Consider the following 56,216-nt stretch of genomic DNA (forward strand, 5'->3'; position numbering starts at 1 on the left):
TACCGCTACTGATGACGCTCGAATTCGCAGACCGGGAGCTGCCCGGCGGGCTCGTCCTGCGCGTACGGCGCGAGGACGACGCCGCCGCGCTCGCAGCGGCGTACGCGCGCAACCGCGGCCACCTGGCACCCTGGGACCCGACGCGGTCGGAGGAGTTCTTCACCGAGGCGGGCCAGCTGGCGCGCACGCGCGAGCTCCTCGCCCTCCACGCACTCGACACCGCGGTGCCGCTGGTGATCGTCGACGGTGACGAGATCGCCGGCGGCCTGGACCTGAGCAACGTCGTGCGCGGCGCCTTCCAGAGCGCGATGGTCGGCTACTGGCTCGACCGCGGCCACACCGGCCGCGGCCTGGCGTCCGTCGCGCTCACGGCGCTGCTGGAGGCCTGCAGGGACGACTTCGGACTGCACCGGGTGCAAGCGGCGACGCTGCTGGCCAACCACGCCTCCCAGTCGGTGCTCACGCGCGCCGGCTTCGAGCGGATCGGCGTCGCGCCCGCGTATCTCAAGATCGCGGGCCGCTGGCAGGACCACGTGCTCTTCCAGCGCATCCTGCACGACTGAGGCCGGCCCGTCACACCTCCGCGAACGCACGCACCGGGAACGTCCCGAACCCCTCGACCGCCGGCGGCGCAGCCGTGAACCGCGCGCCGCGCGCCGGGAGGTCGCCGAGTCGGGTCAAGTGCTCGACGACGTGGATGCCGTGGGCGAGCAGGATGCTGTGCGCCGGACGGGAGCCGTCGTTCTCCGTGTCGTCGATGTTCAGGGAGTCGATCCCGACGAGTGCGACGCCGCTGCGGGCCAGGTGCTCGGCGCCCGCCTCCGTCAGGTATGGCGCTCCCGATGCGTACTCCGGGGTGCCGAAGCGCGTGTCCCAGCCGGTGTGCAGCAGCACCGCGGACCCGGAGAGCTCCCTGTCGTAGAAGACCTCCGCGGGGATGCCGCGCTCTCCGGCGTCGGTCAGGTGGAACACCTCCGCGCGCAGCCCGACCAGCGTCTCGAGGTCGAGCGAGGCGAGGTCGCCGCCATCGGCGTAGCGGTGGAAGGGGCTGTCCAGGTACGTGCCCGTGTTGCCGATCATCGTGATGACGTCCATGGCGAACTCGGTGCCAGGAGCGTAGCGCTCGCGCGACGCCTCACGGGTGAGGTGAGGTGTGATGACCGGCTCCGGGAGGCCGGGGTAGGTGACGAGTCCGGCGCGGATCGGGTGGCTGAGGTCGACGATCCGCGTTGCGCCGCGGTCGTCCGCCGCCGCCGCCGCCATGCCACGGCTTCCGCGATGCGGTTCCTCGACGAGGCGGAGGTCGCGGAGCTCGACCGAGCCGACGAGCGCGAGCCCCAGGTGCCGGACGAACAGCTCGGCGACCTCGGCCTCCTCGACGGCGGCACTCGGCACGTCCAGTCGGAAGCCCTCAGCGGTCAGCCCGCCGCCGTTGACGAACGACACCACGGCGTCGAAATGGGCACGGTACTCGGTCATCGGCGCTCCTGGGGTGGCCGGCCGGACGGCCGGGGAGGATCAGCGGTCGGGGAAGCCGTGCGGGAGGGCGTCGAGCACCGGCTCGAGCCGCTGGAGCCGCTCGGCCTCCAGCGCGAGCCCCACGGCATCGCGCTGCCGGCGCAGGACGGCCACGGCGACGAGGAACGACTCGGCGTCGACCTGCGGCAGCGGTGAGACGAAGGGGGCGGCCTCCCGGGCCAGCTCGGTGCTCAGCCCGATGCGCGCGGCCATCGTCAGCTGCGGCGCCTGCCGCACGAACTGGGCGATCCGGCGCGACAGCCGGTCGGGGAGGCGGCCGACGTCGGCGGTCTGCGCCCAGCCGTAGAGGTGCGGGGGCAGGTAGAGGGCGAGCGGCTGCGGGTGGGGGACGCGCTCCAGCTGGCTGTAGGTGCCCGCCAGGAGGTCGCCCAGACGCTTGGACCGGGTGTTCAGGAGGCCGGCGAGGGCGGCGATGCCACCGAACGTCATGTAGATCTCGAGCACGCCGACCAGGGCGCGGATGAACGCGTGCCGGAATCCGGTCGCTCCGCCGTCGTCGCGCACGATGCGTGCGCCGACCGCGAGCCGGCCGAGCGAGCGACCGTGGGTCAGCAACTCCATCGCGGTCGGCAGCACGACCATCCCGAACACCAGGATGAGCACGACGAGTGCGCGCGCCAGTGCGGCGTCGAGGCCGCCTCCCGTCGCGACGAGGAGAAGGATGCACCCGAGCATGACGAGCATGGAGAACAGCCAGTCGATCATCGTGCCGGCCGCGCGGAGGATGTAGCTGGTCGGCTTGACGTCGAGGGTGACGGCCTCACCCGTCACGAGTTCGCGCTCGCCGCCGGTCGGGACCTGCGCCGCGCCCGGCTGGCCCGCACCCGGCTGAGGCGCACCCGGCTGGGGCGCACCCGGCTGGCCCACGCGCGATGGCCCCGATCGAGGTTGCCCCCCGCTCGGGAGCAGGGGCGCTGATGCCGTCATGGCTATCATTCAAGCAGATGGATCTCGACGCATACATGGCAGCGCGCAGTGCCGACTGGGACAAACTGTCCCGGCTGGCCGCGCGCCGACGCCTGGACGGCCGCGACGCCGACGAACTGATCGACCTCTACCAGTCCGGGGCGGCCGATCTCTCGGCGATCCAGACCAGCGCGGGGTCCACGGCGGTGGGCGACCGGCTCTCGGTGACGCTGGCCACCGCGCGGCTGCGTTTCACCGGGGCGGGCACGAACCTGTTCTCGCAGATCCCGCGCTTCTTCGTGCTGCAGCTGCCCGCCGCGCTCTACCGGATCCGCTGGATCGTGCTGGCGGTGGCGGTCTTCACGATCGTCGTCTCGACGCTCTACGCGTTCTGGATCACCGGCAATCCGGAGGTGCTGCGCAACCTCGGGGACGACGCCGCGCTCAAGCAGTACGTGAACCACGAGTTCGTCGACTACTACTCGAACAACCCGGCGGCGTCGTTCGCCGGCCAGGTCTGGACGAACAACGCCTGGATCGCCGCGCAGTGCATCGCGTTCGGGATCACGGGGTTGTGGGTGCCCTACGTCCTCGTGCAGAACGCGGTCGGGGTCGGCACCGCGGCGGGCGTGATGTTCGCCTACGGTCGCGGCGACGTCATGTTCGCCTACATCCTCCCGCACGGCCTCCTGGAGCTCACCAGCGTCTTCGTCGCGGCCGCTGCCGGGCTGCGGATCTTCTGGGCGTGGATCGCCCCTGGTGCGCGCACCAGAGGCCAGGCGCTCGCGGAGGACGGCAGGGCCCTGTTCACGGTCGCCGTCGGCTGCGCCATCAGCCTCTTCGTCTCCGGGCTGATCGAAGGCTTCGTGACGCCGTCGGCGCTGCCGGTCTGGGCCAAGATCGCGATCGGCGTCCTGGCGCTCGCCGCGTTCCTCTTCTACATGCTCGTCGTCGGCCGCCGCGCGGTGCGCGCGGGCGAGACCGGCGACCTCACCGAGTTCGAGGCCGGCGACCGCCGCGTCATCGCCGGCTGACGCCGCCGCGCTGCGCGCCTCCCGCCCGAGCGTTTGCGGCACACGTGTCGGTTCGGCACGCGTAACGCCACATTCGGCGCAAACCTGCCGCCCAGGGACCGCCAGATTTGCCGCAAATGTGCCGATGGGAGGCGCCTGACGCCACATTTGCCGCAAATGTGCGGTCGACCGCGTCGCGCCACGCGCACCGCGCCGTCGACGTTCGTGACGAATGTCGCGATTCGTGCCACGAATGTCGACATTCGTGACGAATGTCGCGGGCGACGCCGCGAGCACCGGCGGCGGTTGCGCCGCGCTGTCGCGCTGACGCGCGTTGTCGCGCTGACGCGCGTTGTCGTGCGGTCGCGCGTTGTCGTGCGGTCGCGCTTCGCCGCGCCTTGTCGCGGGTCGTCGCGCGCACAGTCGCGTGTCGCGTCACTCCCTGCGACATTCGTGACGAATGTCGCGATTCGTGCCACGAATGTCGACATTCGTGACGAATGTCGACGTCGGCGGCGGCTGCGCCGCGCCGTCGCGCTGACGCGCGTTGTCGCGCGGTCGCGCTTCGCCGGGCCTTGTCGCGGGTCGTCGCGCGCTGTCGGGCTGCGCGCATCGACCTGCGCCCGCGACATTCGTGACGAATGTCGCGATTCGTGCCACGAATGTCGATGTTCGTCACGAATCTTCGCCCGCGGCGGGGAGCGCATTCGTGACGAATCGCCGCCGGAGGCGGGGGCGCGCATTCGTGACGGATCCCGGCGTCGCCGTCGGCGCCGGCCTCGGAGCGGCGCCCGCCGCCACTGTCAGAGGCGGCCGGCGGCCTTCAGGGCCAGGTAGCGGTCGGCGAGGGCGGGCGGCAGGTCCGCGGGCGAACCCGTCACGACCTCCCCGCCGAGGCGCCGCACGGCGGCCGACACGCGCGCGACGTCGAGTAGCGCGCGCTCGGCGGAGGCGGCGCGGTACACGTCCTCCCTGCGCCCGCGCTGCAGCGCGGCGGCTTCGGCCTCGGGGTCGGTCACACTCGCGACCACCACGATGTGCTTCTTCGTCAGCTGGGGGAGCACCGACAGCAGGCCGCGCGAGCCGCCGGGCGCGTCGATGGAGGTCAGCAGCACGACGAGGGAGCGCTGGCTCGTCAGCGTTCCCACCTGGGCGGGCACAGCCGACCAGTCCATCTCGATGAGCGCCGGCTCGATGCCGGCCATCGTGTCCACCATCCGGGACAGCAGCTCGGCACCCGTCGCGCCCTGCACGCGACCGCGCACGACCCGGTCGTACGCCAGCAGGTCGACGCGGTCGCCGGCCCGGGTGGCGAGTGCGGCGAGGAGCAGGGAGGCCTCGAACGCGGTGTCGATGCGCGGCTCGTCCGCGATGCGCGCGGCGGAGGTGCGCGCGGTGTCGATCACGACCACGACGCGACGGTCGCGCTCCGGGCGCCAGGTGCGGACCATCACACGGGCACCGCGGCCTCCCGTCGGGTCGTGCCGCCGCGCCGTCGCCCGCCAGTCGATCGACCGCACGTCGTCGCCGCGGACGTACTCGCGGAGCGAGTCGAACTCGGTGCCCTGCCCGCGCAGCATCACGCTGGTGGTCCCGTCGAGCTCGCGCAGCCGCGCGAGTCGCGACGGCAGGTGCTTGCGCGACGTGAACGGCGGGAGCACGCGGATCCGGCCGGGTGCCTCCAGCGTCGTCTGCCGCGACCAGAGTCCGAGCGGGCCCGCCGCCCTCACCGTCAGCTGCTCGACGCGGCGCTCGCCGCGACGCCAGGGGCGCAGCGCGACCGTCACGCGTCGGCGCTCGCCCGGCGGGATGCTGATGGCGATGCGGGACGGTTCGGCGCCCGCCGACGGTTCCCAGGCGTCGCGCAGCACGCCCCGCAGGGTGCGGGGCCCGACATTCGTGACGAACAGCTCGGCGGTCGCGTCGGCCCCGAGCCGCACGCGCGCCGGAAGCTCTCGGCTCACCCGCACGCGCCGCGGCGACGCGGCCAGGGCGAGATCGATCGCCCCGAGCACGACGCACAGCAGCACCCAGACGCCCAGCGCGGCATAGGCGAGTGCCGCCTCCCCGCCGAGCAGAACGACGGGGATGACGCCCAGCGCCAGCAGGGCGACGAAACGTCCGGACACGGTCATCGGCGCGCCTTAGATCGGGACCTGGACCTGCTGCACGATGGAGCGCAGGATCGCGTCGGCACCGACGCCTTCGAGCTCGGCCTCCGGGCGCAGCTGGATGCGGTGCCGCCAGACCGGGACGAGCATGGCCTGCACGTGGTCGGGCGTGATCGAGTCGTAGCCGGACAGCCACGCCCACGCCTTGGCCGCGGCCAGGAGCGCGGTCGTGCCGCGGGGGCTCACGCCGAGCCGCACCGACGGGCTGCGGCGCGTCGCCCTGGCGAGGTCGACGATGTACGCCAGCACGTCCGGGTTGGCGCCGACGGCCGCCGTCGCGGCGCGGGCGTCGTTCAGCTGTCGCGCGTCGAGCACCGGCGTCACGCCCGCGCCCGCCAGGTCGCGCGGGTTGAAGCCGGCGGCATGCCTGCGCAACACCTCCACCTCGGCCTCGCGCTCCGGCACGTCGAGCGTGAGCTTGAGCAGGAAACGGTCGAGCTGCGCCTCCGGGAGCGTGTAGGTCCCCTCGTACTCGATCGGGTTCTGCGTGGCGGCGACGATGAACGGGTCGGGCAGGCGGCGGCTGACGCCGTCGACGCTGACCTGTCGCTCCTCCATCGCCTCCAGCAGCGCCGACTGCGTCTTGGGCGGCGTGCGGTTGATCTCATCGGCGAGCAGGATGTTCGTGAACACCGGCCCCTCGCGGAAGACGAACCCGCCGGTCTGCGCGTCGTAGACCAGCGACCCGGTGACGTCGCCCGGCATCAGGTCGGGAGTGAACTGGATGCGCGTAGTCGACAGGCTCAGCGCCTCGCTGAGCGAACGCACCAGCAGCGTCTTGGCGACGCCTGGCACGCCCTCCAGCAGCACGTGCCCGCGCGCGAGCAGCGCGATCATGAGGCCGGTCACGGCACCGTCCTGCCCGACGACGGCCTTGCCGACCTCTGCGCGCACCCGGGCGAGGGCGTGGCGCAGGTCGTCGGAGCCGGCGGCGGGAGCGCCGGCGGGGTGCGCGTCGGAGCGCGGGGATCCGGTCGTGAGGTCGGTCATGGTTCCATTCTTCCGGTCGATCGCGGATGGTCGGGGGAGGCGGCGGCCGAGGTGGCGCGTTCGAGCTCGGCCAGCCGGTCGGAGAGGTCGATGAGCTCGCGGTCCGAGCGCGGGTGCTCCTCCAGCAGGAGCAGGAGGACCGCGGCGCGGTCGCGGCCGGTGAGCGCTGCGACGGCTTCGGCGACCTCGGCGGTCGTGGCGGCGCGGGGCAGGCCCACGATCGTGCTCAGTCGGCCGATCGTGCCGATGCGCAGCGCGTCGGCGGCGCGGAGCCGCGCCGACGATCGCTGGTACAGGCGGGCACGGCCTTCGCGCGTCTCGCCGGCGCGGACGACGACGGGGAGGTGCTCCACCACCAGCGGCCCGAACCGGCGGCCGCGCCAGACGGCCGCCGCCACGAACACCAGGGTGAGCAGGATCACCACGGGGGTCACCCAGCCGGGCGTGAGGGAGGCGAGATCGGCCGGGCCGGTGACCGCGCGGTCCACCAGCCCCGGCAGGTACCAGACCAGTGTGCGGTGCTCGCCGAGGAGGTTGAGGCCGAGAGCGGCGTTGCCGAGACGGTCGATCCCGTCGTTCATCAGCACGGCCGCCGAGCCGAGGAGGTAGACCGTGCGGCCCTGGTAGGAGGTGCCGACCAGCGAGGCACGCCCTCCCGAGCCCTCGAAGCACGCCGTGGCGCCGCTCGCCCGGAAGGTGCCGGGCGCCGAGGCGCCGTCGGTGTTCGCGGTGGCGCGCGGGTCGATGCGTGCGGCGCGCTGCGCGGCAGGGAGGTCGCAGCCGGCGGAGGCGACACCTCCCGGCGCACCCGCGGCATGGACCGACGGCGCGAGGGCCTGGAGCGCGGCGAAGTCCGGCTCGACGACGACGATCGTGCTCGCCACGGAGGTCAGCTGGTCGTAGCCTTCGTGGTCGAGGTTGCCCGCAGGGTCGTAGACGAGCACGGTGGTGTCGTCGCCGGCGGCGTCGCGGACCTCGCTGAGCGACGCGGCCGTCTTCACGGTCACACCCCGCTGGCCGAGCACCTGGGCCAGGGCCTTGCTGCCCACCGGTCCCGGGTTCGTGGCGCTCAGCGGGTCGCCGCCGATGCTGCGCCCTGCGCCCAGCGCCAGGCTGGAGAGGGCGACGAGCAGTGCGATGACGCCGAGGACGATCCACGGGACGGCACGGCGGGCCGTGCGCCGGACGGTGGGGGAGAGCGCGGTGGCGACTGCGTCCTCCCGGGTCGGGGCGGCCGCGGACACGCTCTCGCGCTCCTGGACCGCGCCCGGTGGCAGAGTTCCCGTCACGCGACCACCGCCTCCTGAGCGGGGCGGATGCGCTGCAGCTGCGTGTCGAGGGCGACCAGCTGCTGGTACCCGGCCTCGGATCCCGGCCGGTCGAGGTAGCGCACCTCGTCGAACGTCCGGGCGGCCTGGCGGAGCTCCGCGGCCTGGTCGGGAGCGGATCGGGCGGCTTGTGCCGCGAACTCGGTGGCGGTGGTCCCCGGTCGCACGTCCACCAGGGTGCGTTCGTCGAGCGCGGCGGCGATCGCCCGGAACTGCTCCTCGATCGCCAGGGGCCAGTCCGCCGCCCTGGCGGCCTCGGCTGCCGAGCGGCGCAGCTCGTCCGCCGAGCGGCCGTCGTCGGCGCCGAACAGCGCGCGGCGGTCGGAGGCGGCCCTGCGGTTGATGCGCGGCCGGCCGAAGATCAGGAACGCGGCGACGATCAGCGCGGCGACGACAACCACGACCACCAGCAGCAGCACCGGTCCGGCATCGCCCGACGGCCCGCTGAACAGCGACCCCAGCCAGTCCTGCACGGCCTTCGACGCGAGATCGAACCAGGTGGGTTTGGCCGCCTGGTACTCCGGCTTGGCGAGCTCGTTGCGCAGCCAGTCCTGCGCCTGCGGCGAGCTGGGATCCACCGGCACGTCCAGCCGGAGCGCGGAGGGCAGGAGCACGCTCAGGCGCCCGGCCAGGTCGCGCTCGGCGCAGGCTGCGTGTACGGGTCGGGCAGGTCGTGGCCGGTCTGGCGGGCCTCCACGAAACGAACGAGCTCGAGGTCGAGCCCCTCTTTGCGCATGCGGAGGTCGATGTAGATGAGGCCGAGCGCGGCCGACTGCACGACGCTGCCGATCGCGCCGACGATCGCGCCGACGACCGTTGAGAGCACGTTCACGCCGAGCTGGCTGGCCAGCACCGCGCTGAAGCTGCTCGAATCGGCCGAGCTCAGCGAGGTCGGGGAGAAGACGCCTCCGGCCATCACGCCGATGAGGGCGAACGGGATCGAGATGACCTGGGTGACGGCGTAGATGATGAGGTACAGCAGGATGAGCACCCCGAAGGTGCGCCAGAAGTAGCCCGTCGTCAAGCGCCACGAACGGGCGATGGCCGACCGCAGCGGCAGGCGTTCGATCACCAGCGCACTGGGCACGATGGACAGCTTGGTGTAGAGCCAGACGAAGAGGGCAAGCAGCCCGAAGGCGCCACCGAGCCCGGCGAGCACGGCGCCGATCACGCCTGCCGTGCCGCCGAGCATCGCGAGCGCCACGATGACGGCCACCACGAGCGCGAGCGCCAGCAACCAGCCGAGGGACCACAGGAACGTCCAGCCGACCAACGCCCCGAAGCGGCTGCGGAGTCGCGCCCAGAGGGCCCGGAAGGTCAGCTTCTCGCCGAGGGTCTCGCGCGACACCTCGCTGACGACGATGCCCTGCAGGAGCGCACCGAAGATCCCCGAGACGACGACCGCCAGAACGCCCAGCACGATGCTGCCGCCCACCGCACCCGCGGTGATCGCGCTGCGGTCGGCGGCGTCCGCGTTGTCGATCCGCGAGAACAGCAGGTAGCCGCCGCCGAAGATGAGCAGCGAGACGACGATGGTCGGGATGCCCTGCAGCAGCAGCGCGGCGCCGACCGTGATCTTGGGATTGCGCCGCAGCGCCTGGAACGGGGCGCCGATGAGCGTGCCGAACGACAGGGGACGCAACGGCACGAGGCCGGGCTTGGGCGGCGGCGCCCACCCGGGCTGGGCGCCAGGAGCGCCGTACTGCTGCTGCCAGCCGGGCTGCTGCTGCCAGCCGGGCTGCTGCTGCCAGCCGGGCTGCTGCTGATAACCCGGCTGCTGCTGATAACCGGGCTGCTGCTGGTATCCAGGCTGCTCGGGATAGCCCTGCTGCGGGTATCCCTGCTGCTGGTAGCCCGGGGCGTACTCGCCGTACTGCGGAGCCTGCGCGGACGCCGGAGGAGCGGCCGGGGGAGCGGCCGGGGGAGCTGGAGGCGGCGTCGCGCTCTCGGGTCCGGTTCCGCCGCCCGCTGTCGCGTCGTCGGCCGAGCCAGGTGCCCGCCAGGTCTGGTCGTCGCTCACGCCGTGCCTCTCATCCCCCAACTGATGCGTGCTCCCATGCTGGCACATCCGCCGTTCCCGCGATGCCCCGCCCACGGGGCACGTCGCGCGCTGTCGGCAATGAGGGCGCCCGGCCCGCAACAGGCGAAAGCCCGCAACGGGCGCACAGCCGGCATCGGGCCGGCATACAAGGCTCGCGCAGCCTCCTCGACTACGCTGGACCCGTTACATCCGCGGCAAGCGCCGCCCGAGAGGGGTTCAGGGGAATCTTCGGACATGACTAGTCGCATCCTGGTGGTCGATGACGACACCGCGCTCGCCGAGATGATCGGCATCGTGCTCCGCACCGAGGGATTCGACCCCGTGTTCTGCGAAGACGGAGCCCAGGCGATCGACATCTTCCGCGCAGCCAAGCCCGACCTCGTCCTCCTCGACCTCATGCTCCCCGGCCTCGACGGCATCGAGGTGTGCAGCCGCATCCGCGCCGAGTCCGGCACACCCGTCATCATGCTCACCGCCAAGTCCGACACGGCCGATGTCGTCAAGGGCCTGGAGTCCGGCGCCGACGACTACATGGTCAAGCCGTTCAACCCCAAGGAGCTCGTCGCGCGCATCCGCACCCGCCTGCGTCCCGCCCCGACCGCGCCGCCCGCCGAGCAGCTGCGCGTCGGCGACCTGCTCGTCGACGTCGCCGGCCACGAGGTGCGCCGCGGCGACGCCCGCATCGCTCTCACCCCGCTGGAGTTCGACCTCCTGCTCGCGCTGGCCTCCAAGCCGCAGCAGGTGTTCACACGCGAGATGCTCCTCGAGCAGGTGTGGGGTTACCACTACAAGGCCGACACCCGGCTGGTGAACGTGCACGTGCAGCGCCTGCGCGCCAAGGTGGAGCAGGACCCGGACAACCCGAAGATCGTGATGACCGTGCGCGGGGTCGGTTACCGCGCCGGCGCGGCGACCTGACCGGGAGGCCGCGATGCGCTTCCGTTGGCCCGACAGGGAGTGGTGGCGGCAGGTGCCGTCCGAGCTCGTGCGCCTCTGGCGGCGCTCCCTGCAGCTGCGGACGGTCGCGATCACGCTCCTCCTGACCGGTGTCGCGATCCTCGTCACCGGCGTCTACATGGCGCTCAGCATCAGCAACGACCTCTACCAGTCGCGCCTCGACCAGGCGCTGCGCGACTCCAGCCGGGCCACGACGGCCGCCCAGACGACGCTGAACGCCTCGGACATCGGGTCGGCGGACAGCGGCAAGAACCTGCTCAACTCCACCCTCCAGTCGGTGCAGGCGTCGACCTCCAGCCGCCTGATCGCCGCGTACCGCGTCCCGGGGCAGGACACCAGCGTGCTCGCACCTCCCGACCGCGGGAGCCCCGCACTCAACCCCGTCATCTCCCCGGAGCTGCGGACCGCGGTGCAGAACGGCGGGACCAAGCAGTTCTACCAGTCGGTCGCCCTGCCCTCCGGAACGGATTCGACCGACCCGGGGATCGTCGTCGGAACCCAGTTGACTCTGCCGTCGTACGGTCGCTACGAGCTCTACATCGGCTACAACCTGCGCGACTCGGAGAACACGCTCCTGTTCGTCCAGAACACGCTCCTGCTGGCCGGCCTCGCCCTGATCGTGCTCATCGGCGCCATCACCTGGCTCATCGTGCGCTTCGTCGTCGAGCCGATCCGGGTGGCGGCGCGCACCAGCGAACGGCTCGCCGCCGGCGACCTCGCGGTGCGCATCCCCGAGAAGGGCGAAGATGTCTTCGCGTCGCTGGCGCGGTCGTTCAACGGGATGGCGGACAGCCTCCAGAGCCAGATCAACCAGCTGGCGACGCTGTCGCAGCTGCAGCAGCGCTTCGTCTCCGACGTTTCGCACGAGCTGCGCACGCCGCTGACCACGATCCGGCTCGCCGGCGACGTCATCTACGATCAGCGCGGCTCCTTCCCGCCGGCGACCAGCCGCACGGCGGAGCTGCTGCACACGCAGATCGAGCGGTTCGACCGGCTGCTCTCCGACCTGCTGGAGATCAGCCGGTACGACGCGGGCTCCGTGGCCCTCGAACCGGAACCGACCAACCTGGTGCGCCTCGCCGAGGAGGTCGTCGACGAGCTCCGGGCCGTCGCGGAGCAGAACGGATCGGAGCTGCGACTGGAGGCTCCCGGCGGCTACTTCGACGTCGGCATGGACCCGCGGCGCATCCGCCGGGTGGTCCGCAACCTCCTCGGCAACGCGATCGAGCACGGCGAAGGGGCACCGGTGGTGGTGACCGTCGACAGCAATGAGACCGCCGTCGCGCTCGCCGTTCGCGACTACGGGATCGGTATGAGTCAGAACGATGTCAACCACGTCTTCGACCGGTTCTGGCGGGCCGACCCGTCGCGCAAGCGCACCCTCGGCGGCACGGGCCTCGGCCTGGCCATCTCACTCGAGGACGTCACCCTGCACTCCGGCTGGCTGCAGGTGTGGTCGATGCCGGGCGAAGGAGCCTGTTTCCGGCTCACTCTGCCGCGCGTCACCGGGAAGGGCATCATCTCGTCCCCGCTGCCGCTGCCTCCCGTCGACGCGGGCGCGAAGCCGGGCCGCCGGGCGGAGGCGGCCCCGAGCGGCCCCGAGTCCGGTGCAGCGTCGGGGTCGAAGACGGTGTCAGCGGGCATCGACGACGGCATCGTACGTCCGGGAAGCGAGGCACGGGCATGATCCGGCGGACAGCACGGGGACTCGGCGCGGCCGTGGCCATCGCCCTCGCTCTGGTGCTCGCGGCGTGCGCGAGCATCCCCGACTCCGGACCGGTGCGCCGGGGCGGACCCGTCGCACAGATCAACGACCAGCTCGACCTCGACTTCAACCCATCGCCCCCCGAGAACGGCGCGTCTCCGCAGCGGATCGTCCAGGGCTTCATCGACGCAGCCTCCAGCCCGAAGAACAACTTCCAGATCGCCCGCAAGTACCTGACGAAGTCGATGGCGGCCTCGTGGAACCCGGATGAGTCGGTCATCGTCGACGACGGCCGCAACCGCACGTTCGACCACGAGGGCAACCAGTGGTCGGTCGACGTGATCCCGGTCGCCAACGTCGACAGTGTCGGTTCGTACCGCCCGCTGGCGAGCAAGGCGCCGATCGGTCTCTCCTACGAGGTGGCGCGTGAGAACGGGCAGTGGCGGATCGCGGTGGCACCCGATGGCGTCGTCATCGACGACCCGACGTTCCGTGCCGTCTACAGCCAGCAGACGCTGTACTTCTACAACGCCGGCTACTCCTACCTGGTGCCGGACGCGCGCTGGTTCCCCGCGCGGGTCGCCTCGGCGGCGACCCGGGTGGCCGGTGCGGTGCTCGCCGGGCCGGCCAAATGGCTGAACGGCGCCGTGACGACCGCTTTCCCGCAGGGCACGCAGCTCGCGGTCCCGTCGGTCACGACCGCGGGGGGTGTCGCGCGCGTCGACCTCAGCTCGGAGGCCGGGCAGGCGGACCAGCTGCAGCTGCAGCGGATGCAGCTCCAGCTCGAGCAGAGCCTCGGCGCCCTGGCGTCGTCCGTCCAGCTCTCCATCGAAGGCAACGTGCAGCAGATCTCACCGCTCTCCGATTCGTCGTCCCCGCTCCAGGACCCGTCGGTCGACTCGCACGCGATCGTCTACCGGGGCGACAGCTTCGGCCTGCTCAACGGGTCGACGATCACAGACCTGAGCGGCGTGAGCGACAAGGTGGTGGCGCTCCAGCCCAGCGCGGCGACCATCGACGCCAACCGCGACCAGGTCGCGGTGCTGTCGCACGGGACCGCCGTGCTCGTGCGCAAGTCGGGCGATCCGCTCCGAGTCGACGCGAGACCGGGCCTGATCGCGCCGGCGCTCGACAACGACGGGTGGCTGTGGAGCGTGCCGGCCTCTGCGCCCGGCGCGCTCCAGGTCGCGGGCTCGAACGGGCAGCCGCACGCGGTGAAGGTGGCCTGGCCGGGAGCGATCGGGATCGTCGCGCTCGCCGTCTCCCGCGACGGGACGCGCGTCGTGGCCGTGCTGAGCACGGCGACGGGATACGCGGTGGTCGCGGCAGGAGTCGTCCGGGGCGCCGACGGGCTGCCGACCTCCATCACGCAACCGATCGAACTGGCGGTCGGCGACGGCACGCCGATGTCGGTCGCGTGGACGGGGGAGCTGACCGTCGCCGTCCTGTCGGCGACGAACGGCGACGCCACCGTCATCACGGAGCAGACGATCGGCGGCACGTCGACCACGACGGCCGGCCCGACCGCCGGGCGCACGATCGTCGGCGCAGGAGGCCTCTCGCGCTATCTGGTGCTCGCCGCCGACGGCACGCTCCAAGCCCCGACGGGCAGCGGGTGGCAGACACAGACCGACAAGGTGGGCGCTGTCGCCGTCCAGCTCGGCCAGCCCTGACCGACGTCCTCCACAGTTCGTACCGACACCGGGTTGTCCACTGATCCCGGGCGCAGGCGGGGGAGGAGGGGCACCAGGGGCGAGGCTGGAGGCATGACCTCGACTCCTGCACCTCCCGCTCCCGTACGCCGACCCGTCAGCGATGCGCTCCTCGACGCCGCCGCCGTACTCCTGCCGGTCCGGTGCGCCGGCTGCTCCGTCCCCGACCGGTCGGTGTGCACCGCGTGCGCGCGCTCGCTCGCGCCGCACGTGCGCACCCGCACGGTCGCGGGAATCGCGGTCTGCTCCGCCTTCGACTACGACGGTGTGCCCCGGGCGGTGCTCCTGGCCTACAAGGACGCCGGGCGGGTGGATGCTGCGCCCGCGCTGGCCGGCGCGCTGCGGGCCGCGGTCGCGGGGGTCGAGGTCAGTGTGAGCGTGGGCGCAGGGGGCGGCGTGCGCGATCGCGTCGTCCCGGTCCTCATCCCGTCGACGCGTGCGGCCTGGAGACGCAGGGGGTACCACCCCACGGGGATGGTCCTGTCGCGCTCGCGCATCCTCGACCCACCGCTGTGGCGGGCGTTGCGCCTCACTCGCCAGACCGCCGACCAGGCCGGCCTCTCCTCGACCGACCGCGAGCGCAATCGCGAGGGCAGCATCGTCGCCTCCGGCCGGCTGTCGGGCAGACGCTGCCTGATCGTCGACGACATCCTGACGACCGGCGCCACCCTCGCGGAGGCGGCCAGAGCGATCACCGCAGCCGGCGGCATGGTGGTCGGAGCCGCCACGATCGCGCAGACGCCGCGACACCGGTGAGCGGAATCCCCGGGTCGTCCGGGACGTGGGTCGCGGCATCCCTGCGCGCTGCCTCAGGCTCCACCGCGCGCTCCGCTTTACCCCGCGCCCACCGCGGCTGAGAATTCACCCTCTGATTACGGTTCCTTAACGCGCGGGGGAGCACTACGGTAGTCGAAAAGGCGCGAGCGATTCCGCCCTTCGTGATCCGGGCGGACGTCACGCCGGATCAGGGAGGTCTCCATGGACATCAACATCGTCGGACGCAACCTGGGAATCACTGATCGGTTCCGCGAATACGCGACAGAGAAGGCCGACAAGGTCGCGCATCTCGCGGAGCGGGCCATCTCGTTCGAGATCAAGGTCAGCAGACACAACGAGAAGGCCGGATCCCAGAACGGCGACGATCGCGTCGAGCTGACGCTCGTCGGACCGAGGGCGGTGGTCCGGTCGGAGGCGACCGGTACCGACAAGTACGCAGCGTTCGACATCGCGCTCGGCAAGCTCCTCGAACGCGTCAGGAGAGCCAAGGACAGGCGCAAAGTGCATCGCGGGCAGCACCGCCCGACCTCGCTCCGCGAAGCCAGCACCGACGGGTTCAGCGCCGTCGGACTCGCCGCGGCGCCGGTGTCGGTGCTCGACCAGGTGCGCACCGGCAGCGTGCCCGCCGTCACCGACGAGGCGGAGCCGAGCGAGGTCGAGGAGGAGTACAGCCCGGTCGTCATCCGCCAGAAGGTCTTCGCGAGCATCCCGATGACCGTCGACGACGCGCTGTACTACATGGAGCTGGTCGGCCACGACTTCTACCTGTTCGTGGATCAGGAGACCAAGCGACCGAGCGTCGTCTACCGCCGCAAAGGCTGGGACTACGGCGTGATCGCCCTCGACGACGATGCCGAGGAGCTGCAGGAGGTCGCGACGGCCAGCCGCAAGCTCGGCTGACACACGCGTCGATGGCGTGCGCCCGGGCGGCGCACGCCATCGACGTCTTCTGCCGCACCGGCCCGCCGCCTCCCGTTCACGGACCTTTCAGCCCCCTCCCAGCGCCCGCGGGACGTCTGCCGGGGCTGACCAAGTACGATGTTCTCTAACGTCGGCGGAGTGTGCCGTCCGGCGTGCGCCCGCCGGGGCGCGGGCATCATCGGCCCGACCGAGCAAAATGGAGTGCATCAGTGGCCTCAGTTCTTGAAAAGGTTCTCCGCGTCGGCGAGGGACGCACCCTCCGGCGCCTGGAGGCGTACGCGAAGGCGGTCAACGCCCTCGAGGACGACTTCAGCGAGCTGACCGACGACGAACTCATGCACGAGACCGTCGAGTTGCGCGAGCGGTACAGCAACGGCGAATCGCTCGACGACCTGCTGCCGGAGGCGTTCGCCGCCGTGCGCGAGGCGTCCAAGCGGACGCTCGGCATGCGGCACTTCGACGTGCAGATCATGGGCGGCGCCGCCCTCCACCTCGGCAACATCGCCGAGATGAAGACCGGTGAGGGCAAGACCCTGGTCGCCACTACGGCCGCCTACCTCAACGCGATCGCCAGCCGCGGCGTGCACGTCATCACCGTCAACGACTACCTGGCGAGCTACCAGTCGGAGCTCATGGGCCGCGTGTTCCGGGCGCTCGGTATGAGCACCGGGGTGATCCTCGCCGGTCAGACCCCCGAGGAACGCCGCGAGCAGTACGCCGCCGACATCACCTACGGCACGAACAACGAGTTCGGCTTCGACTACCTCCGCGACAACATGGCGTGGCAGGCGAGCGACATGGTGCAGCGCGGCCACTACTTCGCGATCGTCGACGAGGTCGACTCGATCCTCATCGACGAGGCGCGCACCCCGCTGATCATCTCCGGTCCGTCCTCCGGCGAGGCGAACCGGTGGTTCAACGAGTTCGCCAGTCTGGCCACGCGCCTCACGCCCGAGGTCGACTACGAGGTCGACGAGAAGAAGCGCACCGTCGGTGTGCTCGAGCCCGGCATCGAGAAGGTCGAGGACTACCTCGGCATCGACAACCTCTACGAGTCGGCGAACACCCCGCTCATCTCGTTCCTCAACAACGCGATCAAGGCGAACGCCCTGTTCAAGCGCGACAAGGACTACGTCGTCATGAACGGCGAAGTGCTCATCGTCGACGAGCACACCGGCCGCATCCTGGTCGGCCGTCGCTACAACGAGGGCATCCACCAGGCGATCGAGGCCAAGGAGGGCGTGGAGGTCAAGGCCGAGAACCAGACGCTCGCCACCGTCACGCTGCAGAACTACTTCCGTCTGTACAAGAAGCTGTCGGGCATGACCGGTACCGCCGAGACTGAGGCGGCCGAGTTCATGAGCACCTACAAGCTCGGCGTCGTCCCCATCCCGACGAACAAGCCGATGCAGCGCAAGGATCAGCCCGACCTCGTCTACAAGAACGAGAAGGCCAAGTTCGACCAGGTCGTCGAGGACATCGCCAAGCGCTACGAGAAGGGCCAGCCGGTGCTCGTCGGCACGACCAGTGTCGAGAAGAGCGAGTACCTCTCGCGTCTGCTCGCCAAGAAGGGCGTGCGCCACGAGGTCCTGAACGCGAAGAACCACGCTCGCGAGGCCGCGATCGTCGCCCAGGCCGGGCGTCTCGGATCCGTGACCGTCGCCACGAACATGGCCGGCCGTGGAACCGACATCATGCTCGGCGGCAACGCGGAGTTCATCGCGGTCGCCGAGATGAACTCCCGTGGGCTGTCGCCCGTCGAGACGCCGGACGAATACGAGGAGGCCTGGGAGGGCGTCTTCAACGACGTCAAGGCGAAGGTGGCGGAGGAGGCCGAGAAGGTCATCGATGCCGGTGGCCTGTACGTGCTCGGCACGGAGCGCCACGAGTCGCGCCGCATCGACAACCAGCTGCGCGGTCGTTCCGGCCGTCAGGGCGACCCGGGCGAGAGCCGCTTCTACCTGTCGCTGACCGACGACCTCATGCGCCTGTTCAACGCGGGCGCGGCCGAGAGCCTGATGGGTCGCACGAGCGTCCCCGACGACATGGCGATCGAGTCCAAGGTCGTCAGCCGCGCCATCCGCAGCGCGCAGTCGCAGGTGGAGGCGCGCAACGCCGAGATCCGCAAGAACGTCCTCAAGTACGACGACGTGCTCAACCGTCAGCGCGAGGCCATCTACGGCGACCGCCGCCACATCCTCGAGGGCGACGACCTCCACGAGCGCGTGCAGAAGTTCCTCACCGACGTCATCGACGACATCCTCGACCAGCACACCGGCGAGGGCAGCGGCGACGACTGGGACTTCGACGCCCTCTGGGCCGAGCTCAAGACGCTCTACCCGGTCGGTGTCTCCATCGACGAGGTCATCGCCGAGGCGGGCAACAAGGGCCGCATCAACCGCGACTTCATGCGCCGCGAGATCATGTCGGACGCGAAGATCGCCTACCAGAAGCGCGAGGAGTCGCTCGGGTCGCCCGCGATGCGCGAGCTGGAGCGGCGCGTGGTGCTGTCGGTGATCGACCGACGCTGGCGCGACCACCTCTACGAGATGGACTACCTGAAGGACGGCATCGGCCTGCGCGCGATGGCCCAGCGCGACCCGCTGGTCGAGTACCAGCGCGAGGGCTACGCGATGTTCCAGCAGATGATGGGTGCGATCCGCGAGGAGACCGTCGGCTTCCTGTTCAACCTGGAGGTCGAGGTCAACCAGGCGCCCGACGAGGTGGCGGCCCCCGCCGTCGCGGCCAAGGGCCTGGCCCGTGGCGAATCCTCGGAGGCGCGCCTCAGCTACTCGGCCCCAGGCGAGCAGGGCGAGGTCGAGGTCCGCAACCAGCGCGGCCAGATCGAGAAGGCCGCGACCGACCGTGCCCAGCGCGCCCAGCGCCAGTCGGCTCCGGCCCAGGCAGCCCCGCCCGCGCAGGCCTCCAACCAGCGCGGCGCCTTCGGCCAGCGGGTGGAGGAGCCGGAGGACGCCCCCGCCAACCGCGCGGAGCGCCGAGCGCAGGCCAAGAAGCGCTGACCCATCGCACCGTGAGACGGCGGGGCGGCCGTGTGGCCGCCCCGCCGTCTCACGGTTGCGGGAGGATGTCGGTGTCGATCCGCCTGACAGAGGCCGCGCGCTGCAGCACGTCAGCCGGCCGCGCACCGGCCACCCACCGGCCACCCACCGGCCACCCACCGGCCCAGCGCCACGGAGGCCACACGTCCCCGTGGCGCAGCCGCACCCGGCGGCTACAGCACGCTGATCGCGGTCGCCCGCCAGCGTTTCCTGTGGCGCTCGAGCCGGAGGGCGACGGCTCGTGAGCGGGTCGGCTGGTGGATCATGACGACGGCGTCGACGATGGACTCGCCCAGGCGGGTGACCATCGGCTCGCCGACGCGGACACGCGGTCGGCGGGCGTCGTCGCCCAGTGCCTCCCGGGAGCGAGCGGCGATCACCGTGCGGCGGAGTAGTTGAACGTAGACGGAGTCACTCACCCATCTGCCGAGTTGATCCAGCGCCCGCGCGCCCGCGAGGATCTCGACGACGCAGAGAGCCAGTTTCGCGCTCAGCAGGCTCGGATCGTCGTCGAGGCCGGTGACGAGCCGGAGGTCGGGGTCGGGGTCCTGCTGCACGACACTGAGCGGTGGCTGGCCCAGCGGCGGCCGGCCCGACGGTGGCCGGCCCGACGGTGGCTGGCCCAGCGGCGACGCCTCCGGTGGCCGCCCGGCGGTCGGTGGACGCGTCGCGGGCGCCCGGAGCGCGCTCGTGGAGTCGAAGGCGGTGAAGCCGACAGCGGCGCCGTCGACAGCGACCCGGTCGAGGAGGGGTGTCAGTAGTGCGTTCATCTGATGGTGCTCGATTCTTCTGATCGACGCGTTCGTCGAGTGTCTGTCTCACACTCAAGCAGCGCGGTTCGCGGGGGTCCAGGGCATCAACGCGGGTGTGGACAACTCGTTCCACCTCGCCCGTCCCGACAGCCGGTCGGCGACCGAGGACAGCTCGAACTTTCGGACGATGCGGCGCGTTCGTCTCGCACGGGAGAGTGGAGGCATGAAGTCCTCGTTCATCGCATCCGTCGTCTACCTCGTTCTCGGTGTCGGGTCCGGGCTGTTCTATCGCGAGTTCACGAAGGCGCACGACTTCGCCGACGGGGCGAACACGCAGCTCGGCCTGGTCCACACCCATCTGCTCGTGCTCGGCTTCGTCGTCTTCCTGCTGGTGCTCATCCTCGACCGGTTGTTCGGGATCGCGCGCGGGCCGCTCTTCCAGTGGTTCTTCTGGACGTACAACGCCGGCCTCGTGCTGACCGCGGCCATGCTGGCGGTCCACGGCAGCCTGACCGTCCTCGGCGAGTCGAGCACTGCCGCGATCGCGGGCATCGCCGGTCTGGGCCACATCCTGTTGACGATCGGGCTCATCTTGCTCATGACCGCCCTCGGTCGCCGGGTCTTCGGGAGGCAGGACGCCGTCACCGAGGCGTGACCGCGTCTGTCTATAGTGGGGGAGTGTCGACGCTCAGTGATCTCGTCCATGCTCAAGGTCGTTCCTCCGAGGCGGACGTGGAGTGGCTCCACTCGCTCGTCGGCGACTGGCAGCTCCTGGCCGATCTGGCCTTCGCCGACATCGTGCTCTGGGTGCCCACGACCGACGACGACTTCGTCGCCGTGGCGCACGCCCGCCCGTCGAGCGCGGCCACGCTGTTCTACCGCGACTTTGTCGGCCAGCGGATCAAGCCGGAGTGGCGCCAGCAGGTCACCGACGCGTACCGCACCAAGGAGATCATCGACACGTCCGCCCCGGACTGGTACGAGGAGACGCCGACGCGCGTACGCGCCGTCCCGGTGATCCGGCGGCTCACGGTCCACTCGCCGGAGACGGCACCCGAGCCGGTCGCGGTCATCACACGGCACACCAACCTCAGCGAGGCGCGCACGCCGAGCCGCCAGGAGCTGACGTTCAACGACTGCGCCAACGACCTGTTCAACATGATCGCCAGCGGCGACTTCCCCGACCTCGGCGCCCCCGCCGCGCCGCGCCGCGGGGCACCGCGCGCCGCGGACGGCCTCATCCGCCTCGACGTCGACGGCATCACCACCTTCGCCAGCCCCAACGCCCTGAGCGCGTTCAACCGGATGGGCTTCACGGGCGAGCTGGAGGGCGAATCGCTGGCCACGGTCACGACCGGCCTCCTCGCGGGCACCATCACCGTGGACGAGTCGCTCCCGCTGGTCGTGACCGGTCGTGCCCCGTGGCGCACCGACATCGAGGCCCGCGGCGTGACCGTCTCGCTGCGCGCCATCCCGATCCGCAACCGGGGTCAGCGCGTTGGCGCGATCGTGCTGTGTCGCGACGTGTCGGAGCAGCGGCATCAGGAACGCGAGCTCATCACCAAGGACGCCACGATCCGCGAGATCCACCACCGTGTCAAGAACAACCTTCAGACCGTCGCGTCGCTGCTGCGCATCCAGGCGCGCCGCACGCACTCGGAGGAGGCGAGGGAGGCGCTGAGCCAGGCCATGCGACGGGTGGCGGCGATCGCGGTCGTGCACGACACCCTGTCGACCGGGCTCGCGCAGATCGTGGACTTCGACGACGTGTTCGACCGCGTGCTGCTGCTCGTGGCGGAGGTCGCCGCCAGCCACACCACCACGGTGCACCCCAAGAAGTCGGGCACCTTCGGCTCGCTGCCGAGCGAGTATGCGACGCCGCTGGCGCTCGCGCTGACCGAGCTGGTCACGAACGCCGTCGAGCACGGCCTCGCCGGGCGCGAGGGCCAGGTGGAGATCGTGGCGAACCGCACCGACGACTCGCTGACCGTGAAGGTCGTCGACAACGGCTCGGGCCTGCCGGAGGGCAAGGTCGGCTCCGGGCTCGGCACGCAGATCGTGCGCACCCTGATCCAGGGCGAGCTCGGCGGAGCGATCGACTGGCACACGATGATGGGCCAGGGCACCGAGGTCACCATCGAGGTGCCGCTCCGCTACCTCACCACCGTCTGAGGCACGCCGAGGGGCACGTCGTCGTCCCCTCCGAAAGCCGATGGGGACGGCAGGGTGCCCCTCGTGGGCTGACGACGAAAAACGCCGAGGGGCGCCCCCGGACGCTGATGACGTCTGCTAGGTGTTCGGGAGCGCCGCCTCGGCGGCGGTGTGTTGCAGGGAGCCTCTGGAGGGGCTCAGGAGGCGCGGCGCGCGCGAGCGGCGCGACGCTTGAGCGCACGGCGCTCGTCTTCGGAGAGACCGCCCCAGACGCCGGAGTCCTGACCGGTCTCGAGGGCGTACTGCAGGCAGATCTCCGTCACGGTGCAGCGAGCGCAGACCGCCTTTGCCTTGTCGATCTGGTCGACCGCGGGTCCGGTGTTTCCGACGGGGAAGAACAGCTCGGGGTCCGCGGTCAGGCAGGCGGCTTTGTCGCGCCAATCCATGAAGATATGCTCCTTGTTTGCTGGATGTTTCCTGGCCCGAGGGGCCTAGAATGCAGGTAAGCAGCCGCGTTACAGGGTTCTTCAGATCCATGGGGAATGAGACCTGCCCACCACCCTGTGAGCACTAACTCGGCCTTGAATATGCTCCCATAGCGGTTAACCCGAATCAATAGTTTTGTATGGGATAACGCTGTGAACACACACTCGAAACGTCTGGATGCTATAGTGCCCGATCCGTCCGCGCCAGTCCCCGCATCGCCCGATTCGTCGCGCGTCGCTCGGGTCAGGCCGCCTCTGCTGATCGTGCTCGCGGTCATCCTCGCGCTCGAGGCGCTGCTGGTCAGCGGGCTCGCGGTCTGGCTGTTGTATGAGCTTCTCACAGTGACCCCGCAGTCGTACACCACCGCGATCGCGATCACGCTGCTGGTCGCGATCGGCGCGGCCTGGGTGATCGTCACGCTCGTCGGCATCCTGCGGCTGCACGCGTGGGCCAGGGCGTCGACGGTGACCATCCAGATCCTGATGGTCGCGGTGGCGGTCGGCAGCTTCCAAGGGCTGGTCGCGCGACCCGACATCGGCTGGGCGCTCCTCGTCCCCGCCGTCGTCGCCTTCGTCCTCGCTCTCGCGCCGGCGGTGGTGCGAGCCACGGCCAGGGAGGCCGCCCCCGACACGGAGGACGACGGGCGAAACACGGGGAAACACGAATAGCGCCCGCGCGGGAACAAGGCGCAGACTCGTTCTGTTATGCCCGATATCGTGACTGAAACCTCCGCCCTCGCCTCCCCGTCCACCATCGAGACCGCAGAGGCCGGCTACCCGGCCTGGCGAGCGTGGAGGCTCGAGTCCGTCGCATCGCCCACCGGGAACCTCGCCCTCGTCGAGACCCGCTGGCTGCCGGACGGCGACGGGACGACGGCTGAGCAGGCGCTCGACGGACAGCCCGCGACGGTGACCGCGACCGAGCTGAGCCGGCGCAACCTCGACACGGGCGAGCCGGAGCGCGGCATCCGCCTGTGGGATGCCGATTCCCCGGCGATCCGCGCGTTCGAGACGATCGAGGCGTTCCCGTTCGACCCGTCCTGGGTCGTCGAGGCCCGCTTCACTCCGGTCGCCGACGGGCGCACGATCCCCTTCGAGCACATCCGCGACAACGGGCTGACCCGCGACCTGGTGGTGCCGGGTGACATCACCTTCGAACGTGCCGGCGTGGAGTACACGCTGAGCGCCTTCGACGACGACGGCACCCTGTTGCTCGTCTTCGGCGATCCGACCAACGGCGCAGAGGGTCCCGACGGCACCTACGCGTCAGGACGCTTCCTGTTCGTGACGCGTGACGGCGAGAACGCCGTGCTCGACTTCAACCGCGCTTTCGTGCCCCCGTGCGGCTTCTCCGACCAGTACAACTGTCCGCTGCCGCCGCGGAACAACCGCTTCGCCGAGCCCGTGACCGCGGGCGAGAAGCGCGTCGTGCTCCGCGACGGTGCCGCCCGCTGATCTTCTTCCCCTCCGTTCCGCCCTCCCCACAGCACAGGAGAACTCCGTTGAGAAAGACCCCCCTGCTCGCCACGCTCGCGATCGGCATCGCCGCGGCACTCACCCTCGCCGGCTGCTCCGGCGCCGCGTCGTCGTCCTCGGGCGGCACCGACGCGTCGATCGCCGTCGGCTCGCTGTACGAGCCCGTCAACCTCGACAACACCGCCGGCGGAGGCCAGGGCGTCACCGAGGCGCTCAACGGCAACGTCTACGAGGGGCTGTTCAAGCTCACCGACGACGGCACGGTCGAGCCGCTGCTCGCGACGAAGTACACGGCCAGCGCCGACGGCTTGACGTACACCTTCACCCTCCGTGACGGCGTGAAGTTCCACTCGGGCAAGCCGCTCACCAGCGCCGCCGTCAAGTCGAGCATCGAGCGCGTGCTCGCGGACGACTCGCAGTCCGCCCGCAAGTCGCAGCTCGCGGTCATCTCCGGCATCCAGACCCCGTACGACAAGACCGTCGTGATCTCGCTCAAGTCGCGCTCGATCTCGCTGCCCTACAACCTCAGCTACGTGTGGATCTACGGGCCGGGCACCACGAACTACAAGACGGCGGAGGACGGCACCGGCCCGTACACGCTGGGCACTTGGAAGCGCGGCAGCTCGCTCAGCCTCGAGCGCTGGAACGGCTACTGGGGAGCGAAGGCGAAGAACAAGGAGGTCGTCTACGACTACTTCACCGACGCCAGCGCGCTGTCGAACGCCCTCCTGACCAACCAGGTCGATGTCGTCACCTCCATCCAGAGCCCGGACTCGCTGACCCAGTTCCAGGGCAACAAGAGCTACACCATCAGCAACGGCCACTCGACGACGAAGGAGCTGCTGGCCTTCAACGACAAGGTCGCTCCGTTCGACAAGGCCGAGGTGCGCAAGGCCGTCTACTCGGCGATCGACACCAAGAAGCTGCTCAGCTCCATCTGGGGCAAGTACGGCACGCTCATCGGCTCGATGGTGCCGCCGAGCGACCCCTGGTACGAGGACCTCACGAAGGTGAACCCCTACGACGTCTCGCTCGCCAAGAAGGAGCTGGCCGAGGCCGGCTACCCGAACGGCTTCACGTTCACGCTCGACACCCCGACGTACGACCCGCACCCCGCGGTCGCCGAGTTCCTCAAGACGGAGCTGGCGAAGGTGGGCATCACGGTGAACATCAACTCCATCTCGGCCGATCAGTGGTACACGAAGGTGTTCAAGAACCACGATTTCGTCGCGACCCTGCAGGAGCACGTCAACGACCGCGATCTGGTCTGGTACGGCAACCCCGACTTCTACTGGGGGTACGACAACCCGCAGGTCACCGCCTGGGTGAACGAGGCGGAGCAGTCCGCCACCACGGCCGAGCAGACTGCGAAGCTCAAGCTGGTCAACGAGCAGATCGCCAAGGACGCCGCCAGCGCGTGGCTGTACCTGTACCCGCAGATCGTCGTCGCGTCCAGCTCGGTGAGCGGATACCCGGTGAACGGGCTCAACTCGCAGTTCTACGCGTACGACATCGTCAAGAAGTAATCCACAATGCGCGGCATCGCCGCGTTCTCCACTGATGCTCGGGGCGGCCGGAATCGGCCTCCCCGAGCATCTACGCTGAAACGATCATGACCTCCTACCTCCTCCGCCGCACAGCGTTCCTCTTGGTTTCGCTGCTGCTCGCGATGGTGGTGCTCTTCTTCCTGCTGCGGGTGCTCCCCGGCGACCCGGCCAACGCGCTGCTGTCGGCGAGCGCGACCCCCGAGCAGATCAAAGCGGCGCAGGATCAGGTCGGCAGCAACCTCCCGCTGCCCGAGCAATTCGCGAACTGGTTCGGCTCGCTGCTCACGTTGAACCTCGGGCAGTCCTTCATCACGTCGCTGCCGGTGGGTCCCGAGATCGCGTCCCGGCTGGCCGTGACCGTCCCGCTGACGCTGCTGTCGTTCGCGCTGGCGCTGGTGCTCGCCCTGCCGATCGGGTTCGTCGCGGCGTGGAAGGCCGACCGCTGGTACGGTCTCGTGCTCTCCGCGTTCTCGCAGCTCGGCATCGCCGTGCCCGTCTTCTGGGTGGGCATCCTGCTCGTCGACGCCTTCGCGATCGACCTGAGGTGGTTCCCGTCAGGAGGCTTCCCGCGCGACGACTGGGCCGATCCCGCCGCCGCGCTGCAATCGCTGGCCCTGCCGGTCATCACCATCGCGATCGTGATGAGCGCGTCGATCGCGCGGTACGTCCGCAGTGCCACCCTCGACGTCATCGGCAGCGACTACCTCCGCAACGCGCGTGCACTCGGTTCCGGGTTCGGTCGTGCGATGTGGAGGCACGGCCTGCGCAACGGCGCGGTCCCGATCATCTCCATCCTCGGCATCGAGCTCGCCACGACCTTCCTCGGCGCCGTGGTGGTCGAGAGCGTCTACACCCTGCCGGGCCTCGGCAGCATGCTGCTCACGGCGATCCAGCAGCACGACTATCCCGACATCCAAGGCATCCTCTTCGTCTCCACGCTGCTCGTGCTCATCGTCGGATTCCTCGCCGACATCGCCCAGCGCCTCATCGACCCGCGACTGCGGCAGAGCATCTCGGGCAACCGATGAGCGCGGTCGTGGAGCAGGCCGCGCAGACGGCGCCGGATCCGCGGGAGCGGGCCGGACGCCGCACGCGGAGGTCGATCACCCTCGGGGCCGGCCTCACGCTGGTCGGGCTCGTCGTCGTCGTCGCCGCGCTGTCGTTCGTGTGGCTCCCGTACGCCCAGGGCGACACCACGGGCGGTCGTCTGCAGGCGCCCGACGGCGCCCACTGGCTGGGCACCGACCGGTTCGGCCGCGACCTGACCACGCAGCTGATGATCGGAGCCCGGATCGCCCTGGCGGTCGGAGTGGGCGCGGTCGTGATCGGCGCGATCATCGGCATCACCATCGGCATGCTGGCCGCATTCGCCGGCCGCTGGCTCGACGACACGATCTCGGCCGTGCTCGACATCATCATCGCGTTCCCGGTCCTGCTGCTCGCAATGCTCATCGTCGCGGCACAGGGCGCATCGCTCGGCACGGCGATCCTCGCGATCGGCCTGGCGATGTCGGCCGTCGTCGCCCGGCTCACGCGAGTGCTCGCCAAGCGGGTCCTCGCTCAGCAGTTCGTCACGGCCGCCCGCACCTCCGGAACCTCGTGGGCCGGAATCGTGGGGCGCCACGTCCTCCCGAACATCTGGCCGACACTGGGCGTGAACCTCGCGCTCCAGTTCGGGGTCGCCGTGCTCGCCGAGGCGAGCCTGTCGTATCTCGGCCTCGGCGCCCCTCCGCCGAACGCGTCCTGGGGGCGGCTCCTGCAAGAGGCGCAGGGGACCGTCGCCGTCGCGCCGGTCGGGGCGATCGCCCCCGGTGTCGCGCTGGTCGTCCTGGTCGTGGGCGTGAACCTGGTCGCCGACGGATTGCGCGATGTCGCGGACCCGACCAGGAGGAGGTCGCGATGATCCTCGATGTCCAGGGGCTGCGTGTGTCGTCACGCGACGGGTCCGCGCTGGTCGACGGCGTCTCGTTCCGCCTCGACGCCGGAGAGCGGCTCAGCCTGATCGGCGAGTCCGGGTCCGGCAAGTCGCTCACCTCGTTCGCGATCACCGGGCTCCTGCCCGACGGGCTCAGCGCGAGCGGCAGCGTGGAGCTGGCCGGTGTCCAGGTCATCGGAGCGAAAGAGCGTGCGCTGGTCCCACTGCGCGGTCGAACGGCCTCCACGGTCTTCCAGGAGCCGTTGACGGCCCTCGACCCGCTCATGCGGCTCGGCGCCCAGGTCGCGGAGCCCCTGCGTCGGCACCTCGGCCTGCATGGCTCCGCCCTCCGCGACGCCGTCCACGCCGCCCTCGAGGAGGTGCGGCTGCCCGATCCCGAGCGGATCGCGCGCGCGTACCCGCACGAGATCTCGGGCGGGCAGCGGCAGAGAGTCGCCATCGCGGCGGCCCTCGCGTGCCGCCCCCGGCTGCTCATCGCGGACGAGCCGACCACCGCGCTCGACGTGACGGTGCAGGCCGACATCCTCGCCCTCCTCGACTCGCTCGTGGCCGAGCGCGGCATGGCCCTGCTCTTCGTCAGCCATGACCTCGCCGTGGTCTCGAGGCTCACCGAGCGCGCTCTCGTGCTGCGCGGCGGCCAGGTCGTGGAGGAGAACACGATCGAGCGCATCCTGACCGCGCCCACCGATCCCTACACCGCCGAGCTCGTCCGCAGCGCGCGCGAGCTGGACGCCGCACTGGAGGTGCCGTGACCGCCGTCCTCGAACTCCGCGACGCCGGCTACCGCTACCGGCGCGCCGCTTCCCCCGCTCTCGACGGCGTCTCGTTCGCCGTCGAGACGGGTCGCAGCGTCGGACTGGTGGGGGAGTCCGGAGCGGGCAAGACCACGGTGCTCTCGCTGCTCCTCGGCCTGGCCTCGCCGACCTCCGGCGCCGTCCTCTTCGACGGTGCGCCGCTCGACCGTCGCGACCGCACGGTGATGCGCGAGTTCCGGCGCGGCGTGCAGACGGTCTTCCAGGATCCGTATTCGTCGCTCGACCCCCGGCAGAGCGTCGGAAGGATCGTCGGCGAACCGCTCGCATCGCTCCGGATCGCCTCCGGGGCCGACGCGCGCGGACGGGTGGCGGACGCCCTGCGCGCCGTATCGCTCCCCGCCGATGCCGCAGGCCGGTATCCGCACGAGTTCTCCGGAGGCCAGCGCCAGCGCATCGCCATCGCTCGCGCGATCGTCTCGCGCCCGCGGGTGCTCCTGGCCGACGAGCCGGTGAGCGCGCTCGACGTCACCACGCGCATCCAGATCATCGAGCTGCTGGGCCGGCTGGCCGAGGCCGAAGGGATGACCATCGTGATGGTCTCGCATGACCTCAGCGTCGTGGCCTCGCTGTGCGAGCAGACGGTGGTGCTCCAAGGCGGCAGAGTGGTCGAGCAGGGGCGCACGGCCGACGTCCTGGGGTCTCCGAGCGACCCGTACACGCGGCGCCTGCTCGCGTCCGTTCCGCGTCTGCCGGTGTAGCGGCCGGCGCGGAGGCTGCGGGCGGTGACGCCGGCGCGGTTACGGCCGCCGGCGACGGGGCGTGGTGACGGCGGCATGGTGCTGGCTGCGCGGTGACAGCGCCGCGGGGTGACCCCGGCGGAGGTTCACCTCCCGTCGGCGACCCCTCGCAGCAGCAGGTCCAGCGTGAAGTCGAAGCGCTCGTGGCCGCGGCCCGATGTCAGAGAGTCGGCGTGCGCCACGGTGTTCGGGAACAGGGCCGGCGGCAGCATCCGCAGCCGCTCGGCGAGTTCGCCGGCGTCGCGGGCCGGCTCGCCGTCGCGTTCCTCCGCCTGCGCGCGGAGCGAATGCTCCAGGCTGTAGGCGCTCACGTACAGGAATGCCGCGTCGATCGTCCACGCGGCCCGGTTCGGGTCGACCCCCGCCACCAGCAGGATCGAGAGCAGCCCCTCGCTGATCCGCATCGTCTCCAGACTGTGCGGAGCGGCGGTGAAGGCCGCGGCGGAGATTCCCGGATAGCGGAGGTACTCGTCGCGGAGCCGTCGGCACACCCCGAAGAACTGCTCACGCCAGTCGGCCGCCGACGGCTCGGGGAGGGGGACGGCCGCGCAGAGCCGGCCGATCAGCAGGTCGTCGAGCTGCGCCTTGTTGCGCACGTGCGCGTACAACGATGCCGGGCCCGTTTCGAGGGTGACCGCGATGCGCCGCATCGTGAGGGCATCGAAGCCCTCGGACTCGATGATGTCGAACGCGACGTCGACGATGCGTTCGGTGCTCAGCGGCTCCTTGCGGGTGCGGCCGGGAGCGGCCTTCTCGAGGGCCGCGACCCGCTCTGCCCACCGCTCCTGCGCGCTCGTCCGGTCGGTCATCCCGTCATCCTAGCAGTTTGACACGAACGATGTTCGGTAGTAGAACAATGTTCGATGATGGAACAGTGTTCGATGACACGAGCACTGTTCGCTTCGAGAAGGAGAACCCATGACATCCGAGCCCCGGCTGGCCGAATCGCCTGCCGTCACCCGCCGCTCGCCGCGGACGCTGCGCGACGCCTGGGTCGCACTGGCCGGGCTGTCCGCTGTGTTCCTCTTCGAGATGCTCGACAACTCGATCCTCAACGTCGCGCTGCCGAGCATCGGCCGCAGCCTGAACGCCTCGACCGTCGCCCTGCAGTGGGTGACCGGGGTCTACGCCGTCGTCTTCGGCGGCCTGATGCTCGCCTTCGGTGCGGTGGCCGATCGCTTCGGCCGTCGCCGCGTCATGCTGATCGGCCTGTCGCTGCTCGCCCTTGCGAGCCTCGCCACGTTCTGGGTCACCGACGCCGGCGAGCTGATCGCGGTGCGCGCGGCGATGGGCGTGGCGGCCGCCATGACCACACCGGGCTCCGCCGCACTGGCGTTCCGGCTCTTCGACACCGAGAGCCTGCGTGTGCGGGCGATCACCCTCATCTCGACCGTCGGACTCGTCGGGCTGGCGATCGGCCCGACGCTCGGCGGCCTCGTCCTCGCGGTCGCGCCGTGGCAGGTGCTGCTGCTCGTGAACGTGCCCGTCGCGGTGTTCGCGGCCATCGGGATCCGCTTCGGGATCGCGAAGGACGACCCGGGAGATCTCCATCGCGCCCCGGCGGACATCGTCGGCGGTCTGCTCGGAACCGCGACCATCGTGCTCGCCCTCGTCGCGCCGACCCTGTTCGTGAACGCGGGCGCGCGCTCCTGGACGCCCTGGGCCGTGACGGCGGGTGCCGTCGTCTGCGCCGTGCTGTTCGTGTTGCGCGAGCGCTCGGCCCGACACCCGCTCCTCGATCTCGCCCTCGTCGCGAGACCGCTCGTGTCGAGCGGCCTGGCCTACAAGGCGGCGACCGGCCTGGCGATGGCGGGCATGGGGTACCTCGTGACCCTGCAGCTCCAGCTCGACTGGGGCTGGCCTCCCGCGCTCGCCGCGCTCGGCATGCTGCCGCAGGTCGCCGTTCTGATCGGGCTGGGCCCGTTCGTCGATCCGTTCGTGAGGCGCGTCGGGATCGTGCGGGCGGCGTGGCTCAGCTCTGCGGCCGTCGTAGCCGGGCTCGCCGTCTACACGGCCCTCAGCGGCTTCGGCTACGCCTGGGTCGCGCTCGCTCTCGCCCTGGTCGCCGCGGGACTCCGGGTGAACGGCGTCGTCGCGGCCGTCAACGTCATCGGCGGCCTGCCCGCCGACCGCACCACGATCGGCGCCGCCCTCACCGACACGTCGTCGGAGGTCGCCTCGGCTCTGGGGATCGCGGTCGCCGGAACCGTGCTCGCCACTCTGTTCGCGGGCGACATCACGAGCGCCCACTGGACGATCGACCAGACGGACCAGTTCCGCGCCGCCGTCACGCTCGCCGGCACCCTGCTCACGACCGCGTCGGCCCTCCTCGTCGCCTTCGGCATCGCGCGAGCCCGCCGCTCGGCCTCCCGCTGACGAGACGTGAGTGATCTCAGGAGTCCGTCGGCGGATTGCTGCGATCACTCACGTCTCGGCGCCGAGGGCGCGTGTCAGTCCAGGCCGAGCTTCTTGCGGAGGGAGGCGACGTGGCCGGTCGCCTTGACGTTGTAGAGGGGCAGGCGAACCGTGCCGTCCGGGTTCAGCACGAAGGTGGACCGGATGACGCCGGTGACCGTCTTGCCGTAGAGCTTCTTCTCGCCGTACGCGCCGTAGGCGTTGTGGACGGCGAGATCCTCGTCCGACAGCAGCGGGAAGTTGAGGCGCTCCTGCTCCTGGAACTGCTTGTTCTTCGCCGGCGCGTCCTTGGAGATGCCGATGACCTTGTAGCCGCTGGAGGCGAGAGAGTTGAGGTTGTCGCGGAAGTCGCACGCTTCTGTGGTGCAGCCGGGCGTCATCGCCGCCGGGTAGAAGTACACGATCACGTTGTCGCCGGCGAAATCGGCGAGCGAGACGGGGGAGCCGTCCTGGTCGGCGAGCGTGAATGCGGGAGCGGGCTGTCCAGCCTCGAGTCGAACCTCAGTCATGCCTCCATTCTGCCTCCACGAGCGGTGCGCCGGAGCACAGCTCAGGAGGCGAAGGTGGCGAGGAGGCGCTGCAGAGAGTCGAGGCGGGCGCGGCCGGCCTCGCCGAGCCTGCCCTCGTCGACGGCCTCGATGATCGCGCAGTCCGGGGCGTCCGGGAGGTGTGTGCAGCCGCGCGGGCAGTCCTCGGCGATCGCCGCGAGGTCGGTGAACGACTTGAGGATGCTGGCGGTGTCGACGTGGCCCAGCCCGAATGAGCGCACACCGGGGGTGTCGATCACCCACCCGTGCTCCGCACCGCTCTGTACCCGCAGCGAGACGGTGGAGGACGACGTGTGCCTGCCGCGGCCGGTCACCTCGTTGACGTGTCCGGTAGCGCGTCGGGCGCCCGGCACGATCGCATTGACCAGGGTCGACTTGCCTACGCCGGAGTGCCCGACCACGACCGTGTCGTGACCGATCAGCGCCGCTGTGATCTCCTCCACGGGGATGTGATCCTCGCGGCTGGTGAACACCGGGAGGTCGAGGCCCGCGAAGTTGTCGAGGAACGGCGCGGGATCGGCCAGGTCGATCTTGGTGACGCAGAGCATCGGCTCGATGCCCGCGTCGTAAGCGGCGACCAGGTAGCGGTCGACGAGGCGCGTGCGCGGCTCGGGGTTCGCCGCGGCGACCACGATGAGCATCTGGTCGGCGTTGGCGACGATCACCCGCTCCACCTCGTCGGTGTCGTCCGCGCTTCGCCGCAGCAGGGTCGTCCGCGGCTCGATGCGCACGATGCGGGCGAGGGTGCCCTCGTCGCCCGTCGTGTCGCCGACCACCGCGACCCGGTCGCCGGTCACGATCGGCGAGCGACGCAGCTCGCTGGCCCGAGCGGCGATCACCTGGCGTTCGTCGGCGGTGTCCTCCTCGAGCAGCACCGTGTATCGTCCGCGGTCCACCCCGAGCACGCGCGCGATCTCGGCACCCGCGTGCTCCGGCCGCTGCTTCGACCGGGGGCGGTTGCCCTTGGGGTTAGGCCGGCTGCGGATGGTCGACTCGTCGTAGAGGTCGTACTCGTCGTCCTCGTCGTCGTCATCCGACCACCACGACATCTATGCCGCCGTGCCCTCGGTGAGCATGCGGGTCCACAGCTGCGGGAACTGCGGAAGCGTCTTGGCGGTGGTCGCGATGTTCTCGATCTCGACACCGGGCACCACGAGGCCGACGATCGCACCGGCGGTCGCCATCCTGTGGTCCTCGTAGCTGCGCCAGACGCCGCCGTGCAGCGGTCGGGGCTCGATGCGGAGGCCGTCCTCCAGCTCGGTCACGGACCCGCCGAGGCCATTGAGTTCGGCGGCGAGTGCGGCGAGCCGGTCGGTCTCGTGGTGGCGGATGTGCCCGATTCCGGTGATCTCGCTCGGCCCGTCGGCCAGCGCCGCGATCGCCACGATCGCCGGGGCGAGCTCGCCGCCGGTGGTGAGGTCGAGCTGCACGCCCTGGATCCGCTCTGGACCGGTGACGGTCAGCCGGTCGCCCTCGCGCGTCACCGTCGCGCCGAACAGCGGCAGCAGGTCGGCCAGGTCGGCGCCCACCTGAGTCGTGGCGGCGGGCCAACCGGTGATCGTGACGGTGCCTCCCGTGACGACGGCCGCCGCCAGGAAGGGCGCAGCGTTCGAGAGGTCGGGCTCGATGTCGACGTCGCGCGCCCCGATCGACCCCGGGTTCACGATCCAGCGGCCGATCGCGGGCGATTCGACCGTCACCCCGCGCTCGGCCAGCGCCGCGATGGTCATCTCGATGTGGGGGAGGCTCGGCAGGCGCTCGCCGGAGTGGGTCAGGTCGAGGCCCTCCTCGAACCGGCTCGCCGACAGCAGCAGGGCGCTGACGAACTGGCTGGAGCTGGAGGCGTCGATCTCGATCGCTCCGCCGGCGACGCTGCCGGTGCCGTGCACGGTGAACGGGAGGGCGCCGCGGCCGTCGTCGTTCACGTCGACGCCCAGCGCGCGCAGCGCGGCGATGATGGTGCCCATCGGCCGTCCGCGCGCGGAGTCGTCGGCGTCGAACATCGTCGGGCCGAGCGCGAGCCCCGCCACCGGCGGGACGAAGCGCATCACCGTTCCGGCCTGGCCGCACTCGATCGTCGTGCTGCCGAGCAGCTCGTCCGCCGGCGTGATCAGCAGGTCGGCGCCGAACTCGCTCGCGCCGGGCTTCTCGACGATCGAGACGCCGAGTGCGCGCAGCGCCTCCACCATGTTGGTGGTGTCGCGCGAGTGCAGGGGGGCGCGCAGCAGTGACGGGCCGTCGGCGAGGGCTGAGAGCACGAGCTCGCGGGCGGTCAGCGACTTGGATCCGGGCAGCGAGACGGAGGCCGTGAACGGGCCGGCTGCGACCAGGGCGGGCCACAGCGTGTTCGGCTCGTCGGCGCGGTTGTCGCCGTACGGATCGAAGTCGGGGGCGGAATATTTCGAGATGAGCATTGTTGTCAAGGGTATCCGTGATCGAGCCCGAAGGAAGGATCAGCACGTGCCAGCAGCGACCTCTGTCCTCGACGCACCGCGCACCCGTGCACGGGTATCGTCGACGGTGTTGCCGGCCACCCGGTCCCACCCCCGGGTCGCGCAGCGGCGGTCGCAACTAGACTTGCCCCTGATGAGCACCGAAACCGAGGACAAGGGCGCACTGTTCGAAGAGCAGGCGCTGCCCTTCATGGACCAGCTCTACGCGGCCGCCCTCCGCATGACGAGGAACCCGGCGGACGCACAAGACCTGGTACAGGAGACGTATGTCAAGGCGTACGCCGCCTTCGCCCAGTTCCAGCAGGGCACGAACCTGAAGGCCTGGCTCTACCGCATCCTCACGAACACGTTCATCAACACCTATCGCAAGAAGCAGCGCGAGCCGTATCAGGGAACGATCGACGAACTCGAGGACTGGCAGCTCGGAGGTGCGGAGTCGACGACCGCCTCCTCCAGCCGCTCGGCCGAGGCGGAGGCGATCGACCACCTGCCCGACAGCGCCGTCAAGGACGCGCTGCAGGCCATCCCGGAAGACTTCCGGCTGGCCGTCTATCTCGCCGATGTCGAAGGGTTCTCCTACCAGGAGATCGCCGACATCATGAAGACCCCGATCGGCACCGTGATGAGCCGCCTCCACCGCGGGCGACGGATGCTGCGGGAGCTTCTGACCGACTACGCGCACGAGCGCGGGCTCTCGGCGGTCCAGAGCCCCGACGTGCAGACCACCAGGAGAACGAAATGACCGACTGCGGCTGCGAGAAGGCGAAGGCCGAACTCGAGGAGTACCTGCGCAACGAGCTCTGCAACGAGGATGCTGCGGACGTTCGCGAGCACCTCGCCAATTGCGACGGCTGCTCCGACGAGGCGCACCTGAACGTCGTGCTCACCGAAGTGGTGCAGCGGGCGTGCAAGGAGACAGCGCCAGAGACGCTGCGCACCGAGGTGCTGCTGCGCATCCGGTCGTTCCAGGCCTCGGTGCACTGACCCGACCCCGCGATTCGTCACGAATGCCGACATTCGTGGCACGAATCGCGACATTCGTGACGAATGTCGGCGAGGTCAGGCGATGGAGCCGGGCACCTCGTGCACGAAGAAGAGCCCGCCGAGCGGATCGGTGACCTGTGCGAACCGGCCGAACTCGCTGTCCCACGGGTCGCGGACCACGGTGCCGCCCAGCTCGACGACGCGAGCGGCCGCGTCGGCGGCGCTGGTGACGCCGAAGTAGACGACCCAGTGCGACGGCACTCCGGGCGGGAGCATGCCGTCGGCGTCGAACACGCCGCCGCTGGGGCTGTCGGGGTCGCCGAACGTCTCGTACCGGAAGTCGGCCGTGTCGCCGAGCACCGCGGTCGTCCAGCCGAACACCCGCTTGTAGAACTCCACCTGGGCCGCGTAGTCGCGCGCGTAGAGCTCGTGCCAGGAGAGGCCTCCCGCCTCGGCCACGAGCTCGAAGCCGCGATGCTGCGCCGGCTCCCACAGTCCGATGACGGCGCCCCCGGGATCGGCGGCGACCGCGAGACGGCCCTGGTCGCCCACGGTCATCGTGGGGGAGAGGATGGTGCCGCCCGCGTTCGCGACGGCCTTCGCGCCGGCGTCCGCGTCCTCCACCAGCAGGTAGGTGAGCCAGGCGTTCGGCTGCGCTCCCTCCATCGCCTCGCCCAGCCCGGCGACGAGATGCCCATCGCGCCGGAACGTCACGTACCCGCCGTACTCGCCGCCGCCGGTCTCCGCCGTCCAGCCGAACAGCGAGGTGTAGAACTCCTGCGCGCGCGGCAGATCGGAGGCGGCGTAGTCCACCCAGCACGGCTCCCCGAGGCGGTGATCGGTCACGACGGTCATGGGCCTCACGGTACGCCGAGCAGGGGAGCGCGGACAGCCCCGTCCGAGCCCGACCCGACCGTAACGGTCTTGGTGGAGTGGGGCGGTGCTACGCCGGAGCGACCGCCCCTCGTGGCGCGGGCCCGCGCGGCAGCAGCAGCGCGGCGATCAGCCCTGTCGCGCCGAGCACCGCGACGACGGCCATCGCCACGCCGTAGGCCGCACCGCCCGCGTCGATGTTCGCGACCAGGATGGTGCCGGCGATCGCGGTGCCGAACGTCGATCCCAGGTTGGACACGGATCGCGACAGCCCGGAGATCTCGCCCTGGACGCTCTGCGGGAACGCCGACTGCACCACGTTCACCGACGGCGTCAGCATCAGCCCGAGGCCCGCGCCGATGAGGAAGAGCCCGGGAACGAACGGCCAGCCTCCCGTCGTGCCCGAGCCCAGCCAGATCAGCAGCACGACCCCGGGGACGCACAGGACGAAACCGGTGACGATCATGCTCCTCTGCGTGAACCGCCTGGCGAGCCGGCCGGCCAGCAGCGAGGTCAGCAGCAGCCCGACCGTTGCGGCAGTGAAGATCACGCCGGTCTCGATCGCGTTGTAGCCGCGCACGACCTGCAGATACGCAGACACGGTGAACGAGGTGCCCATCAGGATCACCCATTGCAGGTTCTGGGTGACCAGGGCGAGGTTCGAGACGCGCACCCGGAAGAGCGCGGTCGACAGCAGCGGGGCCTTGCCGACGCGCTCGCGCCGGCGCACCCACAGGAAGAACCCGACGAGGATCGCCACGCCTCCGACGACCAGCACGATCATCAGCGGGACGCTCGTGTCGGCCGCGAGGATCCCCATGACCAGCACGAACAGCCCGAGCGCCGACAGGATGGCGCCCACGGTGTCGAACGGCCGTTCCGGGTCCGCGGGCACCGGGTCGGTCAGGGTGCGGCTGAGGAGGAGGATCACCGCGATCACGAGCGCTTGGAACAGGAACGCCGCCCGCCAGCTGATCCCGGTCGTGATGAGGCCGCCGATCAGGGGGCCCGCTGCGGCTCCCACCCCGCCCATTCCGCTGATGATGCCGAACGCCAGCGCCCTGCTGGGGATGTCGGGCAGATGGATCGTGGTGAGGATGTACACCGGAGGGATGAGCATCGCCGTCCCGATGCCCTCCAGGAGCGAGTTGCCGAGGATGACGGCCCAGAGCGCCGGTGCGAACGCCGTGATCAGCGCGCCGACGCCGTAGACGATCAGCCCGATCACGAAGCTGCGCTTGCGGCCGATGTTGTCGGTCAGCTTGCCCATCGGGATCATCAGGGCGGCCATCGTCAGCAGGAACAGGGTGATGCTGAGCTGGATGCCCGCGACCGAGGTGTTCAGGTCGCGCGACATGTCGTTGATCATCACGTTCATGTTCGAGCCGGCGAAGCTGCAGATGAACTGTGCAAGCGCGAGCGGCGCGATGATGCGGCGGACAGCGGACCGCGGCGAACCCGTGCTGATACCGGACATGTCGCCTCCCGGAGGGCGATCGGCGGGATGTCGATCCGGCGAGAGGGTACTGCGGGGCGGAGGCCGGCGGCAACGGCCGTCGGTGCCCGGTCGTCGGCCAAGCCGCCTGCGCGCGGGGTCCTTGCCGCGCCAGGACGCGCGGAGTTAGGGTGCGCCCGTCCGGCCGGTCGTGCCGGCGTCGAAAGGGGAGGAAATGCCCGCACAGTTCCGTGGTCGGATCGACCTGGACATCCGCGACTCCGCGCCCGACTGGACGCCGTTCGAGCCGCCGAAGGCACCGGACGGCGCACCCAACGTCGTCATGATCGTCCTCGACGACGTCGGCTTCTCCGCGCTGAGCTGCTACGGCGGCCCCATCGAGACGCCGAACATCGATCGGCTCGCCGCCTCGGGCGTGCGGTTCACCCAGTGGCACACCACCGCCTTGTGCTCGCCCACCCGTGCCGCGCTCCTCACCGGCCGGAACCACACGCGCAACTCCATGGCGTGCATCACGGAGGCCGCGACGGGCTTCCCGAACGCCAGCGGCACGATCCCGCCGGAGAACGGGATGCTGTCGCAGATCCTCGGCGAGCAGGGCTGGAACACCTACGCCCTGGGCAAGTGGCACCTGTGCCCGTCGGACGAGATGAACCTCGCCTCCACCCGCCGCAACTGGCCGACCGGCCGCGGCTTCGAGCGCTTCTACGGCTTCCTCGGAGCGGAGACCAACCAGTGGTACCCCGACCTGGTGTACGACAACCACCCGGTCGACCAGCCCGCGACTCCGGCAGAGGGCTACCACCTGACCACCGACCTGACCGACAAGGCGATCGAGTTCATCGGCGACGCGAAGGCGCTGGCGCCGGGCAAGCCGTTCTTCCTCTACTTCGCGCCGGGCGCCTGCCACGCACCCCACCACGCGCCGAAGGAGTGGATCGAGAAGTTCCGCGGGCGGTTCGACGGGGGCTACGAGAAGATGCGCGAGGAGACGCTGCAACGGCAGATCGCGCTCGGGCTCGTCCCGGAAGACACGGTGCTGCCGCCGATCAACCCGATCGGCACCCCGCAGACCCGCACCGGCCCGGACGGGAAGCCGTTCCCCGCCCTCGACTACACCAAGCCGTGGGACACGCTCGGCGACGACGAGAAGCGCCTCTACGCCCGGATGGCCGAGGTCTACGCGGGCTTCCTGGCGCACGCCGACCACGAGATCGGGCGGTTGCTCGACTACCTCGAAGAGTCCAGGAACCTCGACGACACCCTCGTCGTGCTCGTGTCGGACAACGGTGCCAGCGGTGAGGGCGGTCCCGATGGCTCCGTCAACGAGAACAAGTTCTTCAACGGCATCCCGGACAGCCTGGAGGAGAACCTCGCCGCGATCGACGAGCTCGGCGGCACCTCCACCTACAACCACTATCCGACGGGGTGGGCGATGGCCTTCAACACCCCGTTCAAGATGTGGAAACGCTACGACTACAACGGCGGGACGGCCGACCCGTGCATCCTGTCGTGGCCGAAAGTGCTCGGCCACGGCGGTGAGCTGCGCCACCAATACCACCACGTCGTCGACATCGTCCCGACCGTGCTCGACCTGATCGGCGTGGAGATGCCCGATCAGATCGGCGGCCACGTGCAGTCCAGGATGGACGGTGTCAGCATGCGCTCGGCCGTCGCGGAGGCGGACGCCCCCTCCGCACGGCACGCGCAGTTCTATGCGATGCTCGGCTCCCGCTCGATCTGGCACGACGGCTGGAAAGCGGTCTCGACGCACCCCGTGATCAGCGGCTGGAGTCACTTCAACGACGACACCTGGGAGCTCTACAACACGGAGGTCGACCGGTCCGAGTCGCACGACCTCGCTGCCGAGCACCCCGACCGCGTGCGCGAACTGGTCAACCTCTGGTTCGCCGAGGCGGGGGCGAACCAGGCGTTCCCGCTCGACGACCGGTCCGCCCTGGAGATCCTGCAGACCCCGCGGCCGCAGCTGGCCAGTCCCCGCAGCCGCTACATCTACCGCGCGGGCGGAGCCGAGATCCCGGAGTCGCAGTCCGTGAACGTCCGCAACCGGTCGTTCGTGATCGCGGCCCATGTCGACCTGCCGGAGCCGGGAGCGGAGGGCGTCCTCTTCGCTCACGGCGCCCGGTTCGGAGGCCACGCGCTCTACGTGAAGGACGGCCGCCTCCACTACGTCTACAACTTCGTCGGCAGCCTGGAGCAGAAGGTCGACGCCACCGAGGAGCTGCCGACGGGCTCCGACCTCATCCTCTCCGCCTCGTTCGAGAAGGACGGCGAGGTGGCGCCGGGCGTCGCGACCGGCATCCTGAGCCTCTATCACGGCGAGCACAAGGTCGGCGAGGGCCGCATCAAGACACAACCGGGGATGTTCAGCCTCGCCGGCGAGGGGCTCTGCGTCGGCTACGACGGCGGCGAGCCGGTGACCGACGACTATCCGGGCGACCGTCCCCACCGGTTCACCGGGGGCACCCTGCACCGCATCGTCGTCGACGTCAGCGGAGAGCCGTACGTCGACCTCGAACGGGAGGCCGCCGCGATGCTGGCCAGGGAGTAGCCGCTGCGTCGGTCGGTGCGGCTACGGTGGCGGAATGGCCATCGACGACTTCCGTGTCCACGTCTCCGACGACGTCCTCGCCGACCTGCGCGACCGGCTCGCCCGCACGCGGTATCTGCGCTCGCCGCGGCCGGGCTGGGCGGGCGGCCTCGGCGGCGACGAGCTGCACACGCTCGTCGACGGCTGGCTGGCGTTCGACTGGCGGGCGGAGGAGGCGCGGCTGAACGCGATCGAGCAGCACACGGTCGACGTGAACGGTCACCGCCTCCACTTCGCACGGGTGCGCGGCACCGGCGCCGGCCCGCACACACCGCTGCTGCTCCTCCACGGATGGCCGAGCGCCTACGTCGAGTACCTCCCGCTCGCTGCGCTCCTGAGAGACGCGTTCGACGTCGTCATCCCGTCGCTGCCCGGCTTCGTGTTCTCGGAGGCGCTGGAGCCCCCGCTGACCAGGCGGGCGATCGCGGAGGCGCTGCACGGACTGATGACGGGCGTGCTCGGGTTCGAGCGCTACGCGACGTTCGGCGGCGACATCGGCGGGGGCGCCTCGACCTGGCTCGGTGTCGATCACCCGTCGAGTCTGGTCGGCCTCCAGCTGCTGAGCGGGCCGTTCCCCGCAGACGGCAGCCCGCAGAGCGACGCGGAGCGCGACTACCTGGCGGCGCTCGATGCGTACGACCGCCTCGACGGCGGCTACAGCGAGATCATGCTCACCCGCCCGGACACCATCGCGGCCGCCCTGGCCGACTCGCCGGCCGGACTGCTGGCCTGGATCGCCGACAAGTGGCACGACTGGGTCGACCACGAGAACGGCGGCTGGGAGCGGGTGCTCGACTCGGGCATCCTTTACACGATCGCGACGCTGTACTGGGTCACGGACAGCATCGGGACGTCGTTCCAGCAGTACTACGACTATGACCAGAATCCGCCGCGTCCGCCGATCACGGCACCGGTGGGCGTGTACCTGGGCCGGGAACCCGGGTTCGCCGGCTTCCCGCGGTCGCTCGCCGAGCGTGCAGCGCCGGGGCTGCGGGAGTTCGTGCTCGCGCCGGCGGGAGGCCACTTCGCGGGGTTCGAGCATCCCGAGCTCGCGGCGGAGGCCGTCAGGAGGTTCCACGCGCGGCTGCGGGACGAGGTCTGACGCGTCAGACCGTCCCGAGGAACGAGGACACGATGTCGAGCGAGCCCGGCACGATGCGGTAGTACGCCCAGGTTCCGCGCTTGCTCCTGCTCAGGTAGCCCGCGTCGACGAGGATCTTGAGATGGTGCGACACCGTCGGTTGCGACAGACCGAGCGGCTCGGTGAGATCGCAGACGCAGGCCTCGCCGTCTTCGTGTGCGGCGATCATCGAGAGCAGGCGCAGGCGGGCCGGGTCGGCCAGCGCCTTCATCGCCCGGGCGACCGAGACGGCGTTCTCCTCGCTGATCACTTCCTTCGTGATGGGCGCGCAGCACGCCTGGAGGTCACGCAGGGGGAGGAGTTCGATGGTCATGCATCGATCATCCCCAATGCATTGACAAACGTCAATGCAGTTGCTCATCCTTGATTCATCGACAAACGTCGATGAAGAAGGGAGAATCATCATGGGATGCTGCGATACTGGCGAGTGCCAGGTGCTGCCGGACGGAACGTGCACGACCGACTGCTGCTGACCGCTCGGCCGGCCCGTAGGGTCCAGGCAGCACGGACCCACGGGACGTGAGAAGCCCCGGTCCATCACGGACCGGGGCTTCTCGCCTGGCGCTGCCTACAGGGTCAGCGCGCGCTGGATGAGCACCGACTGCTCCTGCGCGTGGCGCTTGGCCGATCCCGCCGCCGGCGAAGCCGACGCCGGTCGCGAGATCACGCCGATCGGGCGCGGGCCCAGCTTGGAGGTCTCCAGGATGATGTAGGGCCAGGCCCCCTGGTTCTCCGGCTCGTCCTGCGTCCACACCAGCTCGGCGTTGGGGTAGGAGTCGGCCACGGCCTTCAGCTCGGCGCCCGGAAGCGGGTAGTACTGCTCGACCCGCACGAGAGCGATCTCGGGGTTCGGGTTCTTCTCCAGCTCGTTCAGCAGGTCGTAGTAGAGCTTGCCCGCCATGAACAGCACGCGCTTGACGGCCGCCTTGTCGGTGATCCGCGCATCGTCGATGACCGGCTCGAACTTGCCGTTCGTGAAGTCGGCCACGTCGCTCGACGCGCCGCGCAGTCGCAGCATCGCCTTCGGCGTGAAGACCACCAGCGGGCGGCGCGGCCGCGCGTACGCCTGGCGGCGCAGGAGGTGGAAGTACGACGCCGGCGTCGACGGGCGTGCGACGGTCATGTTGTTCTCGGCGCACAGCTGCAGGTAGCGCTCGATGCGCGCACTGGAGTGGTCGGGTCCCTGGCCTTCGTAGCCGTGCGGGAGGAGCAGGACGAGCGACGAGCGCTGGCCCCACTTCTGCTCGGCCGACGAGATGAACTCGTCGATGATGATCTGCGCACCGTTGGCGAAGTCGCCGAACTGCGCCTCCCACAGCACCAGGGCGTCGGGCCGCTCGACCGAGTAGCCGTACTCGAAGCCCATGGCCGCGTACTCGCTCAGCAGCGAGTCGTAGATCCAGAACTTCGCCTGGTTGTCGCTGAGGTTGGCCAGCGGCAGCCACTCCTGGCCGTTCGCGCGGTCGTGGAGCACCGCGTGGCGCTGCACGAACGTGCCGCGGCGGGAGTCCTGGCCGGCGAGGCGCACCGGGGTGCCCTCCAGCAGGACGGAGCCGAGGGCGAGCAGCTCGCCGAAGCCCCAGTCGATCCCGCCGTTGCGGCTCATGTCGCTGCGCTTGTTGAGCAGCTGCTGCAGCTTCGGGTGAACCGTGAAGCCCGCCGGCGGGTTGTTGAAGGCGTCGCCGATGAGCTGGATGACCTGCGCGCTGACCGCGGTGGTCTCCGGCTCACCGACGTTGTCGTTGTCGTCCTGCTGCACGATCGCATGCTCGAGATCTGCGGCCGACTCGCCCTGCGTGATGATGGGCATGGAGTTGGTCTGCGCTGCGTGCGTCTCCATGAAGGCGCGCTCGAGGCGGTCCTGGAAGTCGGCGTGCGCGGCCTCGTACTCCTCCTCAGTGATGTCGCCGCGACCGACCAGAGCCTCGGTGTAGAGGCGGCGCACCGAGCGCTTGGCCTCGATCAGGTTGTACATCAGCGGCTGGGTCATCGACGGGTCGTCGCCCTCGTTGTGGCCGCGGCGGCGGTAGGCGACGAGGTCGACCACGACGTCGCGCTTGAACTCCTGACGGTACTCGAAGGCGAGCTGGGCGACGCGCACGACGGCCTCGGGGTCGTCGCCGTTCACGTGGAAGATCGGAGCCTGGATGGTCTTCGCCACATCGGTCGAGTAGACCGACGTGCGGCCCTCGGCGGGCGGGGTGGTGAAGCCGACCTGGTTGTTGATGTTGACGTGGATGGTGCCGCCGGTGCGGTAGGCCCGCAGCTGCGACATCTGCATCTGCTCGACCACGATGCCCTGACCGGCCATCGCCGCGTCGCCGTGGATGAGGATCGGCAAGGTGAGGAAGGTGCCGGCGGGGCGGCGGTCCTGCTTGGCGCGGACGATGCCCTCGAGGACGCCGTCCACGGCCTCCAGGTGCGACGGGTTGGCGGCGAGGTACACCGGGATCTCCGCGCCGTCCGCACCCTTGAAGGTGCCCTCGGTGCCGAGGTGGTACTTGACGTCGCCGGAGCCCTGCACGGTGCGCGGGTCCTGCGTGCCCTCGAACTCGCGGAAGATCTGGCCGTAGGTCTTGCCCGCGATGTTGGTCAGGACGTTCAGCCGGCCGCGGTGGGCCATGCCGATGGCGGCCTCGTCGAGGCCGGCCTCTGCGGCGCCCTGCAGGATGGTGTCGAGCAGGGCGATGGTCGACTCGCCGCCCTCGAGGCTGAAGCGCTTCTGGCCCACGTACTTGGTCTGCAGGAAGGTCTCGAAGGCCTCCGCCTCGTTGAGCTTGCCCATGATGCGCAGCTGCTCGTCGTGGTTCGGCTTCTCGTACGGGCGCTCCAGCTTGTCCTGGAACCACTTGCGCTGGGCCGGGTCCTGGATGTGCATGTACTCGATGCCGACCGTGCGGCAGTACGAGTCGCGCAGCACGCCGAGGATGTCGCGCAGCTTCATCTTGCGCTTGTCGCCACCGAACGCGCCGGTGACGAACTCGCGGTCGAGGTCCCAGAAGGTGAGGCCGTGGCTCTCGATCTCGAGGTCGGGGTGCGTGCGCTGCACGTACTCCAGCGGGTCGATGTCGGCCATCAGGTGGCCGCGCACCCGGTACGAGTTGATGAGCTCCTGCACGCGGGCGGTCTTGTCGACGGCGCTCGCCAGGTCGACCGAGATGTCCGGGTTCCAGTGGATCGGCATGTAGGGGATGCGCAGCTCGGCGAAGATGTCCTCGTAGAAGTTGCGCTTGCCGATCAGCAGCTCGTGGACGATCTTGAGGAACTCGCCCGAGCCGGCGCCCTGGATGACGCGGTGGTCGTAGGTGCTGGTGAGCGTGATCGTCTTGCCGATGGCGAGGCCGGCGAGGGTCTTCTCGCTGGAGCCCTGGAACTCGGCGGGGTACTCGAGCGCGCCGGCGCCGATGATCGCGCCCTGGCCCTTCATCAGACGCGGGACCGAGTGCACCGTGCCGATGCCGCCCGGGTTGGTCAGCGAGATCGTGGTGCCGGCGAAGTCGGCGGCGGTGAGCTTGTTGCTGCGCGCCTTGGAGACCAGGTCTTCGTAGGCGGCCAGGTACTCGCCGAAGCGCATCGTGTCGGCGCGCTTGATGCTCGGCACCAGGAGGGCGCGCGTCCCGTCCGGCTTGGGCAGGTCGATCGCGATGCCGAGGTTGATGTGTGCCGGGGCGACGACCGACGGCTTGCCGTCGACCTCCGCGTAGTAGACGTTCTGGCTCGGGAAGTCCTTGAGCGCCTGGATGAGCGCCCAGCCGATCAGGTGCGTGAACGACACCTTGCCGCCGCGGGCGCGCTTGAGGTGGTTGTTGATGACGATGCGGTTGTCGATCATCAGCTTGGCCGGGACGGTGCGGACGCTCGTCGCGGTGGGCACGGTGAGCGAGGCGTCCATGTTGGTGGCCAGCGACTTGGACATGCCGCGCAGCGGGGTGACCTTGTCCTCCTCCGCCGCCTCGACGGTGGCGTTCGGGGAGGTGACCGGTGCGTCGGCGGGCACGGGCTGGGGCTTCGGCGCGATCGAGGTGGTGCGCGCCACCGGCTGCGCTCCGATGATCGGGATGGGGGTGGTGACCGGCCGGGGCTCCGAGCCGGCGGCGGACTCGGCCGACTCGGCGGGTGCCGCCGGCGGCTGCGGGGCACCGGGGGCAGGGGTCGGGGCCGGCTCAGCCGGGGTCGACGGAACGGTCGGCTCGCTGGGAGCGGGGACCGTCGGCTCGCTCGGGGTGGGGACGCCCGGTTCGGCGGGGGTCGGGGCGGGGGTCTCGCTCGGCGTCGACGCCTCGCCCTCCTTCACGGTCGGCTTGTAGCTCTCCAGGATCGGCCACCACGACTTGTCGACCGAGTTCCTGTCGTGGACGAACTGTTCGTACAGTTCGTCCACGAGCCATTCGTTGGCTCCGAACTCACCCGACGATCCGTCGTCGGTTCCCACACCGGTCAATTGGCTCGACACAGCCGATCGCCCACTCTCTCCGTTGATTTCGTTACGATCGGGCGGCCGTCGACCGCCCGTCTCCATCCGAGCATCAAGCCTAATCCCATCGGCGACCGGGTGCGTCCGTCCGACTCGGGAGGATACCGTTATTCTCATGCAGTTCTATGCCACGACCCCGCGCCACGATCTCACCTACTCGGACGTCTTCCTGGTGCCGTCGCGCTCGGACGTGACCAGCCGTCTCGACGTCTCGCTCGCGCCGGAGGACGGCACCGGGGCGACGATCCCGATCGTGTCGGCGAACATGAACTCGGTGACGGGCAAGCGGCTGGCCGCCACCCTCGCCCGGCGCGGAGGTCTGGGGGTCCTGCCGCAGGACATGCACCTGCAAGACCTCGACGAGGCGATCCGCTGGGTCAAGGCGCAACCGGTCGCGTTCGACACCCCGTATGCCGCCCTCCCGCACGAGACGGTCGCCGACGTGCTCCGCCGGGTGCCGCCGGTCGAGGGGCACGGCGTCGTGGTGAGCGAAGACGACGGACGCTACCTCGGCTGCCTCGCCGCAGTGCAGCTCGGGTCGGCGCTGCCCGACGCGCGCATCGGCGACCTGCTGCACGGCGCGCTGACCGCGCTGGACGCCGAAGACCTCCCCGACGGTCGTGCCGCGTTCGACGTGATGGAGGCCGCGGGACTGTCGTTCGCGCCGGTCCTCGACCACGGTCGCGTCGTCGGCACCCTGAGCCGCACGAGCGCTCTGCGCTCGACGATCTACACGCCAGCCCTCGACGCGCACGGCCGGCTGCGCGTCGCGGCCGCCGTCGGCATCAACGGCGACGTGGCAGCCAAGGCCAAGGCCCTCGCCGCCGCCGGCGTCGATGTGCTGGTGATCGACACGGCGCACGGCGATCAGGACGGGATGCGCCGCGCCATCCACACGGTCAAGGGGCTGGGCCTCGGGCTTCCGATCGTCGCCGGCAACGTGGTGACGGAGCAGGCCGTGCGCGACCTGGTCGCCGCCGGTGCGGACATCCTCAAGGTCGGCGTCGGCCCGGGCGCGATGTGCACGACCCGCATGATGACGGCGGTCGGCCGCCCGCAGTTCTCGGCCGTGCTCGAGACCAGCGCGACGGCGCGAGAGCTCGGCGCCCACGTGTGGGCGGACGGCGGCGTGCGGTACCCGCGGGACGTCGCGCTCGCGCTCGCCGCCGGCGGTGCCTCTGTGATGATCGGCTCGTGGTTCGCCGGCACGATCGAAGCGCCGGGCGTCCTCGTCTCCGACGAGCGTGGGGCGCTCTACAAGGAGAGCTGGGGGATGGCCTCCACCAAGGCGGTCACGGGCCGGTTCGAGCGGCTCGACGCGTTCGAGCGGGCCCGCAAGACGCTGTTCGCCGAGGGCATCTCGAGCTCGCGCATCTACCTGGACCCGCAGCGGCCGTCGGTGGAGGACCTGCTCGACATGATCACGACGGGCCTGCGCAGCTCGTTCACCTACGCCGGCGCGCGCACCGTGGCCGAGTTCCACGACCGCGCTCTGGTGGGCATCCAGTCTGCGGCCGGCTACGAGGAGGGCAAGGCCCTCCCCGTCAGCTGGTAGCGCGTCGGCGCGCAGCGTCGCTCAGGAGCCGTTGCCGGATCCGGACTGCCCGCCGGAGCCGGTGCCGGACTGCCCGCCCGAGCCGTTGCCGGACTGGCCGCCGAACCCGTTGCCGGACTGGCCGCCGAACCCGTTGCCGTTACCGCCGAACTGGCGCGGAGTGAAGTTCTGGCCGGTGCCGAAGCCGGTGCGGCCGCCCTCGAGTGCGTTGGCCGTGAAATAGCCCGCGAAGAAGACCACCACGAGCACGGCGACCGCCCCGACCGCCAGTGCGGTGTTCTGCGCCCACGTGGGCCAGCTGTGCAGGACGCTCCCGTGCGACGGCTTCGGCTGGGCGGCCGCCCCGTCGTGGACGTACGACGGCTGGGGGGCGTACTGCGGCGCGGGCTGTCCGTAAGCGGCCTGCTGCGGCGCGGCCTGCTGCGGCGCGGCCTGCTGCGGCGCGGCCTGCTGCGGCGCGGCCTGCTGCGGCGCCGGCTGCCAAGGCTGGCCCGGGTTCGGTGCGATGGTGCTCATGTGCGGTTCCTCTCGGTGGGCTTCAGCCGAGAGGATGCCGCCGGTCGCTTCGGGCGCCCTGTGGCGAATCGATGCACGGGCTGGGAATCGCTGGTCCGCCGTGGGATCCCGGCGTTTCCCCCGCCCGCGCCGCTATACTGACTCGCGAAATGGACGACCCTCCTTCTGCCAGCCCATTCCATCCGTTGAGTCTCCCCGAGCGGGGTGATCGCCATGCTCTCTGAGTGGATCATGCTGGGGATCGGACTCCTGCTCACCATCGGCACCGGACTCTTCGTGGCCAGCGAGTTCTCGCTGGTGAATCTCGACAGGGGCGACCTGGAGGCCAGGCGCGCACGCGGCGAGAGCCGGCTGACCATGACGATCGCCGCCCTCAAAATCACCTCCACGCATCTCTCCAGCGCCCAGCTCGGCATCACTCTGACGACATTGCTCACGGGTTACACGATGGAGCCGGCCATCAGCTCGCTGCTGCGCGGCCCCCTCACGGCTCTCGGGCTCCCCGGGGCCGCGGTGGTGCCGATCGCGTCGGTCGTCGCGATCGCCGTCGCGACCCTCCTGTCGATGATCCTCGGCGAGCTCGTCCCCAAGAACTTCGCCCTGGCGCTTCCCCTGGCGACGGCCAAGCTGGTGATCCCGTTCCAGACGGTGTTCACGACGGTCTTCCGCCCGTTCGTCATCGTCCTCAACGGAACCGCGAACGGGTTCCTCCGGATGCTCGGCATCGAGCCGAAGGAGGAGCTCTCGGCGGCGCGCACGGCCGACGAGCTCTCGTCGCTGGTCCGCCGTTCGGCGAGTGCGGGCGTGCTCGAGGCGGATACGGCGACGCTGCTGAGCCGCACCCTCGCGTTCTCGTCGCGCACGGCCTCCGATGTGATGACGCCCCGTCCCCGGGTGGAGGCCGTCAAGCGAACGGACCCAGCGCAGACCGTGATCGGCCTGGCGCGCAGCACGGGATACTCCCGGTTCCCCGTCGTCGACGAGGACGTGGACGACGTCGTCGGCTTCGTCCACGTCAAGCAGGCCGTGGCTGTTCCGCGGCAGCGTCGTGCCCGCGTCCCCGTCTCCGCACTGCAGACGGAGGCGCTGCGCGTGCCGGAGACCATGAGCCTCGACACGCTGCTCGGCGAGCTGCGCGGTCGCGGCTACCAGATGGCCGTCGTCGTCGACGAGTACGGAGGCACCTCCGGCATCGCCACGCTGGAAGACCTCGTGGAGGAGATCGTCGGGGAGGTCGCCGACGAGCACGACCGCACGCGCGCCGGTGTGGTGCGCGGGCGCGACTCCATCACCTTCCCCGGCATTCTGCGACCGGACGAGCTGCAGGAGCAGGCCGGGGTGACCGTCCCGGAGGACGGCCCGTACGAGACGGTGGCGGGCTTCGTCATGAACGAGCTCGGGCGCCTCCCGAAAGTCGGCGACGAGGTCGCGATCGAGGGCGGGACCCTCCGCGTCGAGCGGCTCGAGGGCCGCAGGGTCGACCGGATCCGCTTCACGCCCGACCCGGATGAGCCGCCGACGGGAGGTGCCTCATGAGCGACTGGGCAGGTATCGCCTGGTTGGTGGTGCTCCTTCTCGTGAACGCCTTCTTCGTCGGGGCCGAGTTCGCGGTGATCTCCGCACGCCGTTCGCAGATCGAGCCGCTCGCGGAGCGCGGCAAGCGCAGCGCGAAGACGGCGCTGTACGCGATGGAGCACGCGACGCTGATGCTCGCGACGACACAGCTCGGCATCACCGTCTGCTCGCTGCTGATCCTGAACGTCTCCGAGCCGGCGATCCACCACCTGCTCGAGGCCCCGCTCGCGGCGACCGGCTGGTCGGAGGACGTGATCGGCACGGTCGCGTTCGTCATCGCCCTGGTCGTGGTGTCGTTCCTGCACGTCGTGTTCGGCGAGATGGTGCCGAAGAACATCTCCTTCTCGATGCCGGATCGGGCAGCGCTGCTCCTCGCGCCCCCGCTCGTCGGCGTCGGGCGGGCGGTCCGGCCGATCATCGTCGCCCTGAATGCGACGGCGAACGGCGTCTTGCGCTTGTTCCGGGTGGAGCCGAAGGACGAGGCGGCGAGCACCTTCACGCTCGACGAGGTGGCGACCATCGTGAGCCAGTCGACGAGGGAGGGCGTGCTGACGGACCGGATCGGCGCGCTCACCGCCGCGTTCGAGTTCACCGCGAAGAAGGTGCGCGATGCCATGGTGAGGTCCGAGACGCTCGTCTCGCTGCCCGCCTCGCCGACTCCGGCCGACGTCGAGAAGGCGGTGGCGAAGCACGGCTTCTCGCGGTACGTCGTTCCGGACGCCGACGGCGAGCCGACCGGCTACCTGCACCTGAAGGACGTGCTCGACCTGGAGGAGACCGGGTTCGACCTCCCGGTGCCCGCCAAGCGGGTGCGCCGGTTGGTGACGGTCTTCGTCGACAGCGATCTGGAGGACGCCCTGGCGAGCATGCGCCGCACGGGAAGCCACCTGGCGCGTGCGGTCGACGCCGAGGGTGCGACCGCCGGTGTGCTGTTCCTCGAGGACATCATCGAGGAGCTCGTCGGCGAGGTGCAGGACGCCACCCGCCGCCGCTGAGCGGGCCTTTCCGTTATCACTCAGCCAGGCCGAGGAACCGGCGCAGCCGTTCGCTGTGCGGCCGAGTGGACCGCGCGGTCCAGGGGGCGGCGCGACCCGCCGAGGAGTACCATGCTGGGCGGAAAGAAGAGGAGGAATTCTCATGTTGTCGTCGAGCAAGACGTACTCCGTCCTTCCTGCTTCGGACCTGTCGCGCGCCACCGCGTGGTTCCGCGACAAGCTCGAACTCGAGCCGGAGGACCAGAGCGAACAGGGGGCCAGATACCGCACCGGCGGGGACTCCTGGATCTACATCTACGAGACCGCCAACGCCGGCACCGCCCAGAACACCGCGATGTGCTGGCTGGTGGACGACATCGGGGCGGAGATGGAGCACCTGCGCGGCAGGGGCGTCGTCTTCGCGGACTACGACTTCCCCGGCCTGAAGACCGAGAACGGAGTCGCGACCGACGACCAGGGCAAGTCGGCCTGGTTCCAGGACAGCGAAGGCAACTACCTCTGCCTGACCCAGCCGAATACGCCGATGTGAGCCAAGGGCGCCACCGCACTCACGATCGCCAGCGGGCCCGCAGATACTGCGGAGGCCAGTAGTCGATCGTGGCACCGAGCTCGTGCGCGGCCCGCAACGGGAAATGCGGGTCGCGCAGGAGTTCGCGCGCCAGCATCACGGCGTCCGCGCTGCCGTTCTCGACGATGTCGGCCGCCTGCTGCGGCGTCGTGATCAGGCCGACGGCGCTCACATCCACTTCGGCCGACCTGCGCACGTGCTCGGCGAAAGGCACCTGGTACCCGGGCTCGAGGGGGATGCGCACACCGGTCTGGATGCCGCCGGAGGAGATGTCGAAGAAGTCGGCCCCGGCCTCCTGCGCCCACGCCGCGACGGTGGCGGTCTGCTGCTCGTCCCAGCCTCCCGGCGTCCAATCGCTGCCGGAGAAGCGGACGAACAGCGGCACCTCGTCGCCGATCGCGTCGCGCACCGCCGAGACGATCCGCAGCAGCAGGCGCGCCCGGTTCTCGAGCGAGCCGCCGTACTCGTCGGTGCGGTGGTTGGCGATCGGCGAGAGGAACTGGTGCAGCAGATAGCCGTGAGCGGCGTGCAGCTCGAGGATGCGGAATCCCACATCGACCGAGCGGCGCGCCGCAGAACGGAAGTCGTCGACGATCGCGTCGATGCCGGCGAGGTCGAGCTCGGCGGGCACCGCGAGGTCGCCGAACGCGACCGCCGAGGGTGCGACGGCCGCCCAGCCGCCCTCCTCGACAGGGACGGAGCCGTGGCGGTCTTCGAAGCCCCACGCAGGCCAGGTGGAGGCCTTGCGGCCCGCATGCCCGAGCTGGATGCCCGGGATCGCGCCTTGATCTGCGACGAACGCCACGATCGGCCGCCAGGCCTCCGCCTGCTCGTCCGTCCAGATGCCGGTGTCGCGGGGCGAGATCCTGCCTTCGGGGTTCACCGCGGTCGCCTCGGTGAACACGATGCCGCTGCCACCGGCGGCGAGCGAGCCGAGATGCACGAGCTGCCAGGTCTGCGGCACGCCCGACTCGTCGAGCACGGAGTACTGGCACATCGGGGATGTCCAGATGCGGTTGCGGACGGTGACGCCGCGCAGGGTGATCGGGTCGAAGAGGGAGGTCATACAGGTCCTAAGCCGCCAAGCCCTGCAGATATGCCCGCAGGTCGGCAGCCGACGTGTAGACGTGCCCGGCGATCCCGAGGGCCACTGCGCCCTCCACGTTCTCGGCCTTGTTGTCGATGAAGACGGTCTGCTCCGGCGTCACGCCGAGCTCGGCCATCACGTGCTCGAAGATGTCGGCGCTCGGCTTCACGGTCCCCAGCTCGCCGCTGACGAACACCTGCTCGAACAGATCACCGAGCGTTCCGTGCCGGAAGTAGGACCCGAAGTCGCGGCCAGCGTTCGACAGCAGGGCGAGGCGGGTGCCTCCCGCCTTCAGATCCAGGAGGACCTGCAGCGTGTCGTGGTCGATGGTCAACCAGCTGCGGAAATCGGCGAGCCACAACCGGTGGATGGTCGCGTCCTCCCAGCTCTCGCCGAGCTCGCGCTCGATGCCGCGCCAGTACTGCTGGATCGTCAGCGTTCCCTGGTCGAGCGCGTTGCGGTGCCGCCAGTAGGCCGGCCAGAACTGCTCGGCGTCGCCGCCCGCGATCCCCGCGAGTGCTGTGCGGTCCGCCTCGCTCGGAGTGACCGAGATGACCTCGCCGTAGTCGAAGACGACCACCCTTCCGGGGATGGAGATGCTCATTCCTTGAATCTATCGTGGGCGGAGGAGGTGCGATGGACGACAATCGTGAGCCGGAGGAACGGCGGACCGCGGAGCCGACGGCATGGGAGGCGGGCGACGCCAAGGCCTGGATCGCCGTGCCGACAGCGGACGACGACAAGTACTCGCGCGGCGTGCTCGGGATGGTCACCGGTTCGGCCCGGTATCCGGGCGCCGCGGTGCTCGGGGCGGAGGCCGCCGCCCGCACCGGCGTCGGCATGATCCGCTACCTCGGGGCGCCGCACGCGACAGAGCAGGTGCTGCGCCGTCGCCCGGAGATCGTGTCGGCTCCCGGGCGGGTGCAGGCCTGGCTGATCGGTTCGGGGATGTCGGCGGACGACCGCAGCGACGACGACGCCCGCCGGCTGGCCGCCGCCCTCGACGACGGCACACCGCTCGTGATCGACGCGGGAGCGCTCGACCTGGTGGCCCGTGCCGCCGGCCCTGTCGTGATCACCCCGCACTATCGCGAGCTGGCGGTGGCCCTCGCCGCTGCGGGCGGCGGCGCGCCGACCCCGGGCGCTGAGGAGATCCGCGCCGACCCCGGCGGGTGGGCCGAGCGTGCCGCCGCCGCGCTCGGCGTCACAGTGCTGCTCAAGGGCCACACGACCCACGTCGTCGCCCCCGGCCGCCCCCGCATCACCGTCACGGCGGGACCCGCCTGGCTGGCGACCGCCGGAAGCGGGGACGTGCTCGGCGGTGTGCTCGGGGCGCTGGTCGCCACCCATGCCGCCGCGGTGGCCGAGCACGGGTACGACGCGCTGGCGGCGCTGGCCGCGACCGCGGCCTGGGTGCACGGCCGGGCGGGCGAGAGCGCGTCGCAGGGCGGGCCCGTCGTCGCCCTCGACGTGGCGGAGGCTGTTCCCGCCGTGCTGCGCGGGCTGCTCGCCGGAAGCTGAGCGACCTCGCACGCGGCGGGGCGCCGGCCGCAGCTTCGGGTTCGGGTACGTCCCCTAGGATGAGGCCCCATGGGGATAGACGCCGGGGGGACGGGCGCTGCGAGCAGCGAATCGAGTGCGGCCTCCGGGATCGGTGCACCCGCCGGAGTCCAGGGTCCGGCCCGCGTGGCCGCCCGACCGGACGGCGCGCGGTCCATCGCGGGACTCCTCCCCGGAACCACCCTCAGCCGTCTCGCCTCGAGCCCGTTGAGCCTGTGGATCGGGTTCCTGGTCGTCCACCTGGTCGTCGGCGGGCTGGCGCTCACGGAGGGCAAGGGCCTGGGCGACGTGATGTGGGTCTACAAGCCGTGGGCGCAGCTCGCAGCGCAGGGCACCGAGATCGTCGGCGTGAACGCGGACTGGGTCTACCCGTTCGCCGCCATCGTCCCGGTGATGCTGCCCCTGCTGTTCGGGGCGGACAACTATGTCGGCGGCTGGCTGACGATGGTGCTGCTGCTCGACGCCGCCGCCTTCGCCGTCCTCATCGTCGGCCGGGAGCCGCGCCGACTGGTCGCCGGCTGGTTCTGGCTGGCGTTCCTGCTGCTGCTCGGCCCGATCGCGGTCGGACGGCTCGATTCGGTCTCGGCGGCGCTCGCCATCGTCGGGGTGCTCTGGCTGACCCTCCACGAGCGCGCGGCCGTCGTCGTGCTGACGGTCGCGACGTGGATCAAGGTGTGGCCGGCCGCCATCCTCCTCGCGGCGGTGATCGCGTTGAAGTCCCGCTGGCGGATCGTCGCGACAGGGGCGATCACGAGCGCCATCATCGTGGCGGTGCCGCTGATCTTCGGGGCCGGCCTCCACGTGCTCAGCTTCATCACGATGCAGACCGGGCGCGGAATCCAGATCGAGGCGCCCGTGGCGACGTTCTGGATGTGGCAGGCCGCGTTCCACGTGCCGGGGGCCGTCGTCTACTACGATCGCGACCTGCTCACGTTCCAGGTGACCGGCGAGGGAACGGTGGCGGCCGGTTCGCTGATGAACCCGCTGTTCGGCCTCACGGCCATCGTGGTCGCCCTGATCGGCATCCGCTCGCTGCGGCGGGGGACGCCGTACACGCGCATCCTGCCGGAGCTCTCACTGGCCCTGGTGACGGCGTTCATCGCGTTCAACAAGGTCGGCTCGCCGCAGTACATCACCTGGCTCGCCGCCCCGGTCATCATCGGCCTGGTCTACCAGGGCCGCGGGTTCAAGACGCCAGCTGTGCTCGTCCTCGTCACCGCGACGCTCACCCAGGTGATCTACCCGTACCTCTACGACGGCCTCCTCATCCCGCTGCCGATCATGGTGGCGGTGCTGACGGTGCGCAATCTCATGTACTTCGTCATCCTCGGCTGGACGATCGGCGCTCTCTGGCGTAAGCGTCACGCGGCCGAGGCCGCGGGCGACCTCCTCCCGGCGCACGCCTGGCCGTTCCGCGCGGCGCCCGACGCGCACCCGGTGCCGGTGCGGGAGGCGGGCTGAGGGGGCGCGCCCGACGGGCACGCTCCTAGACTGGGAGGTGTGCCCGGGTCGCGCCGGGCGCCGGACGAAGGAGGACACATGCTGGTCGCATTCTCGGTGGCGCCGAGCGGGGGCGAGGGGCCGGACGCGTCCGTGCACGACGCCGTCGCGGCGGCTGTCCGCATCGTTCGGGAGTCCGGCCTCCCGAACCGCACCTCGTCGATGTTCACCGAGATCGAGGGGGAGTGGGACGAGGTGTTCGACGTCGTCCGACGGGCCACGGAGGCCGTCGGCGCCTACGGGTCGCGGGTCTCGCTCGTGCTGAAGGCCGACATCCGCCCGGGTTACAGCGGCGAGATCGATGGCAAGGTCGAGCGGCTGGAGGCTGCACTGGAGCGGGGCGAGGCGGAGTAGTGGACCCGGTCGCCTTCACGATCGGCTACTACGTGCTGGCGTACGGGTGGCCGATCTACCTGCCGGTGCTCGTGCTGGTCGCCGGAACGCTCTTCGGCGCGGTGCTGTTCGCCGTCGCCGGGGCGATCCGCACCGGTTTCCGCCGCCAGGATCCGGCAGACGACGACGTCGACGTCACCGAATTCTTCGAGGCCCAGTCCCGCTGACGCTCAGGACCTGACGCCGAGGGGCACGTTGTTGTGCCCTTCGGCGTCGGAAAGTTGGGCACACGACTGCAACGTGGTTCGGGCCTGAGTCCTACTCGATCCCATCTAATCGCGCGGGCGGATCGTCTTGTCGGATCTCGGTCAGGACGTACGTCTGTCGCGTCCGCGCATTCGTGCCAGCGGGGATCCAGCGGACCACCTTAAACGTTGCGACGGTTGGGGTTTCTTCGGCCGAAAAGTGAGCAATCGGATCGATCAGATCAGGATCCACGATCGCTGCCTCGATTGGACCGGCGTTGTCAGGGAGGAACCACATAGCGCCCACTG

Annotated in this window: 52 protein-coding genes (2 of these 52 cut by a window edge); 31 read left to right on the forward strand and 21 right to left on the reverse strand. The window is 70.4% G+C overall.

The window, feature by feature from the left end; translation table 11 throughout:
• Both ahcY and KNO15_RS16145 read left to right on the forward strand, forming a co-directional pair.
• Positions 1-12: the final stretch of an adenosylhomocysteinase gene (gene ahcY, locus KNO15_RS16140; RefSeq protein ID WP_241704826.1), read on the forward strand. The gene continues 1,470 nt to the left of window position 1, outside the view; the window shows 12 of its 1,482 coding nt (coding positions 1,471-1,482); its start codon lies beyond the left edge, outside the window; the stop codon is at positions 10-12.
• Positions 12-563: a GNAT family N-acetyltransferase gene (locus tag KNO15_RS16145; protein ID WP_241704827.1), complete on the forward strand. Its 552-nt coding sequence runs from the start codon at positions 12-14 to the stop codon at positions 561-563. The genes ahcY and KNO15_RS16145 overlap by 1 nt, the downstream gene beginning before the upstream one ends.
• A gap of 10 nt (positions 564-573) precedes the next feature.
• On the opposite strand, the gene KNO15_RS16150 is transcribed toward KNO15_RS16145, so the two are convergent.
• Both KNO15_RS16150 and KNO15_RS16155 read right to left on the reverse strand, forming a co-directional pair.
• Complete coding sequence (locus KNO15_RS16150; RefSeq protein WP_241704828.1) at positions 574-1,479, reverse strand: cyclase family protein; 906 nt, start codon at positions 1,477-1,479, stop codon at positions 574-576.
• A 39-nt stretch (positions 1,480-1,518) separates the two neighbouring features.
• Positions 1,519-2,406 carry an RDD family protein gene (locus tag KNO15_RS16155; RefSeq protein WP_308220450.1) on the reverse strand — a complete coding sequence of 296 codons (888 nt, stop codon included), beginning with the start codon at positions 2,404-2,406 and terminating at the stop codon, positions 1,519-1,521.
• 77 nt (positions 2,407-2,483) lie between these two features.
• Here KNO15_RS16155 and KNO15_RS16160 point away from each other — a divergent pair, with 77 nt between their 5' ends.
• On the forward strand, positions 2,484-3,479 hold the full coding sequence (locus KNO15_RS16160; RefSeq protein ID WP_241704829.1) for a stage II sporulation protein M: 996 nt from the start codon (positions 2,484-2,486) through the stop codon (positions 3,477-3,479).
• 782 nt (positions 3,480-4,261) lie between these two features.
• On the opposite strand, the gene KNO15_RS16165 is transcribed toward KNO15_RS16160, so the two are convergent.
• From KNO15_RS16165 to KNO15_RS16185, 5 genes are read right to left on the reverse strand one after another with little or no spacing between them, the layout of a single operon-like run.
• Entirely contained in the window at positions 4,262-5,593 is a 1,332-nt protein-coding gene (locus tag KNO15_RS16165; protein WP_241704830.1) for a DUF58 domain-containing protein, read from the reverse strand.
• Between the two features lie 9 nt (positions 5,594-5,602).
• Positions 5,603-6,619, reverse strand: a complete 1,017-nt coding sequence (locus KNO15_RS16170; RefSeq protein WP_241704831.1) for an AAA family ATPase — start codon at positions 6,617-6,619, stop codon at positions 5,603-5,605.
• Positions 6,616-7,908 (reverse strand): DUF4350 domain-containing protein, encoded by a 1,293-nt coding sequence (locus KNO15_RS16175; protein WP_241704832.1) that lies wholly within the window; start codon positions 7,906-7,908, stop codon positions 6,616-6,618. Before KNO15_RS16175 ends, KNO15_RS16170 begins: the two co-directional genes overlap by 4 nt.
• Complete coding sequence (locus KNO15_RS16180; RefSeq protein WP_241704833.1) at positions 7,905-8,561, reverse strand: DUF4129 domain-containing protein; 657 nt, start codon at positions 8,559-8,561, stop codon at positions 7,905-7,907. Before KNO15_RS16180 ends, KNO15_RS16175 begins: the two co-directional genes overlap by 4 nt.
• A 2-nt stretch (positions 8,562-8,563) precedes the next feature.
• A complete protein-coding gene (locus KNO15_RS16185; RefSeq protein WP_241704834.1) occupies positions 8,564-9,967 on the reverse strand; it encodes a hypothetical protein in 1,404 nt (467 codons plus the stop codon).
• 255 nt (positions 9,968-10,222) lie between these two features.
• On the opposite strand from KNO15_RS16185, the gene mtrA reads away from it, so the two are divergent.
• From mtrA to secA, 6 genes are all read left to right on the forward strand, one after another.
• Positions 10,223-10,906: an MtrAB system response regulator MtrA gene (mtrA, locus tag KNO15_RS16190; protein ID WP_241704835.1), complete on the forward strand. Its 684-nt coding sequence runs from the start codon at positions 10,223-10,225 to the stop codon at positions 10,904-10,906.
• A 13-nt stretch (positions 10,907-10,919) separates the two neighbouring features.
• Positions 10,920-12,632, forward strand: coding sequence for an MtrAB system histidine kinase MtrB (mtrB, locus tag KNO15_RS16195; RefSeq protein ID WP_241704836.1), 1,713 nt, complete (start codon positions 10,920-10,922; stop codon positions 12,630-12,632).
• Positions 12,629-14,323: an LpqB family beta-propeller domain-containing protein gene (locus KNO15_RS16200; protein ID WP_241704837.1), complete on the forward strand. Its 1,695-nt coding sequence runs from the start codon at positions 12,629-12,631 to the stop codon at positions 14,321-14,323. Before mtrB ends, KNO15_RS16200 begins: the two co-directional genes overlap by 4 nt.
• Before the next feature lie 93 nt (positions 14,324-14,416).
• A complete protein-coding gene (locus KNO15_RS16205) occupies positions 14,417-15,118 on the forward strand; it encodes a ComF family protein (protein WP_241704838.1) in 702 nt (233 codons plus the stop codon).
• Positions 15,119-15,340: 222 nt separating this feature from the next.
• Positions 15,341-16,039 carry a ribosome hibernation-promoting factor, HPF/YfiA family gene (hpf, locus tag KNO15_RS16210; RefSeq protein ID WP_241704839.1) on the forward strand — a complete coding sequence of 233 codons (699 nt, stop codon included), beginning with the start codon at positions 15,341-15,343 and terminating at the stop codon, positions 16,037-16,039.
• Positions 16,040-16,269: 230 nt separating this feature from the next.
• On the forward strand, positions 16,270-19,080 hold the full coding sequence (gene secA, locus KNO15_RS16215; protein ID WP_241704840.1) for a preprotein translocase subunit SecA: 2,811 nt from the start codon (positions 16,270-16,272) through the stop codon (positions 19,078-19,080).
• Between the two features lie 212 nt (positions 19,081-19,292).
• Here the strand turns inward: secA and KNO15_RS16220 are convergent, their stop codons facing one another.
• Complete coding sequence (locus tag KNO15_RS16220; protein ID WP_241704841.1) at positions 19,293-19,889, reverse strand: Rv3235 family protein; 597 nt, start codon at positions 19,887-19,889, stop codon at positions 19,293-19,295.
• A 205-nt stretch (positions 19,890-20,094) separates the two neighbouring features.
• Between KNO15_RS16220 and KNO15_RS16225 the strand changes: the two genes are divergently transcribed.
• Both KNO15_RS16225 and KNO15_RS16230 read left to right on the forward strand, forming a co-directional pair.
• Entirely contained in the window at positions 20,095-20,526 is a 432-nt protein-coding gene (locus KNO15_RS16225; RefSeq protein WP_241704842.1) for a DUF2871 domain-containing protein, read from the forward strand.
• Positions 20,527-20,549: 23 nt separating this feature from the next.
• Positions 20,550-22,043, forward strand: a complete 1,494-nt coding sequence (locus KNO15_RS16230) for a sensor histidine kinase (RefSeq protein WP_241704843.1) — start codon at positions 20,550-20,552, stop codon at positions 22,041-22,043.
• Positions 22,044-22,219: 176 nt separating this feature from the next.
• Here the strand turns inward: KNO15_RS16230 and KNO15_RS16235 are convergent, their stop codons facing one another.
• Entirely contained in the window at positions 22,220-22,468 is a 249-nt protein-coding gene (locus tag KNO15_RS16235) for a WhiB family transcriptional regulator (protein ID WP_018190103.1), read from the reverse strand.
• A 225-nt stretch (positions 22,469-22,693) separates the two neighbouring features.
• Between KNO15_RS16235 and KNO15_RS16240 the strand changes: the two genes are divergently transcribed.
• The 7 genes from KNO15_RS16240 to KNO15_RS16270 all read left to right on the forward strand — a co-directional run bounded on the left by KNO15_RS16240 (position 22,694) and on the right by KNO15_RS16270 (position 28,979).
• Positions 22,694-23,176, forward strand: coding sequence for a hypothetical protein (locus KNO15_RS16240; RefSeq protein ID WP_241704844.1), 483 nt, complete (start codon positions 22,694-22,696; stop codon positions 23,174-23,176).
• Between the two features lie 36 nt (positions 23,177-23,212).
• Positions 23,213-23,962, forward strand: coding sequence for a DUF1684 domain-containing protein (locus KNO15_RS16245; protein ID WP_242599749.1), 750 nt, complete (start codon positions 23,213-23,215; stop codon positions 23,960-23,962).
• A gap of 47 nt (positions 23,963-24,009) precedes the next feature.
• A complete protein-coding gene (locus KNO15_RS16250) occupies positions 24,010-25,509 on the forward strand; it encodes an ABC transporter substrate-binding protein (RefSeq protein WP_241704846.1) in 1,500 nt (499 codons plus the stop codon).
• Positions 25,510-25,595: 86 nt separating this feature from the next.
• The gene (locus KNO15_RS16255; RefSeq protein ID WP_241704847.1) at positions 25,596-26,558 is read left to right on the forward strand and encodes an ABC transporter permease; all 963 of its coding nucleotides are present in this window, start codon (positions 25,596-25,598) and stop codon (positions 26,556-26,558) included.
• A complete protein-coding gene (locus tag KNO15_RS16260; RefSeq protein ID WP_241704848.1) occupies positions 26,555-27,433 on the forward strand; it encodes an ABC transporter permease in 879 nt (292 codons plus the stop codon). Before KNO15_RS16255 ends, KNO15_RS16260 begins: the two co-directional genes overlap by 4 nt.
• On the forward strand, positions 27,430-28,218 hold the full coding sequence (locus KNO15_RS16265; RefSeq protein ID WP_241704849.1) for an ATP-binding cassette domain-containing protein: 789 nt from the start codon (positions 27,430-27,432) through the stop codon (positions 28,216-28,218). The genes KNO15_RS16260 and KNO15_RS16265 overlap by 4 nt, the downstream gene beginning before the upstream one ends.
• A complete protein-coding gene (locus KNO15_RS16270) occupies positions 28,215-28,979 on the forward strand; it encodes an ABC transporter ATP-binding protein (RefSeq protein WP_241704850.1) in 765 nt (254 codons plus the stop codon). The genes KNO15_RS16265 and KNO15_RS16270 overlap by 4 nt, the downstream gene beginning before the upstream one ends.
• 125 nt (positions 28,980-29,104) lie before the next feature.
• On the opposite strand, the gene KNO15_RS16275 is transcribed toward KNO15_RS16270, so the two are convergent.
• Positions 29,105-29,827 (reverse strand): TetR/AcrR family transcriptional regulator, encoded by a 723-nt coding sequence (locus tag KNO15_RS16275; protein ID WP_241704851.1) that lies wholly within the window; start codon positions 29,825-29,827, stop codon positions 29,105-29,107.
• A 109-nt stretch (positions 29,828-29,936) separates the two neighbouring features.
• Between KNO15_RS16275 and KNO15_RS16280 the strand changes: the two genes are divergently transcribed.
• Positions 29,937-31,394 (forward strand): MFS transporter, encoded by a 1,458-nt coding sequence (locus tag KNO15_RS16280; protein ID WP_241704852.1) that lies wholly within the window; start codon positions 29,937-29,939, stop codon positions 31,392-31,394.
• 74 nt (positions 31,395-31,468) lie between these two features.
• On the opposite strand, the gene bcp is transcribed toward KNO15_RS16280, so the two are convergent.
• The 3 genes from bcp to aroA are packed head-to-tail and all read right to left on the reverse strand — an operon-like array spanning position 31,469 to position 34,395.
• Positions 31,469-31,942, reverse strand: a complete 474-nt coding sequence (gene bcp / locus KNO15_RS16285) for a thioredoxin-dependent thiol peroxidase (protein ID WP_241704853.1) — start codon at positions 31,940-31,942, stop codon at positions 31,469-31,471.
• 41 nt (positions 31,943-31,983) lie between these two features.
• On the reverse strand, positions 31,984-33,030 hold the full coding sequence (gene rsgA / locus KNO15_RS16290; RefSeq protein WP_241704854.1) for a ribosome small subunit-dependent GTPase A: 1,047 nt from the start codon (positions 33,028-33,030) through the stop codon (positions 31,984-31,986).
• Positions 33,031-34,395 carry a 3-phosphoshikimate 1-carboxyvinyltransferase gene (gene aroA / locus KNO15_RS16295; protein ID WP_241704855.1) on the reverse strand — a complete coding sequence of 455 codons (1,365 nt, stop codon included), beginning with the start codon at positions 34,393-34,395 and terminating at the stop codon, positions 33,031-33,033. It lies immediately after the preceding gene.
• Between the two features lie 172 nt (positions 34,396-34,567).
• Between aroA and KNO15_RS16300 the strand changes: the two genes are divergently transcribed.
• Together KNO15_RS16300 and KNO15_RS16305 are read left to right on the forward strand one after the other, a co-directional pair.
• Complete coding sequence (locus KNO15_RS16300) at positions 34,568-35,176, forward strand: sigma-70 family RNA polymerase sigma factor (RefSeq protein ID WP_200935271.1); 609 nt, start codon at positions 34,568-34,570, stop codon at positions 35,174-35,176.
• The gene (locus KNO15_RS16305; protein WP_208038094.1) at positions 35,173-35,418 is read left to right on the forward strand and encodes a zf-HC2 domain-containing protein; all 246 of its coding nucleotides are present in this window, start codon (positions 35,173-35,175) and stop codon (positions 35,416-35,418) included. The genes KNO15_RS16300 and KNO15_RS16305 overlap by 4 nt, the downstream gene beginning before the upstream one ends.
• Positions 35,419-35,493: 75 nt before the next feature.
• Here KNO15_RS16305 and KNO15_RS16310 read toward each other — a convergent pair whose 3' ends face one another.
• Both KNO15_RS16310 and KNO15_RS16315 read right to left on the reverse strand, forming a co-directional pair.
• Positions 35,494-36,273, reverse strand: coding sequence for a VOC family protein (locus KNO15_RS16310; protein WP_241704856.1), 780 nt, complete (start codon positions 36,271-36,273; stop codon positions 35,494-35,496).
• An 88-nt stretch (positions 36,274-36,361) separates the two neighbouring features.
• The gene (locus tag KNO15_RS16315; RefSeq protein WP_241704857.1) at positions 36,362-37,768 is read right to left on the reverse strand and encodes an MFS transporter; all 1,407 of its coding nucleotides are present in this window, start codon (positions 37,766-37,768) and stop codon (positions 36,362-36,364) included.
• Positions 37,769-37,961: 193 nt separating this feature from the next.
• Between KNO15_RS16315 and KNO15_RS16320 the strand changes: the two genes are divergently transcribed.
• The gene (locus KNO15_RS16320; RefSeq protein WP_241704858.1) at positions 37,962-40,319 is read left to right on the forward strand and encodes an arylsulfatase; all 2,358 of its coding nucleotides are present in this window, start codon (positions 37,962-37,964) and stop codon (positions 40,317-40,319) included.
• Between the two features lie 34 nt (positions 40,320-40,353).
• Entirely contained in the window at positions 40,354-41,460 is a 1,107-nt protein-coding gene (locus KNO15_RS16325) for an epoxide hydrolase family protein (protein WP_241704859.1), read from the forward strand.
• Between the two features lie 4 nt (positions 41,461-41,464).
• Here the strand turns inward: KNO15_RS16325 and KNO15_RS16330 are convergent, their stop codons facing one another.
• Both KNO15_RS16330 and KNO15_RS16335 read right to left on the reverse strand, forming a co-directional pair.
• Complete coding sequence (locus tag KNO15_RS16330) at positions 41,465-41,812, reverse strand: ArsR/SmtB family transcription factor (protein ID WP_241704860.1); 348 nt, start codon at positions 41,810-41,812, stop codon at positions 41,465-41,467.
• A gap of 255 nt (positions 41,813-42,067) precedes the next feature.
• A complete protein-coding gene (locus tag KNO15_RS16335; protein ID WP_241704861.1) occupies positions 42,068-45,952 on the reverse strand; it encodes a multifunctional oxoglutarate decarboxylase/oxoglutarate dehydrogenase thiamine pyrophosphate-binding subunit/dihydrolipoyllysine-residue succinyltransferase subunit in 3,885 nt (1,294 codons plus the stop codon).
• A gap of 136 nt (positions 45,953-46,088) precedes the next feature.
• Between KNO15_RS16335 and KNO15_RS16340 the strand changes: the two genes are divergently transcribed.
• Positions 46,089-47,528 (forward strand): GuaB1 family IMP dehydrogenase-related protein, encoded by a 1,440-nt coding sequence (locus KNO15_RS16340; protein WP_241704862.1) that lies wholly within the window; start codon positions 46,089-46,091, stop codon positions 47,526-47,528.
• Positions 47,529-47,549: 21 nt separating this feature from the next.
• On the opposite strand, the gene KNO15_RS16345 is transcribed toward KNO15_RS16340, so the two are convergent.
• Positions 47,550-48,044: a hypothetical protein gene (locus KNO15_RS16345; RefSeq protein WP_241704863.1), complete on the reverse strand. Its 495-nt coding sequence runs from the start codon at positions 48,042-48,044 to the stop codon at positions 47,550-47,552.
• 213 nt (positions 48,045-48,257) lie between these two features.
• Between KNO15_RS16345 and KNO15_RS16350 the strand changes: the two genes are divergently transcribed.
• The 3 genes from KNO15_RS16350 to KNO15_RS16360 all read left to right on the forward strand — a co-directional run bounded on the left by KNO15_RS16350 (position 48,258) and on the right by KNO15_RS16360 (position 51,143).
• A complete protein-coding gene (locus KNO15_RS16350; RefSeq protein ID WP_241704864.1) occupies positions 48,258-49,580 on the forward strand; it encodes a hemolysin family protein in 1,323 nt (440 codons plus the stop codon).
• On the forward strand, positions 49,577-50,614 hold the full coding sequence (locus KNO15_RS16355; protein ID WP_241704865.1) for a hemolysin family protein: 1,038 nt from the start codon (positions 49,577-49,579) through the stop codon (positions 50,612-50,614). The genes KNO15_RS16350 and KNO15_RS16355 overlap by 4 nt, the downstream gene beginning before the upstream one ends.
• Before the next feature lie 142 nt (positions 50,615-50,756).
• Positions 50,757-51,143 carry a VOC family protein gene (locus tag KNO15_RS16360; RefSeq protein WP_241704866.1) on the forward strand — a complete coding sequence of 129 codons (387 nt, stop codon included), beginning with the start codon at positions 50,757-50,759 and terminating at the stop codon, positions 51,141-51,143.
• 19 nt (positions 51,144-51,162) lie between these two features.
• On the opposite strand, the gene KNO15_RS16365 is transcribed toward KNO15_RS16360, so the two are convergent.
• Together KNO15_RS16365 and KNO15_RS16370 are read right to left on the reverse strand one after the other, a co-directional pair.
• Positions 51,163-52,248, reverse strand: a complete 1,086-nt coding sequence (locus tag KNO15_RS16365) for an NADH:flavin oxidoreductase/NADH oxidase (RefSeq protein ID WP_241704867.1) — start codon at positions 52,246-52,248, stop codon at positions 51,163-51,165.
• A 7-nt stretch (positions 52,249-52,255) separates the two neighbouring features.
• Positions 52,256-52,873: an HAD family hydrolase gene (locus KNO15_RS16370; RefSeq protein ID WP_241704868.1), complete on the reverse strand. Its 618-nt coding sequence runs from the start codon at positions 52,871-52,873 to the stop codon at positions 52,256-52,258.
• Between the two features lie 32 nt (positions 52,874-52,905).
• On the opposite strand from KNO15_RS16370, the gene KNO15_RS16375 reads away from it, so the two are divergent.
• From KNO15_RS16375 to KNO15_RS16390, 4 genes are all read left to right on the forward strand, one after another.
• Positions 52,906-53,790 carry an ADP-dependent NAD(P)H-hydrate dehydratase gene (locus KNO15_RS16375; RefSeq protein ID WP_241704869.1) on the forward strand — a complete coding sequence of 295 codons (885 nt, stop codon included), beginning with the start codon at positions 52,906-52,908 and terminating at the stop codon, positions 53,788-53,790.
• Positions 53,791-53,859: 69 nt separating this feature from the next.
• Positions 53,860-55,290: a hypothetical protein gene (locus KNO15_RS16380; RefSeq protein WP_241704870.1), complete on the forward strand. Its 1,431-nt coding sequence runs from the start codon at positions 53,860-53,862 to the stop codon at positions 55,288-55,290.
• A gap of 78 nt (positions 55,291-55,368) precedes the next feature.
• Complete coding sequence (locus tag KNO15_RS16385; RefSeq protein WP_241704871.1) at positions 55,369-55,683, forward strand: thiamine-binding protein; 315 nt, start codon at positions 55,369-55,371, stop codon at positions 55,681-55,683.
• Entirely contained in the window at positions 55,683-55,889 is a 207-nt protein-coding gene (locus KNO15_RS16390) for a hypothetical protein (protein ID WP_241704872.1), read from the forward strand. Before KNO15_RS16385 ends, KNO15_RS16390 begins: the two co-directional genes overlap by 1 nt.
• A gap of 91 nt (positions 55,890-55,980) precedes the next feature.
• Here KNO15_RS16390 and KNO15_RS16395 read toward each other — a convergent pair whose 3' ends face one another.
• Positions 55,981-56,216, reverse strand: the 3' end of a protein-coding gene (locus tag KNO15_RS16395) for a hypothetical protein (protein WP_241704873.1). 730 nt of this gene lie beyond the right edge of the window; only the last 236 of its 966 coding nucleotides appear in the window; the start codon falls outside the window, past its right edge; the stop codon is at positions 55,981-55,983.

This window comes from Leifsonia shinshuensis (genome assembly GCF_022606355.1).
Lineage (GTDB): Bacteria > Actinomycetota > Actinomycetes > Actinomycetales > Microbacteriaceae > Leifsonia > Leifsonia shinshuensis_B.

What these genes read in the sequence shown, in the direction of transcription:
- KNO15_RS16145 (WP_241704827.1), top strand. Translation starts at nt 12, where the DNA reads ATGACGCTCGAATTCGCAGACCGGGAGCTGCCCGGCGGGCTCGTCCTG.
- KNO15_RS16150 (WP_241704828.1), bottom strand. Translation starts at nt 1,479, where the DNA reads ATGACCGAGTACCGTGCCCATTTCGACGCCGTGGTGTCGTTCGTCAAC.
- KNO15_RS16160 (WP_241704829.1), top strand. Translation starts at nt 2,484, where the DNA reads ATGGATCTCGACGCATACATGGCAGCGCGCAGTGCCGACTGGGACAAA.
- KNO15_RS16165 (WP_241704830.1), bottom strand. Translation starts at nt 5,593, where the DNA reads ATGACCGTGTCCGGACGTTTCGTCGCCCTGCTGGCGCTGGGCGTCATC.
- KNO15_RS16170 (WP_241704831.1), bottom strand. Translation starts at nt 6,619, where the DNA reads ATGACCGACCTCACGACCGGATCCCCGCGCTCCGACGCGCACCCCGCC.
- mtrA (WP_241704835.1), top strand. Translation starts at nt 10,223, where the DNA reads ATGACTAGTCGCATCCTGGTGGTCGATGACGACACCGCGCTCGCCGAG.
- mtrB (WP_241704836.1), top strand. Translation starts at nt 10,920, where the DNA reads ATGCGCTTCCGTTGGCCCGACAGGGAGTGGTGGCGGCAGGTGCCGTCC.
- KNO15_RS16200 (WP_241704837.1), top strand. Translation starts at nt 12,629, where the DNA reads ATGATCCGGCGGACAGCACGGGGACTCGGCGCGGCCGTGGCCATCGCC.
- KNO15_RS16205 (WP_241704838.1), top strand. Translation starts at nt 14,417, where the DNA reads ATGACCTCGACTCCTGCACCTCCCGCTCCCGTACGCCGACCCGTCAGC.
- hpf (WP_241704839.1), top strand. Translation starts at nt 15,341, where the DNA reads ATGGACATCAACATCGTCGGACGCAACCTGGGAATCACTGATCGGTTC.
- KNO15_RS16220 (WP_241704841.1), bottom strand. Translation starts at nt 19,889, where the DNA reads ATGAACGCACTACTGACACCCCTCCTCGACCGGGTCGCTGTCGACGGC.
- KNO15_RS16225 (WP_241704842.1), top strand. Translation starts at nt 20,095, where the DNA reads ATGAAGTCCTCGTTCATCGCATCCGTCGTCTACCTCGTTCTCGGTGTC.
- KNO15_RS16235 (WP_018190103.1), bottom strand. Translation starts at nt 22,468, where the DNA reads ATGGATTGGCGCGACAAAGCCGCCTGCCTGACCGCGGACCCCGAGCTG.
- KNO15_RS16245 (WP_242599749.1), top strand. Translation starts at nt 23,213, where the DNA reads ATGCCCGATATCGTGACTGAAACCTCCGCCCTCGCCTCCCCGTCCACC.
- KNO15_RS16255 (WP_241704847.1), top strand. Translation starts at nt 25,596, where the DNA reads ATGACCTCCTACCTCCTCCGCCGCACAGCGTTCCTCTTGGTTTCGCTG.
- KNO15_RS16260 (WP_241704848.1), top strand. Translation starts at nt 26,555, where the DNA reads ATGAGCGCGGTCGTGGAGCAGGCCGCGCAGACGGCGCCGGATCCGCGG.
- KNO15_RS16265 (WP_241704849.1), top strand. Translation starts at nt 27,430, where the DNA reads ATGATCCTCGATGTCCAGGGGCTGCGTGTGTCGTCACGCGACGGGTCC.
- KNO15_RS16275 (WP_241704851.1), bottom strand. Translation starts at nt 29,827, where the DNA reads ATGACCGACCGGACGAGCGCGCAGGAGCGGTGGGCAGAGCGGGTCGCG.
- KNO15_RS16280 (WP_241704852.1), top strand. Translation starts at nt 29,937, where the DNA reads ATGACATCCGAGCCCCGGCTGGCCGAATCGCCTGCCGTCACCCGCCGC.
- bcp (WP_241704853.1), bottom strand. Translation starts at nt 31,942, where the DNA reads ATGACTGAGGTTCGACTCGAGGCTGGACAGCCCGCTCCCGCATTCACG.
- rsgA (WP_241704854.1), bottom strand. Translation starts at nt 33,030, where the DNA reads ATGTCGTGGTGGTCGGATGACGACGACGAGGACGACGAGTACGACCTC.
- aroA (WP_241704855.1), bottom strand. Translation starts at nt 34,395, where the DNA reads ATGCTCATCTCGAAATATTCCGCCCCCGACTTCGATCCGTACGGCGAC.
- KNO15_RS16300 (WP_200935271.1), top strand. Translation starts at nt 34,568, where the DNA reads ATGAGCACCGAAACCGAGGACAAGGGCGCACTGTTCGAAGAGCAGGCG.
- KNO15_RS16305 (WP_208038094.1), top strand. Translation starts at nt 35,173, where the DNA reads ATGACCGACTGCGGCTGCGAGAAGGCGAAGGCCGAACTCGAGGAGTAC.
- KNO15_RS16310 (WP_241704856.1), bottom strand. Translation starts at nt 36,273, where the DNA reads ATGACCGTCGTGACCGATCACCGCCTCGGGGAGCCGTGCTGGGTGGAC.
- KNO15_RS16315 (WP_241704857.1), bottom strand. Translation starts at nt 37,768, where the DNA reads ATGTCCGGTATCAGCACGGGTTCGCCGCGGTCCGCTGTCCGCCGCATC.
- KNO15_RS16320 (WP_241704858.1), top strand. Translation starts at nt 37,962, where the DNA reads ATGCCCGCACAGTTCCGTGGTCGGATCGACCTGGACATCCGCGACTCC.
- KNO15_RS16325 (WP_241704859.1), top strand. Translation starts at nt 40,354, where the DNA reads ATGGCCATCGACGACTTCCGTGTCCACGTCTCCGACGACGTCCTCGCC.
- KNO15_RS16330 (WP_241704860.1), bottom strand. Translation starts at nt 41,812, where the DNA reads ATGACCATCGAACTCCTCCCCCTGCGTGACCTCCAGGCGTGCTGCGCG.
- KNO15_RS16340 (WP_241704862.1), top strand. Translation starts at nt 46,089, where the DNA reads ATGCAGTTCTATGCCACGACCCCGCGCCACGATCTCACCTACTCGGAC.
- KNO15_RS16345 (WP_241704863.1), bottom strand. Translation starts at nt 48,044, where the DNA reads ATGAGCACCATCGCACCGAACCCGGGCCAGCCTTGGCAGCCGGCGCCG.
- KNO15_RS16350 (WP_241704864.1), top strand. Translation starts at nt 48,258, where the DNA reads ATGCTCTCTGAGTGGATCATGCTGGGGATCGGACTCCTGCTCACCATC.
- KNO15_RS16355 (WP_241704865.1), top strand. Translation starts at nt 49,577, where the DNA reads ATGAGCGACTGGGCAGGTATCGCCTGGTTGGTGGTGCTCCTTCTCGTG.
- KNO15_RS16360 (WP_241704866.1), top strand. Translation starts at nt 50,757, where the DNA reads ATGTTGTCGTCGAGCAAGACGTACTCCGTCCTTCCTGCTTCGGACCTG.
- KNO15_RS16365 (WP_241704867.1), bottom strand. Translation starts at nt 52,248, where the DNA reads ATGACCTCCCTCTTCGACCCGATCACCCTGCGCGGCGTCACCGTCCGC.
- KNO15_RS16370 (WP_241704868.1), bottom strand. Translation starts at nt 52,873, where the DNA reads ATGAGCATCTCCATCCCCGGAAGGGTGGTCGTCTTCGACTACGGCGAG.
- KNO15_RS16375 (WP_241704869.1), top strand. Translation starts at nt 52,906, where the DNA reads ATGGACGACAATCGTGAGCCGGAGGAACGGCGGACCGCGGAGCCGACG.
- KNO15_RS16380 (WP_241704870.1), top strand. Translation starts at nt 53,860, where the DNA reads ATGGGGATAGACGCCGGGGGGACGGGCGCTGCGAGCAGCGAATCGAGT.
- KNO15_RS16385 (WP_241704871.1), top strand. Translation starts at nt 55,369, where the DNA reads ATGCTGGTCGCATTCTCGGTGGCGCCGAGCGGGGGCGAGGGGCCGGAC.